This window comes from Priestia sp. VA7 (genome assembly GCF_055710015.1).
The window spans coordinates 1-57,671 of record NZ_JBVQPN010000006.1; the positions used below are offsets into that span (position 1 = coordinate 1).

49 protein-coding genes, 1 rRNA gene and 1 riboswitch (1 of these 51 running past the window's edge) are annotated in these 57,671 nt (G+C 36.5%); of the genes, 42 read left to right on the forward strand and 8 right to left on the reverse strand.

All coding sequences use genetic code 11. From position 1 onward, the window contains the following. Positions 1-9 precede the first annotated feature (9 nt). From rrf to purD, 14 genes are all read left to right on the forward strand, one after another. Positions 10-125 (forward strand): 5S ribosomal RNA (gene rrf / locus AC0C45_RS23955). A gap of 166 nt (positions 126-291) precedes the next feature. After that, positions 292-492, forward strand: coding sequence for an NETI motif-containing protein (locus AC0C45_RS23960; protein WP_014461942.1), 201 nt, complete (start codon positions 292-294; stop codon positions 490-492). 84 nt (positions 493-576) lie between these two features. After that, positions 577-678, forward strand: a riboswitch (purine riboswitch). 129 nt (positions 679-807) lie between these two features. Beyond that, positions 808-1,296: a 5-(carboxyamino)imidazole ribonucleotide mutase gene (gene purE, locus AC0C45_RS23965; RefSeq protein WP_047933001.1), complete on the forward strand. Its 489-nt coding sequence runs from the start codon at positions 808-810 to the stop codon at positions 1,294-1,296. After that, positions 1,289-2,434 (forward strand): 5-(carboxyamino)imidazole ribonucleotide synthase, encoded by a 1,146-nt coding sequence (gene purK, locus AC0C45_RS23970; protein ID WP_013081438.1) that lies wholly within the window; start codon positions 1,289-1,291, stop codon positions 2,432-2,434. The genes purE and purK overlap by 8 nt, the downstream gene beginning before the upstream one ends. Then, entirely contained in the window at positions 2,431-3,723 is a 1,293-nt protein-coding gene (gene purB / locus AC0C45_RS23975; protein ID WP_013055036.1) for an adenylosuccinate lyase, read from the forward strand. The genes purK and purB overlap by 4 nt, the downstream gene beginning before the upstream one ends. Positions 3,724-3,797: 74 nt before the next feature. Next, the gene (purC, locus tag AC0C45_RS23980) at positions 3,798-4,505 is read left to right on the forward strand and encodes a phosphoribosylaminoimidazolesuccinocarboxamide synthase (RefSeq protein ID WP_013055037.1); all 708 of its coding nucleotides are present in this window, start codon (positions 3,798-3,800) and stop codon (positions 4,503-4,505) included. Between the two features lie 7 nt (positions 4,506-4,512). Next, positions 4,513-4,764 carry a phosphoribosylformylglycinamidine synthase subunit PurS gene (gene purS, locus AC0C45_RS23985; protein ID WP_013055038.1) on the forward strand — a complete coding sequence of 84 codons (252 nt, stop codon included), beginning with the start codon at positions 4,513-4,515 and terminating at the stop codon, positions 4,762-4,764. Continuing rightward, on the forward strand, positions 4,761-5,447 hold the full coding sequence (gene purQ, locus AC0C45_RS23990; protein ID WP_013055039.1) for a phosphoribosylformylglycinamidine synthase subunit PurQ: 687 nt from the start codon (positions 4,761-4,763) through the stop codon (positions 5,445-5,447). The genes purS and purQ overlap by 4 nt, the downstream gene beginning before the upstream one ends. Next, positions 5,431-7,662 carry a phosphoribosylformylglycinamidine synthase subunit PurL gene (purL, locus tag AC0C45_RS23995; RefSeq protein WP_237893300.1) on the forward strand — a complete coding sequence of 744 codons (2,232 nt, stop codon included), beginning with the start codon at positions 5,431-5,433 and terminating at the stop codon, positions 7,660-7,662. Before purQ ends, purL begins: the two co-directional genes overlap by 17 nt. Continuing rightward, positions 7,638-9,053 carry an amidophosphoribosyltransferase gene (gene purF, locus AC0C45_RS24000; RefSeq protein WP_013055041.1) on the forward strand — a complete coding sequence of 472 codons (1,416 nt, stop codon included), beginning with the start codon at positions 7,638-7,640 and terminating at the stop codon, positions 9,051-9,053. The genes purL and purF overlap by 25 nt, the downstream gene beginning before the upstream one ends. A gap of 26 nt (positions 9,054-9,079) precedes the next feature. Continuing rightward, positions 9,080-10,117 (forward strand): phosphoribosylformylglycinamidine cyclo-ligase, encoded by a 1,038-nt coding sequence (gene purM, locus AC0C45_RS24005; protein ID WP_013081441.1) that lies wholly within the window; start codon positions 9,080-9,082, stop codon positions 10,115-10,117. After that, a complete protein-coding gene (purN, locus tag AC0C45_RS24010; protein WP_014461934.1) occupies positions 10,114-10,692 on the forward strand; it encodes a phosphoribosylglycinamide formyltransferase in 579 nt (192 codons plus the stop codon). Before purM ends, purN begins: the two co-directional genes overlap by 4 nt. Before the next feature lie 103 nt (positions 10,693-10,795). Next, positions 10,796-12,334: a bifunctional phosphoribosylaminoimidazolecarboxamide formyltransferase/IMP cyclohydrolase gene (purH, locus tag AC0C45_RS24015; RefSeq protein ID WP_025752921.1), complete on the forward strand. Its 1,539-nt coding sequence runs from the start codon at positions 10,796-10,798 to the stop codon at positions 12,332-12,334. A 13-nt stretch (positions 12,335-12,347) separates the two neighbouring features. Then, positions 12,348-13,622: a phosphoribosylamine--glycine ligase gene (gene purD / locus AC0C45_RS24020; protein ID WP_472928898.1), complete on the forward strand. Its 1,275-nt coding sequence runs from the start codon at positions 12,348-12,350 to the stop codon at positions 13,620-13,622. A 30-nt stretch (positions 13,623-13,652) separates the two neighbouring features. On the opposite strand, the gene AC0C45_RS24025 is transcribed toward purD, so the two are convergent. Beyond that, positions 13,653-13,910, reverse strand: coding sequence for a YgaP family membrane protein (locus AC0C45_RS24025; RefSeq protein ID WP_016762773.1), 258 nt, complete (start codon positions 13,908-13,910; stop codon positions 13,653-13,655). A 102-nt stretch (positions 13,911-14,012) separates the two neighbouring features. Here AC0C45_RS24025 and AC0C45_RS24030 point away from each other — a divergent pair, with 102 nt between their 5' ends. Then, positions 14,013-15,761 carry an adenine deaminase C-terminal domain-containing protein gene (locus AC0C45_RS24030; protein ID WP_171777775.1) on the forward strand — a complete coding sequence of 583 codons (1,749 nt, stop codon included), beginning with the start codon at positions 14,013-14,015 and terminating at the stop codon, positions 15,759-15,761. Between the two features lie 147 nt (positions 15,762-15,908). Next, entirely contained in the window at positions 15,909-16,214 is a 306-nt protein-coding gene (locus AC0C45_RS24035; protein ID WP_013081447.1) for a YerC/YecD family TrpR-related protein, read from the forward strand. Positions 16,215-16,251: 37 nt separating this feature from the next. Here the strand turns inward: AC0C45_RS24035 and AC0C45_RS24040 are convergent, their stop codons facing one another. Beyond that, on the reverse strand, positions 16,252-17,634 hold the full coding sequence (locus tag AC0C45_RS24040) for a glycine--tRNA ligase (protein ID WP_013055049.1): 1,383 nt from the start codon (positions 17,632-17,634) through the stop codon (positions 16,252-16,254). Between the two features lie 512 nt (positions 17,635-18,146). On the opposite strand from AC0C45_RS24040, the gene pcrB reads away from it, so the two are divergent. From pcrB to AC0C45_RS24060, 4 genes are read left to right on the forward strand one after another with little or no spacing between them, the layout of a single operon-like run. Next, the gene (gene pcrB / locus AC0C45_RS24045) at positions 18,147-18,845 is read left to right on the forward strand and encodes a heptaprenylglyceryl phosphate synthase (RefSeq protein ID WP_033580830.1); all 699 of its coding nucleotides are present in this window, start codon (positions 18,147-18,149) and stop codon (positions 18,843-18,845) included. 28 nt (positions 18,846-18,873) lie between these two features. Beyond that, positions 18,874-21,123 (forward strand): DNA helicase PcrA, encoded by a 2,250-nt coding sequence (gene pcrA / locus AC0C45_RS24050; RefSeq protein ID WP_080967577.1) that lies wholly within the window; start codon positions 18,874-18,876, stop codon positions 21,121-21,123. 20 nt (positions 21,124-21,143) lie between these two features. Beyond that, on the forward strand, positions 21,144-23,150 hold the full coding sequence (gene ligA, locus AC0C45_RS24055; protein ID WP_047933016.1) for an NAD-dependent DNA ligase LigA: 2,007 nt from the start codon (positions 21,144-21,146) through the stop codon (positions 23,148-23,150). Between the two features lie 13 nt (positions 23,151-23,163). Beyond that, on the forward strand, positions 23,164-24,357 hold the full coding sequence (locus AC0C45_RS24060) for a CamS family sex pheromone protein (RefSeq protein WP_034654682.1): 1,194 nt from the start codon (positions 23,164-23,166) through the stop codon (positions 24,355-24,357). Positions 24,358-24,411: 54 nt separating this feature from the next. Here the strand turns inward: AC0C45_RS24060 and AC0C45_RS24065 are convergent, their stop codons facing one another. Further along, the gene (locus tag AC0C45_RS24065; protein ID WP_034654683.1) at positions 24,412-24,897 is read right to left on the reverse strand and encodes a DUF3920 family protein; all 486 of its coding nucleotides are present in this window, start codon (positions 24,895-24,897) and stop codon (positions 24,412-24,414) included. Positions 24,898-25,262: 365 nt separating this feature from the next. Here AC0C45_RS24065 and gatC point away from each other — a divergent pair, with 365 nt between their 5' ends. The 5 genes from gatC to rlmD all read left to right on the forward strand — a co-directional run bounded on the left by gatC (position 25,263) and on the right by rlmD (position 31,114). Next, a complete protein-coding gene (gene gatC / locus AC0C45_RS24070; protein ID WP_016762781.1) occupies positions 25,263-25,553 on the forward strand; it encodes an Asp-tRNA(Asn)/Glu-tRNA(Gln) amidotransferase subunit GatC in 291 nt (96 codons plus the stop codon). A 16-nt stretch (positions 25,554-25,569) separates the two neighbouring features. After that, positions 25,570-27,027 carry an Asp-tRNA(Asn)/Glu-tRNA(Gln) amidotransferase subunit GatA gene (gene gatA, locus AC0C45_RS24075; protein ID WP_013055056.1) on the forward strand — a complete coding sequence of 486 codons (1,458 nt, stop codon included), beginning with the start codon at positions 25,570-25,572 and terminating at the stop codon, positions 27,025-27,027. 14 nt (positions 27,028-27,041) lie between these two features. After that, positions 27,042-28,472: an Asp-tRNA(Asn)/Glu-tRNA(Gln) amidotransferase subunit GatB gene (gatB, locus tag AC0C45_RS24080; RefSeq protein WP_013055057.1), complete on the forward strand. Its 1,431-nt coding sequence runs from the start codon at positions 27,042-27,044 to the stop codon at positions 28,470-28,472. Between the two features lie 234 nt (positions 28,473-28,706). Continuing rightward, complete coding sequence (locus AC0C45_RS24085; RefSeq protein WP_280168788.1) at positions 28,707-29,639, forward strand: diacylglycerol kinase; 933 nt, start codon at positions 28,707-28,709, stop codon at positions 29,637-29,639. A 95-nt stretch (positions 29,640-29,734) separates the two neighbouring features. After that, a complete protein-coding gene (gene rlmD / locus AC0C45_RS24090) occupies positions 29,735-31,114 on the forward strand; it encodes a 23S rRNA (uracil(1939)-C(5))-methyltransferase RlmD (RefSeq protein ID WP_472928900.1) in 1,380 nt (459 codons plus the stop codon). Here rlmD and AC0C45_RS24095 read toward each other — a convergent pair whose 3' ends face one another. Continuing rightward, complete coding sequence (locus AC0C45_RS24095) at positions 31,115-32,587, reverse strand: recombinase family protein (RefSeq protein ID WP_472928934.1); 1,473 nt, start codon at positions 32,585-32,587, stop codon at positions 31,115-31,117. A gap of 223 nt (positions 32,588-32,810) precedes the next feature. On the opposite strand from AC0C45_RS24095, the gene AC0C45_RS24100 reads away from it, so the two are divergent. Next, entirely contained in the window at positions 32,811-34,745 is a 1,935-nt protein-coding gene (locus AC0C45_RS24100) for an AAA family ATPase (protein ID WP_472928901.1), read from the forward strand. Between the two features lie 61 nt (positions 34,746-34,806). Here AC0C45_RS24100 and AC0C45_RS24105 read toward each other — a convergent pair whose 3' ends face one another. Beyond that, a complete protein-coding gene (locus AC0C45_RS24105; protein ID WP_472928902.1) occupies positions 34,807-36,081 on the reverse strand; it encodes a competence protein CoiA family protein in 1,275 nt (424 codons plus the stop codon). Between the two features lie 504 nt (positions 36,082-36,585). Here AC0C45_RS24105 and AC0C45_RS24110 point away from each other — a divergent pair. The 6 genes from AC0C45_RS24110 to AC0C45_RS24135 all read left to right on the forward strand — a co-directional run bounded on the left by AC0C45_RS24110 (position 36,586) and on the right by AC0C45_RS24135 (position 41,748). Beyond that, positions 36,586-36,729 (forward strand): hypothetical protein, encoded by a 144-nt coding sequence (locus AC0C45_RS24110; protein WP_472928903.1) that lies wholly within the window; start codon positions 36,586-36,588, stop codon positions 36,727-36,729. Positions 36,730-36,782: 53 nt separating this feature from the next. Further along, entirely contained in the window at positions 36,783-36,956 is a 174-nt protein-coding gene (locus tag AC0C45_RS24115) for a hypothetical protein (protein ID WP_472928904.1), read from the forward strand. Further along, a complete protein-coding gene (locus AC0C45_RS24120; RefSeq protein ID WP_472928905.1) occupies positions 36,946-38,373 on the forward strand; it encodes a recombinase family protein in 1,428 nt (475 codons plus the stop codon). Before AC0C45_RS24115 ends, AC0C45_RS24120 begins: the two co-directional genes overlap by 11 nt. Further along, positions 38,363-39,874, forward strand: coding sequence for a recombinase family protein (locus tag AC0C45_RS24125; protein ID WP_472928906.1), 1,512 nt, complete (start codon positions 38,363-38,365; stop codon positions 39,872-39,874). Before AC0C45_RS24120 ends, AC0C45_RS24125 begins: the two co-directional genes overlap by 11 nt. Positions 39,875-40,116: 242 nt before the next feature. Continuing rightward, entirely contained in the window at positions 40,117-40,251 is a 135-nt protein-coding gene (locus AC0C45_RS24130; protein WP_472928908.1) for a hypothetical protein, read from the forward strand. 3 nt (positions 40,252-40,254) lie between these two features. After that, on the forward strand, positions 40,255-41,748 hold the full coding sequence (locus AC0C45_RS24135; protein ID WP_472928910.1) for a recombinase family protein: 1,494 nt from the start codon (positions 40,255-40,257) through the stop codon (positions 41,746-41,748). A gap of 50 nt (positions 41,749-41,798) precedes the next feature. Here AC0C45_RS24135 and AC0C45_RS24140 read toward each other — a convergent pair whose 3' ends face one another. After that, on the reverse strand, positions 41,799-42,527 hold the full coding sequence (locus AC0C45_RS24140) for a hypothetical protein (protein ID WP_472928912.1): 729 nt from the start codon (positions 42,525-42,527) through the stop codon (positions 41,799-41,801). Positions 42,528-42,533: 6 nt separating this feature from the next. Beyond that, positions 42,534-43,628, reverse strand: a complete 1,095-nt coding sequence (locus AC0C45_RS24145) for a ComEC/Rec2 family competence protein (protein WP_472928913.1) — start codon at positions 43,626-43,628, stop codon at positions 42,534-42,536. Between the two features lie 306 nt (positions 43,629-43,934). On the opposite strand from AC0C45_RS24145, the gene AC0C45_RS24150 reads away from it, so the two are divergent. From AC0C45_RS24150 to AC0C45_RS24180, 7 genes are all read left to right on the forward strand, one after another. Continuing rightward, complete coding sequence (locus tag AC0C45_RS24150; RefSeq protein WP_472928914.1) at positions 43,935-45,521, forward strand: restriction endonuclease subunit S; 1,587 nt, start codon at positions 43,935-43,937, stop codon at positions 45,519-45,521. Positions 45,522-45,538: 17 nt separating this feature from the next. Further along, on the forward strand, positions 45,539-47,068 hold the full coding sequence (locus AC0C45_RS24155) for a class I SAM-dependent DNA methyltransferase (protein WP_472928915.1): 1,530 nt from the start codon (positions 45,539-45,541) through the stop codon (positions 47,066-47,068). After that, complete coding sequence (locus tag AC0C45_RS24160) at positions 47,058-48,341, forward strand: restriction endonuclease subunit S (protein ID WP_472928916.1); 1,284 nt, start codon at positions 47,058-47,060, stop codon at positions 48,339-48,341. The genes AC0C45_RS24155 and AC0C45_RS24160 overlap by 11 nt, the downstream gene beginning before the upstream one ends. A gap of 11 nt (positions 48,342-48,352) precedes the next feature. Beyond that, on the forward strand, positions 48,353-51,499 hold the full coding sequence (locus tag AC0C45_RS24165) for a type I restriction endonuclease subunit R (protein WP_472928917.1): 3,147 nt from the start codon (positions 48,353-48,355) through the stop codon (positions 51,497-51,499). 98 nt (positions 51,500-51,597) lie between these two features. Next, positions 51,598-52,266 carry a hypothetical protein gene (locus AC0C45_RS24170; RefSeq protein WP_472928918.1) on the forward strand — a complete coding sequence of 223 codons (669 nt, stop codon included), beginning with the start codon at positions 51,598-51,600 and terminating at the stop codon, positions 52,264-52,266. Positions 52,267-53,502: 1,236 nt separating this feature from the next. Continuing rightward, complete coding sequence (locus tag AC0C45_RS24175; RefSeq protein WP_472928919.1) at positions 53,503-54,168, forward strand: hypothetical protein; 666 nt, start codon at positions 53,503-53,505, stop codon at positions 54,166-54,168. Positions 54,169-55,021: 853 nt separating this feature from the next. After that, positions 55,022-55,339, forward strand: a complete 318-nt coding sequence (locus AC0C45_RS24180) for a hypothetical protein (RefSeq protein ID WP_472928920.1) — start codon at positions 55,022-55,024, stop codon at positions 55,337-55,339. Between the two features lie 645 nt (positions 55,340-55,984). Here AC0C45_RS24180 and AC0C45_RS24185 read toward each other — a convergent pair. Beyond that, a complete protein-coding gene (locus tag AC0C45_RS24185; RefSeq protein ID WP_472928921.1) occupies positions 55,985-56,245 on the reverse strand; it encodes a hypothetical protein in 261 nt (86 codons plus the stop codon). A gap of 345 nt (positions 56,246-56,590) precedes the next feature. Between AC0C45_RS24185 and AC0C45_RS24190 the strand changes: the two genes are divergently transcribed. From AC0C45_RS24190 to AC0C45_RS24200, 3 genes are all read left to right on the forward strand, one after another. After that, positions 56,591-56,914: an SMI1/KNR4 family protein gene (locus tag AC0C45_RS24190; RefSeq protein WP_053215330.1), complete on the forward strand. Its 324-nt coding sequence runs from the start codon at positions 56,591-56,593 to the stop codon at positions 56,912-56,914. 237 nt (positions 56,915-57,151) lie between these two features. Continuing rightward, complete coding sequence (locus AC0C45_RS24195) at positions 57,152-57,325, forward strand: hypothetical protein (protein WP_162837689.1); 174 nt, start codon at positions 57,152-57,154, stop codon at positions 57,323-57,325. 265 nt (positions 57,326-57,590) lie between these two features. Further along, positions 57,591-57,671: the 5' end (the start) of a YitT family protein gene (locus AC0C45_RS24200; RefSeq protein ID WP_013055060.1), read on the forward strand. Its footprint extends 735 nt past the window's final position; the window shows 81 of its 816 coding nt (coding positions 1-81); it begins with the start codon at positions 57,591-57,593; its stop codon lies beyond the right edge, outside the window.

The window sequence follows — 57,671 nt, forward strand, 5'->3', positions numbered from 1 at the left end:
AATCTCTTGTCTGGTGGCGATAGCGAAGAGGTCACACCCGTTCCCATACCGAACACGGAAGTTAAGCTCTTTAGCGCCAATGGTAGTTGGGACTTTGTCCCTGTGAGAGTAGGACGTTGCCAGGCAAATAAAAAGACTAGTCATTCAATGACTAGTCTTTTTTGTTTCTAAAAATTACAGCGTGAATTTAACTTTTAAATTATGTTACACTATAGTGGATTCATTTAATTTTTTATTATAAAAGTTCTTTTTGACGTTGTAAGAAACTTCTTTCAAACTGGAGGCTGCATTTTGGGTAAGAAATCAAAAAAAGTACTATACGAATTACAAGAAAATGAAACAATCGCAAGTTGTTTAGATCGGATGAAAAAAGATGGGTATATGCCCGTTCGACGCATGGAAAAGCCTATCTTTGAAGAAAAAGAAATAAATGGTAAAAAAGAGTATGTTCCGGTAAAGCAACAGATTGTTTTCGAAGGGAAAAGTCTCTAAATACGAACATTTTAATGATAAAAATAGTAAATATTCGATTTTTAGGTTGACTTTTTTCCGGTTTGGCTGTTATTATTAAGTTGTCAATAGAGATATCCGAAACCTCATATAATAGTGGGAATATGGCCCACGAGTTTCTACCCGATGACCGTAAATCATTGGACTATGAGGAGAGTACAATTACTAAATAGGTAAACATGATTCCTTTTCAAAAGGAATGTTGATACATGAAACCTAGGGTAGTTGTGGCTTTCCTTTAGTGAGCCATAACTTTACCCTAGGTTTTTTTATAACGTGAAAAAGGAGCTTTTATTCATGAATGTAAAAGTTGCTGTTGTAATGGGCAGTCAGTCAGACTGGAGCACTATGAAATATGCGTGTGACATTTTAGATGAATTAAATATTGAATATGAAAAGAAAGTTGTATCAGCACATCGAACGCCGGATTATATGTTTGAGTACGCTGAAACTGCTAAAGAACGAGGGATTAAAGTTATGATTGCTGGCGCTGGTGGCGCTGCTCACTTACCTGGTATGATTGCTGCAAAAACAATTTTACCTGTAATAGGTGTACCGGTTAAATCAAGTAACTTAAACGGTTTAGATTCACTTTTATCGATTGTTCAAATGCCGGGCGGCGTACCGGTAGCTACAGTAGCTATTGGAAAAGCTGGTTCTACGAACGCTGGCCTGCTAGCAGCACAAATCTTAGCAACACAGGATCCAACGTTAAGTGATCAACTTGAAAATCGTAGAGAGTCTATTAAATCATCCGTGTTAGAAAGTAGTGATCAACTTGTCTAATTTACTTATACCTCCTGGTAAAACAATTGGAATCGTAGGCGGTGGACAGCTAGGAAGAATGATTGCACTATCTGCTAAAGAAATGGGTTATTACATTGCAGTGCTTGAACCAACAGAAGATTCTCCTTGCGGTCAAGTAGCAGATATTAAAGTCATTGGCAACTATGATGATAGAAAAGCGGTTGAACAGCTTGCTGAAGTGTCAGATGTCATCACCTATGAATTTGAAAACGTTGATGTTGAGATGATGAAATGGCTAGAAACAAAATGCTACGTGCCACAAGGCAGTCATTTACTAGCCGTTACACAAAATCGTCGTTTAGAAAAAGAAATGATTACAAAGCTTAATCTAGACGTTCCTGATTACGCAATCGTTACGACTGAAGAAGAACTTTTAAAAGCTGTCGAAACAATTGGTTATCCATGTGTCGTAAAAACTTGCCGAGGCGGATATGACGGTAAAGGGCAAGTTCTAGTGAAAAATGAGAATAATATTCGTGAAGCAGCTGAGCTATTAGCACAGTCGGAATGCATTGTAGAACAGTGGATGAACTTAGATAAAGAAGTATCAGTTATTGTACACCGCAATGCAAAAGGCGAAACGGTATGTTTACCAGTAGCTGAGAACATTCATAAGCATCATATTTTGCACCAAACGATTGTTCCGGCACGTATTACAGCAGATCAAGAAGCGAAAGCTCTTCAATATGCGCAAGAAATAGCAAAAGGATTAGATTTAGTTGGCACATTAGCAGTTGAGATGTTCCTAACTGAAGAAGGTCAGCTTTATATAAATGAAATGGCACCTAGACCTCATAATTCAGGTCATTATTCAATCAATGCTTGTGATCTTTCTCAATTTCAGCAGCATGTAAGAGCCATTTGTAACTGGACCCTAGCACAACCGACTTTATTAAAACCTGCTGTTATGGTTAACCTATTAGGGGAACATATTGAGAACACAATGGCAAAAATCGAATGTTTAGATGATATGCACTTGCATTTGTACGGAAAAAAAGTTGCAAAAGAGAAGAGAAAAATGGGACATATCACGGTATTAGCTGATAAGATAGATGAGGCGATAGAAAAAGCCGAATCTCTAGGAATTTGGGAAAGAACGGAGGAAGTAACAACATGATTGAACGTTATACAAGACCAGAAATGGCAGCTATTTGGACAGAAGAAAATAAATTTAAAGCTTGGTTAGAAGTTGAAATTCTAGCTTGCGAAGCATGGTCAGAATTAGGACATATTCCGAAAGAAGATGTAAAGTTAATTCGTCAAAATGCATCTTTTGATATTAACCGCATCAATGAAATTGAACTAGAAACGCGTCATGACGTAGTAGCTTTCACTCGTGCAGTATCTGAAACGCTTGGTGAAGAGCGCAAGTGGGTACACTACGGTTTGACTTCAACTGACGTAGTTGATACAGCTCTATCTTATTTATTAAAGCAAGCTAATGAAATCTTGCTAAGTGACGTAGAGCGCTTTGTAGAAGTACTAAAGGAAAAAGCTCAAGAACATAAGTATACGGTTATGATGGGACGCACGCACGGTGTACACGCTGAGCCAACGACATTTGGTTTGAAAATGGGATTATGGTACGAAGAAATGAAGCGTAACCTAGAGCGTTTAAAACGTGCTGCAGCTGAAGTGGAATTCGGTAAAATGTCAGGAGCAGTTGGAACGTTCGCTAACATCGATCCTTTCGTTGAAAAATACGTATGTGAGAAATTAGGAATTTCACCAGCACCAATCTCTACGCAAACATTACAGCGTGACCGTCATGCACACTATATGTCAGTACTAGCGTTAATTGCGACATCTATTGAGAAATTTGCAGTAGAAGTTCGCGGTCTTCAAAAGAGTGAAACACGTGAGGTTGAAGAGTACTTTGCAAAAGGTCAAAAAGGTTCATCTGCAATGCCTCATAAACGTAATCCAATCGGTTCTGAGAACGTAACGGGACTTGCTCGCTTAATTCGCGGCTATATGGTTACAGCTTATGATAATGTACCGCTTTGGCATGAGCGTGACATCTCTCATTCATCGGCAGAGCGTGTCATCTTACCTGATGCAACGATTGCTTTAAATTACATGTTAAATCGTTTTGCAAACATTGTTAAAAACTTAACAGTATTCCCTGACAACATGAAGCGCAACATGGATCGTACACTAGGATTAATTTACTCACAGCGTGTACTGTTAACACTAATCAATAAAGGCATGGTACGCGAAGAAGCATACGACTTAGTACAGCCAAAAGCAATGGAAGCATGGGAAACGCAAGTTCCTTTCCGTTCTTTAATTGAAGGCGAAGAGCGCATTACTCGCCACTTATCACCAGAAGAGATTGAAGATTGCTTCGATCATAAGCACCATTTAAAAAATGTAGATATGATTTTTGAACGTTTAGGTCTTTAATAAAAAAGGCAAGGCACGTCCTTGCCTTTATCTAAGAAAGTGTATCTGAATATTCTGTATGTAGAGGTGACAGCATGGAAAAGCAAGAGTTACTTTATGAAGGAAAAGCGAAAAAAATTTACGCTACTGATGAGCAAGATGTATTGTGGGTTGCTTATAAAAATGAAGCTACAGCATTCAACGGTCAGAAAAAAGCGGAGATTAGCGGAAAAGCACAGTTGAACAATCAAATTAGTAGTTTACTATTTTCAATGTTACATGAGCAAGGGATTACAACTCACTTTGTGAAGCAGCTTTCAGATCATGAACAAGCGGTTAAGAAAGTAGAAATTGTCCCGCTTGAAGTTGTTGTACGAAATGCTACAGCAGGAAGCCTTGCGAAGCGAATTGGCGTAGAAGAAGGTATTCGTTTTGAACAGCCAATCGTTGAACTTTACTACAAAGATGATGCGCTTGGTGATCCATTAATTCTTGCAGAACATGCGATTTTCCTTAAAGCTGCAACTCAAGAAGAGATTGATAGTTTAAAGGCACAAGCACTTCAAATCAACGAAATATTATCGAAATTTTTCAAAGATAAAGATATTTTCTTAGTGGATTTTAAATTAGAATTCGGCCGTACTTCTCAAGGCGACATTATTTTAGCGGATGAAATTTCACCTGACACTTGCCGCTTCTGGGATGTTCATACGAACGAAAAATTAGATAAAGATGTATTCCGCAGAGATTTAGGCGGTTTAACAGAAGCATACGAAAAAATCTTACAGCGAATCGGAGGATAACCCAACCATGTATAAAGTAAAAGTATTTGTCACATTAAGAGAAAGTGTATTAGACCCTCAAGGAGTAGCCGTTAAAAATTCATTGCACCGTATGTCTTATGAAGAAGTAGAAGAAGTACGCATCGGTAAATTTTTAGAGCTAACAATCGACAGCACAGATTCATTAGATGAACGCGTAAAAGAAATGTGTGAAAAGCTTTTAGTTAATACAGTAATTGAAGATTACCGTTACGAGGTTGAGGAGGTTGTCGTACAGTGAAATTTGCTGTAATTGTTTTTCCAGGATCAAACTGTGACGTCGATATGTATCATGCTATCAAAGATGAGCTTGGTGAAGAAGTAGATTACGTTTGGCACGATACAGAATCATTAGATCAATATGATGGTATCTTGCTTCCAGGCGGTTTCTCATATGGAGATTACCTTCGTTCAGGTGCTATCGCTCGCTTCTCAAATGTAATGGACGCTGTAAAAAAGGCAGCAAGCCAAGGAAAGCCAGTACTAGGTGTATGTAATGGATTCCAAATTTTATTAGAAGCAGGATTACTGCCAGGTGCTATGCGCCGTAATGAAAACTTAAAATTCATCTGTAAAACAGTGAATTTGAAAGTAGCTAATAACGAAACAATGTTTACAAATGCTTATGGCAAAGATGAAGTAATTGCTATTCCAGTGGCACACGGTGAAGGCAACTACTATTGTGATGAACACACGTTACAAAAATTGATTGAAAACAACCAGATTCTTTTCCAATACGCAGGTGATAATCCAAATGGAAGTCTTCAAGATATTGCAGGGATTACAAACGAAACAGGCAACGTATTAGGAATGATGCCTCACCCAGAAAGAGCGGTAAGCGATCTTTTAGGAAGCGCGGACGGACTTAAATTATTTCAATCAATCGTAAAGCAGTGGAGGGAACAAAATGTCGTTACTTCTTGAACCAAATGTAGAGCAAATTAAAGAACAAAAGTTATATCGAGACATGGGATTAACAGACGAAGAGTTTGCGAATGTAGAGCAACTGCTTGGTCGTACTCCTAATTATACAGAAACAGGCTTATTCTCTGTTATGTGGTCAGAGCACTGCAGTTATAAAAACTCTAAGCCTGTACTGAAAAAATTCCCTATCACGGGTGAAAAAGTATTACAAGGTCCTGGTGAAGGAGCTGGTATCGTTGATATTGGTGACAACCAAGCCGTTGTATTTAAAATCGAAAGTCATAACCATCCATCAGCGATTGAACCTTATCAAGGAGCAGCAACTGGTGTAGGTGGTATCATTCGTGACGTCTTTTCAATGGGAGCAAGACCGATTGCACTTTTAAACTCTTTGCGTTTTGGTGAATTAACATCTCCAAAGGTTCGTCATTTGTTTGAGGAAGTAGTAGCGGGAATCGCGGGTTACGGTAACTGTGTAGGAATCCCAACAGTAGGCGGAGAAATTCAGTTTGAAGCTTCATATGAAGGAAATCCGCTTGTTAACGCTATGTGTGTGGGTTTAATTAATCACGAAGATATTCAAAAAGGTCAAGCTAAAGGCGTTGGCAACACGGTTATGTACGTAGGAGCAAAAACCGGCCGCGACGGCATCCACGGCGCAACATTTGCTTCTGAAGAACTATCTGATCAGTCAGATGAAAAACGTCCTGCTGTACAAGTAGGAGATCCATTTATGGAAAAGCTTCTTCTTGAAGCTTGCCTAGAACTTATCAAGTGTGACGCTTTAGTCGGTATTCAAGATATGGGTGCTGCGGGCTTAACAAGTTCTTCAGCAGAGATGGCAAGTAAAGCGGGTTCTGGTATTGAAATGAACCTTGATCTTGTACCTCAGCGTGAAACAGGTATGACACCATATGAAATGATGCTTTCAGAATCTCAAGAGCGCATGCTCATCGTTGTTGAAAAAGGCCGTGAAAATGAAATCGTAGAAATCGTAGAAAAATACGGATTAGAAGCTGTTTCAGTTGGTCACGTAACCGACGATAAGCGCCTTCGTTTAACTCATAACGGAGAAGTAGTAGCAGATGTTCCTGTAGATGCATTAGCAGAAGATGCACCGGTATACCACAAGCCATCTCAAGAACCAGCATACTATCGTGAGTTCCAAGAGCAATCAGCATATGCTCCTACTGTTGAAAATTACAGTGATATGTTAGTAACACTTTTAAAACAGCCTACTATTGCAAACAAAGAGTGGGTTTACAACCAATATGACTATCAAGTACGTACAAACACAGTTGTATCTCCTGGATCTGATGCGGCGGTTGTTCGTGTACGTGATACAAATAAAGCATTAGCGATGACAACAGACTGTAACTCTCGCTATTTATACCTAGACCCAGAAGTAGGCGGCCGTATTGCAGTAGCAGAAGCTGCTCGTAACCTTGTATGTTCAGGTGCACAGCCTCTTGCAATTACAGACTGCTTAAACTTCGGTAACCCTGAAAAACCAGAAATCTTCTGGCAAATTGAAAAAGCAACAGACGGTATGAGCGACGCTTGCCGTGAGCTATCGACTCCGGTTATCGGCGGTAACGTATCTCTTTACAATGAAACAAAAGGTGAAGCAATTTACCCAACTCCTGTTATCGGAATGGTTGGTTTGATCGACGATATCAACCATATTACAACTCAATATGCGAAGCAAAAAGATGACTTAATCTATGTTATTGGTAAAGCTGAAGCAGAATTCGCAGGTACTGAGCTTCAAAAAGTACTAGAAAACGGTACGGTATTTGGGCATTCACCTAAATTAGATTTAGCAGTTGAAAAAACACGTCAAGATCAGCTTCTTCAAGCAATTCGTGAAGGCGCAGTTCAATCTGCTCACGATATTGCAGAAGGAGGATTCGCGGTAGCCCTAGCTGAAAAAGTGATGAACGGCAGCGGATTAGGTGTGGACGTAACGGTAGACGGCGAAGCAACAGCAGAGCTATTCAGTGAAACACAATCACGTTTTATCGTAACGGTTTCTCCAGAGAATAAAGAAAAATTCGAAATGCTTGTACAAGATGTAACATTAGTAGGACGCGTAACAGAAGACGCAACATTAACTGTTAAACATCAAGAAAATGTTCTTGTTCAATTATCAGTTGAAGAATTAACTACTGCTTGGAAAGGAGCGCTTCCATGCTTGCTGAAATCAAAGGCTTAAACGAAGAATGTGGCGTATTCGGTGTATGGGGACATGAAAATGCAAGCCAGATTGCTTATTACGGTTTGCATAGCTTGCAGCACCGCGGACAAGAAGGCGCTGGTATTGCTGTAACAGACGGAGAAAAAGTGACAGTAATGAAAGGTGTCGGTCTTGTTAACGAAGTATTTGGCCACGGAGAGTTAGAGCAACTAAACGGTAAAGCAGCAATTGGACACGTTCGTTATGCAACAGCTGGAGGCGGAGGGTTTGAAAATGTTCAACCCCTTCACTTCCGCTCTCATAGCGGAAGCCTTGCGTTAGCTCATAATGGAAACTTGGTTAATGCAAATGCATTAAAGCATCAGCTGGAAAACCAAGGGAGTATTTTTCAATCAACATCAGATACAGAAGTACTTGCTCATTTAATTAAACGAAGCGGCTATGAAGATATGAAAGATAAAGTAAAAAATGCTTTATCCATGGTTAAAGGCGCATACGCATTCGTTATCTTAACAGAAGATACGATGATGGTTGCACTTGACCCTCACGGATTGCGTCCGTTATCAATTGGACGATTAGGTGATGCTTATGTAGTAGCTTCTGAAACATGTGCGTTTGATATTGTTGGAGCAGTTCATGAGCGTGATGTAGAGCCGGGTGAATTACTCATTATTAATGATGAAGGTATTCAATCAGAACGTTTCACATTAAACGTAAACCGCGCAATTTGCAGTATGGAATATATTTATTTCTCAAGACCAGACAGTAATATTGATGGAATCAATGTTCACTCTGCTCGTAAAAACCTTGGGAAACAACTTGCAGTTGAGTCACCGATTGAAGCAGACGTTGTAACAGGCGTTCCTGATTCAAGTATTTCAGCAGCGATCGGTTTTGCAGAACAGTCAGGAATTCCATACGAATTGGGTTTAATTAAGAATCGATACGTAGGCCGTACGTTCATTCAGCCTTCACAAGAATTGCGTGAACAAGGTGTAAAAATGAAGCTGTCTCCTGTACGTAAAATTGTAGAGGGTAAACGTGTTGTCATGGTAGATGACTCTATCGTTCGCGGCACAACAAGCCGTCGCATTGTTCGTATGCTTCGAGAAGCAGGAGCAACTGAAGTACATGTACGCATCAGTTCACCCCCTATCAAAAATCCATGTTTTTATGGAATTGACACGTCGTCATCCTCTGAGCTAATTGCTGCTACGCGCTCTGTTGAAGAAATTCGTGAATTGATTGAAGCTGATTCACTTGTTTTCTTAAGCAACGAAGGGTTAGTAGATGCAATCGGCAGACAGTATGAAGGCAACGGCGGACAGTGTATGGCATGTTTCACTGGAAAGTATCCAACTGAAATTTATCCAGATACTGTACACCCTCATGAAAAGGTAACTTGTTAGTTTTAACGTAAAAAAGGAGTGACAACATGTCATATTCATATAAACAAGCTGGAGTTGACTTAGAAGCAGGATATGAAGCTGTTTCACGTATTAAAAAGCACGTAGAACGCACTGCTCGTGCAGGTATTATGGGAACAGTGGGTGGCTTTGGCGGAATGTTCGATTTATCTACATTGAATTTAAAAGAGCCTGTTCTTGTTTCTGGTACAGATGGAGTAGGAACAAAATTGAAACTTGCTTTTCAAATGGATAAGCATGACACGATCGGTGTGGATGCAGTGGCCATGTGTGTAAACGACGTTTTAGCACAAGGAGCAGAGCCTCTTTACTTCTTAGATTATATTGCTTGCGGGAAAGCAGTTCCTGAAAAAATTGAATCGATTGTAAAAGGAATTGCAGACGGCTGTGAACAATCCAACTGTGCGTTAATTGGCGGAGAAACAGCTGAAATGCCAGGTTTATACGAAGAAGATGAATATGATCTTGCAGGATTTACAGTAGGAGCAGTAGAAAAGTCAGAAATTATTACTGGAGATGAGATTAAAGCTGGACAGCTGTTAATCGGTATTTCATCTAGCGGTATCCACAGCAATGGCTACTCTCTTGTACGTAAAATCGTTGATGATCAAGGATTAAATCTTCAAGAAACTTACGCTGGTTTTAACGAAAAGCTTGGAGTTGAGTTATTAACACCAACAAAAATATACGTGAAGCCGGTCCTAAAAGCATTACATGCAGCTAAGATTGCAGGTATGGCTCATATTACTGGAGGCGGATTTGTTGAAAATATCCCTCGTATGCTTCCTGAAGGTTTAGGTGTAGAAATCGATTACGGTTCTTGGCCAATTCCATACGTGTTTGATTTCCTTGAAGAGCAAGGCAAGCTAGACCGTAAAGAAATGTTCGAAGTATTCAACATGGGAATCGGATTTGTTTTAGCTGTTGAACCTGAAGATATGAATAAAGTCATTGAAGCAATTGAAAACGAAGGCGAAAAAGCATTTGTTATCGGACGTGTCAAAGAAGGAACAGGTGTTGAATTTGCTGGAGGGACGTTTGCATGATAAATATTGCAGTGTTTGCTTCTGGAAACGGCAGTAACTTTCAATCCATCTACGAAGCAACTCAGTCAGGTCGATTAAAAGCAAATATCGCGCTTGTTGTTTGCAATAAACCCGATGCATACGTAATTGAACGAGCAAAAGCATGTGGAATACCATGCTTTGTTTGTTCGCCTAAAAACTATGAAAATAAAGAAGCGTATGAAGCAGCCATTCTTGCAGAGCTTACATCAGCTAAAGTAGAATTTCTTGTTTTAGCAGGATATATGCGATTAGTTGGTTCGACGTTGCTTAAGCCATACAAAAATCGTATTGTTAATATTCACCCTTCGCTTTTACCTGCATTTCCTGGGATTGATGCTATTGGTCAAGCTTTTGATGCAGGAGTAAAAGTGATTGGAATTACCGTGCATTTTGTAGATGAAGGCATGGATACAGGACCAATTATTGATCAGCAGGCTATTCGCATTGAAAAAGGCGATACAAGAGAAACAGTTGAGGCCCGTATTCATGAAATTGAACATCAATTTTATCCCGCGGTACTGAATGAATTATTTGAACAAGCCGCAGTTAAATAAATAGGATGGAACCTTGTCAAAAAAGTTTTAATCCTTTACTATGGTAGAGTAGTAGTGAAAGAAAGATTTTAAATGAGAGATCGGATCAGGAGGAGTTTACAAAATGACAGCAAAACGCGCGCTTATTAGCGTATCTGATAAAGAAGGTATTGTTTCATTTGCACAAGAATTAAAGGACTTAGGAGTAGAAATTATTTCAACTGGCGGTACGAAGCGTACCCTAGAAGAAAACGGCATTGACGTTATCGGAATCTCTGAAGTAACTGGTTTCCCAGAAATTTTAGACGGCCGTTTAAAAACATTGCATCCTAACGTTCACGGTGCTTTATTAGCGTTACGCGATAATGAAGAGCATCAAGCTCAAATGAAAGAGCATAATATCTCGCCAATCGACTTTGTAGTTGTAAACTTATACCCATTTAAAAAGACAATTGAAAAAGAGGATGTAACGCTTGCTGAAGCGATTGAGAATATTGACATCGGTGGACCTACAATGCTTCGTTCAGCTGCGAAAAACTATCGTTCTGTCTCAGTTGTAGTAGATCCAAGCGATTACGCAACCGTAGTAGAAGAGTTAAAAGCGGATGGCAATGTTTCATTTGAAACCAACCAACGATTAGCAGCAAAAGTATTCCGTCATACGGCAGCTTATGATGCATTAATCGCTGAATACTTAACAAACATTACAGGTGAAACAACTCCTGAGAAATTAACAGTAACGTATGAGCGTGTTCAAGGCTTACGATACGGAGAAAATCCTCACCAACAAGCTTCTTTCTATAAAAAGCCGTTAACACAAAAAGGTTCTATTGCAACAGCTACGCAGCTGCATGGAAAAGAGTTATCATACAATAATATCAACGATGCAAACGCAGCTCTTCAAATCGTAAAAGAATTCAAAGAGCCGGCTATCGTAGCGATCAAACATATGAATCCTTGCGGTGTAGGTGTGGGTGAAACAATTGCTCAAGCTTATCAAAAAGCATACGAAGCGGATCCTACATCTATCTTTGGCGGCATCGTAGCAGCTAACCGTCCTATCGACCGTGAAACGGCTATTCAGTTAAAAGAAATCTTCTTAGAAATCATCATTGCTCCTGCGTTCGATCAAGAAGCATTAGATGTATTAACAGCTAAGAAAAACCTTCGTTTACTAACGATAGAGCTTGATGAAAAAGCAGAAAAAGAAGCTTTCTTAACATCTGTAAAAGGCGGCGTGCTTGTTCAGGATGAAGATGTGTTCGGATTTGATGATGCAACGATTACTGTTCCAACGAAACGTGAGCCAACAGAAAAAGAGTGGGCAGATTTAAAATTAGCATGGAAAGTTGTTAAGAATGTTAAGTCTAATGCTATTGTACTTGCGAAAGATGACATGACAATTGGCGTCGGAGCTGGTCAAATGAATCGCGTAGGCGCTGCAAAAATTGCGATTGAACAAGCTGGTGAAAAAGCACAAGGTTCAGCTTTAGGTTCAGATGCGTTCTTCCCAATGGGCGATACAGTAGAAGCAGCAGCTAAAGCAGGAATCACAGCTATTATTCAGCCGGGCGGATCAATTCGTGATGAAGAGTCAATTGCAAAAGCAGATGAATACGGCATTGCAATGGTATTTACAGGCGTAAGACATTTTAAACATTAATGAGGTGAAGAACGTGAATGTTTTAGTTATTGGAAAAGGCGGAAGAGAGCATACAATTGCATGGAAAGCTTCAAAAAGTCCACTTGTTAACGAAGTGTTTGTAGCACCAGGAAATCCGGGCATGAGAGATGTGGCAACGATTGTACCAATCGATGAAAGCAGCCAAGAAGAGCTTGTGCAGTTTGCAAAAGAAAACAAGATTGGATTAACAATTGTTGGACCAGAAAATCCGCTAATTGAAGGCATTGTTGATCGGTTTGAACAAGAAGGTCTTCCAGTCTTTGGACCGCGCAAGCAAGCAGCGATGATTGAAGGAAGCAAAAGCTTTGCAAAAGAGCTCATGAAAAAGTATGATATTCCAACCGCAGCGTATGAAACATTTACGTCTTACGAGGAAGCAAAAGCATATGTGGAAAAGCAAGGCGCTCCAATTGTTATTAAAGCAGACGGCTTAGCAGCTGGTAAAGGTGTAACTGTTGCTTTAACAGTAGAAGAAGCCGTAGATACATTACGTGATTTTCTAGTTGACCAAAAGTTTAAAGAAGCAAGTGCAAAAGTAGTTGTAGAAGAATTTTTGGATGGTGAAGAATTTTCATTAATGGCATTTGTACGCGGTACAAATGTATATCCAATGGTAATTGCACAAGATCATAAGCGTGCTTTTGACGGCGATCAAGGTCCGAACACAGGAGGCATGGGAGCTTACTCTCCTGTTCCGCAAATCAGTGATGCAGAAGTACAAGAGGCTTTAGAAAACATCTTACTTCCAATGGCTAAAGGATTAGCTGAAGAAGGCTGTGAGTATACAGGAATTCTATATGCTGGTCTGATTCAAACACAAAAAGGACCAAAAGTGATTGAATTTAATGCGCGTTTTGGAGATCCTGAAACACAGGTTGTACTGCCGCGTATGAAAAGCGATTTAGTCGATGTGCTTCTTCGCATTTTGAAAGAAGAAAAAGTAGAAATTGAATGGGATGACGAAGCGGCTATCGGAATCGTATTAGCAGCAGCAGGCTACCCAGAAGATTATCAAAAAGGTGCGCCAATTAACGGGTTGGATGCGATTAGTGAAGACGCGCTTGTTTTCCACGCTGGTACAGCTTTAGAAAACGACACATACGTTTCAAACGGGGGCCGCGTTCTATTAGTAGGTGCCAAAGGAGCAACCCTTCAAGAAGCGCAGCAAGAAGTATACAAACAAATGGCTCATATCGATGTAGAAAAAGGCTTTTTCTATCGCAAAGACATTGGCCATCGTGCATTAACAAAAGCAGCTTTAAAATAAAAAAGGAGAGCTCCGGCTCTCCTTTTTACCTTATGAAGGATTATACGTTTCTTCGTTTCCGTTTGGATGGTGTTCATGTTCATCATGTTTTTGACATGAATCATATGCGTACGTAAGGGGACAAAAACGCGTGATGCCTTCTGCAACTTTTAAAGCGCCCATTAACCCTAGGAAGATGTATGAATCTTTGTACGGTCTGCGAGATAAACGAGATGTTGTCCAAGAAAGAAGGGTAAAGCCCAGCGTAAGTCGAATTAATGCGTTAACAATGCCGATATTTGGTTTCATGTTTTATCACCTTTATTCATAAAATTAATAACAGTTTCTGAATGCGTTTACATCACGGATGTGTTACGATAAAAATACATAGTAAATTAGGGGGAATTTAGCATGCCGGAACAAAGATACCGCTGGAAAAGCAAACATATTAGACAGCAGCTCTTAGTATTAAACGGTCAAAAAGCACCAACTATTGTCTTAAAAGATGCAACATATTTGAACGCTCGAATGAAGCAGTGGAAAAAAGCACATATTTGGGTTTACCAAGATCGTATTGTATACGTCGGCTCAGAGATGCCTAAGCACACGGACGCTTCTACAGAGATTATAGACTGCAGTGAGAAATATGTGGTTCCTGGGTATATTGAGCCCCATGTTCACCCGTTTCAGTTATATAATCCCCAGACTTTTTCCCAATATGCAGCCAAGCACGGAACAACGACTTTGTTTAATGATAATTTAATTCTCGCTTTACAGCTCGAACAAAAAACGGCGTTTTCATTGATTGAAGAAATGAAAACGTTACCACAATCGCTGTATTGGTGGTGCAGATTTGATTCGCAGACGGAAATTGATGAAGAGGCTGACATCTTCTCACATACGAACATTACTTCTTGGCTACAAAATGAAGCTGTCTTACAAGGAGGCGAACTGACAAGTTGGCCGAAGCTTTTAGACGGAGATGATTTAATGCTTCACTGGGTTCAAGAGACAAAACGGATGAGAAAGCACATTGAAGGACATTTTCCAGGGGCGTCAGCATTTACCTTGGCAAAAATGAAATTGCTCGGAGCAGACAGCGATCATGAGTCTATGACAGGGGAAGATGTTGTTGCTCGGTTAACGCAAGGCTATGACGTTGCTTTGCGCCACTCTTCAATTCGGCCAGATTTGCCAAAATTGCTGCAGGAGTTAAAAGAGCTGCAGGTAGATTATTTTGACCATATCACGATGAATACAGACGGTTCTCCGCCTTCTTTTTACCAAAACGGCGTGTCAGATATGTTAATTACATTAGCTATTTCAGAAGGAGTTCCCGTGTTAGATGCTTATAATATGGTGTCTGTAAATATTGCCCGCTATTACAACATGGAACATTTGCATGGGCATGTAGCAACAGGCTGTGTGGCTAATATTAATATTTTAGAAGATCCTATGCGGCCTACTCCGGTATCTGTGCTAGCAAAAGGAAAGTGGATGAAAAAAGAAGGCAAAGAACAAGCATTAGCCTCAGTAGAATTTCCTTGGGAAAAGTTTGGTTTTTCACCGTTAAAGTTGGACTTTGATTTAACGATGGACGATTTTCAATTTTCAATGCCAGTAGGCGTAAAAATGAAAAATGCTGTTATTATGGAGCCGTATTCAATTCACTTGAATGTGAGCGGAGATGTATTAGCCTCTGATCATGATGAAAGTTTTTTAGTGCTGGTGGACCGAGAAGGCAAGTGGCGGATCAATACGCTGTTAAAAGGATTTGCGACAAATGTATCGGGACTGGCGAGTTCATTTTCAAATACAGGTGATTTTATTTTAATTGGAAAATCGAAAAAAGATATGATGTGTGCATTCAAACGTATGAAAGAAATTGGAGGCGGTATTGTCATTACAGAAGATGAGAAAGTAGTATACGAACTGGTTCTTCCGTTAAAAGGAGTCATGTCAAACCTGCCGATGGAGGAGTTAAGTAAACGAGAGGTAGAACTCAAGAAAGTGCTGGGTGAGCGAGGATACAAGCACGATGATCCTGTCTATTCACTGCTGTTCTTTTCGTCTACACATTTGCCCTATATTCGTATCACGCCAGTAGGAATTTATGATGTTATGAATAAAAAAGTACTTTTTCCGTCTATAATGCGTTAAAATATAAAAGTATCAAAGGAATTTGAAATTTGTATGAAATTGGCTGTCTTCATACAGAATGAATGTATGTGCAAATAAATATAGAAACTGTATTTTATAGATAGAAACAACCAGTAAAGAAAGCCAATGATAAAGGAGTTCGATACGATGCAAATCAACAAACTACGAGGAAAAGAATTAGATCAGCTATTTCAAGCGATTTTATCATTAGAAAACCTTGAAGAATGCTATCAATTTTTTGATGACCTATGTACAGTTAATGAAATTCAATCATTAGCACAGCGCTTAGAAGTAGCAAGAATGCTGCGAGAAGGCAACACGTACCATAAAATTGAGACGGAAACTGGAGCAAGCACAGCGACTATTTCCCGTGTTAAACGCTGCTTGAATTATGGAAGCGATGCGTATCAAATGGTGTTAGAACGCCTTCAAGAAGATTCGAATCAAAAGTAAAGCGTATGGCTGAAGCAGCCATACGCTTATTTTTTAATTAAAATTGAGTTGCTTCTTCAATGATATTTTTAAGGTCGCTAATTGCTACACGTTTTTGTTCCATTGTGTCGCGGTTACGGATTGTTACTTGATTGTCTTCTAATGAATCGAAATCGAATGTAATACAGAACGGCGTACCGATTTCATCATGGCGACGGTAACGTTTACCGATTGAACCAGCATCATCATAGTCAATCATAAAGTATTTTGCTAAATCTTCAAAGACAGCGCGAGCTTCGTTAGAAAGCTTTTTAGAAAGTGGCAATACAGCAGCTTTAAATGGTGCTAAAGCAGGGTGAAGCTGCATAACTGTACGAGAAGAGCCATCTTCTAACGTTTCTTCTTCATATGCATCAATCATATAAGCTAATGTTACACGGTCAGCGCCTAAAGAAGGCTCGATGCAGTAAGGTACATAGCGTTCGTTTGTTTCTTGATCAACATATTGGAAGTCTTCTCCCGAGTGTTCCATATGCTGCTTTAAGTCATAGTCTGTACGAGAAGCTACGCCCCATAGTTCTCCCCAGCCGAATGGGAACTTGTATTCAAAGTCTGTTGTTGCATTACTGTAGTGAGAAAGTTCATCATCATCATGGTCGCGAAGACGAACATTTTCTTCTTTCATACCAAGAGAAAGAAGCCATTTATTACATGTTTCTTTCCAGTAGTTAAACCACTCTAATTCAGTGCCTGGTTTACAGAAGAATTCAAGTTCCATTTGTTCAAATTCACGCGTACGGAATGTGAAGTTACCAGGTGTAATTTCGTTACGGAAGCTTTTACCCACTTGGCCGATACCGAACGGAAGCTTTTTACGCATTGAGCGCTGAACGTTTTTAAAGTTTACGAAAATACCTTGAGCTGTTTCAGGACGAAGGTAAATTTCATTTGTTGATGTTTCAGTTACACCTTGGTGCGTTTTGAACATTAAGTTAAATTGACGAATTTCAGTGAAGTTAGCTGAACCACACTCAGGACATGTAATTTCATGTTCTTTAATTAAGTCAGCCATTGCATCAAATGAAAGGCCGTCTACGATCATTTCAATGCCTTTTTCTTGAAGTTTTTCTTCAATTAATTTATCGGCACGATGACGGGCTTTACAATCCTTACAGTCGATCATTGGGTCATTAAAGTTTCCTAAGTGACCAGAAGCTTCCCATGTTTTTGGATTCATTAAAATCGCAGCGTCTAAACCAACGTTGTATGGAGATTCTTGAATGAATTTTTTCCACCATGCTTTTTTAATATTGTTTTTTAATTCTACGCCAAGCGGGCCGTAATCCCATGTATTTGCAAGACCGCCGTAAATTTCAGATCCTTGAAATACAAAGCCGCGGTGTTTAGCGTGAGATACGATTTGATCCATTGTTTTTGACATTCTAATTCCTCCTGTAAATGGTAGTGATTCAAGCGAAACGAAAAGAGCGGGTACAAAAAAACTCTCGTCCCTGGGCATATCAACAATATGCCCAGGGACGAGAGTTTTTCCCGCGGTTCCACCCTGGTTGATACAAAATGTATCCACCTTCGTCTGTATATACTCCAGATTGCCTTTTCCTTAAACCATTCTCTAGGCTCTCACCGTCCCTAGTTCGCTTTGTGAAGAGGATTTAAGTACTATTGATCCTTCAGCGTATATCATATGAATTTTAGTAGCTATATATTAGCATATCCTATGCAGAGAAACAATAACCTTGTGCAAAATGGGCTTTTTTTGTGATGTTTTCTTCCGGGATTTGAGGATAAAACCATATCTTTTCACCATATTTTTTGAAAACAAAAAACGTGATGAAAAGTTCGGTTTTCCTTTCATTTCACCCTCTTAGTTTTGTTATAATGAACAAATGGACGAGCGCGAACTTTTAAGTGTAAAGAAATGGAGGAACATATATGTATGATATTAAAGAGTGGAGACATGTCTTTAAATTAGATCCTAATAAAGAGATTTCAGATGCAGATTTAGAGAAAATTTGCGAATCCGGCACGGATGCGGTTCTTGTCGGAGGATCTGATGGAGTGACTCTAGACAATGTACTGCAGCTGTTAATGCGTATTCGCCGCTACACGGTGCCGTGTGCGCTTGAAGTATCAACAATTGACTCTGTAACACCTGGGTTTGATTCTTATTTTATTCCGACCGTTTTAAACAGCAAGGATCCAAAGTGGATTGTTGATTTACATCACGCGGCTATGAAGGAATACGGAGAGATCATGGACTGGGATGAAATTTTTGTAGAAGGATACTGCGTACTTAACCCCGAAGCAAAAGTAGCTGCGCTAACGGAAGCGAAAACAGATTTGGATGCAGAAGACGTTGTAGCGTATGCTCGTATGGCTGAACGCATGTTTCATTTGCCCGTTTTCTATCTAGAATACAGCGGAACATATGGAGACCCTGCATTAGTGGCAGAGGTGAAAAATTCGCTAAATGAGACGAAGTTATTTTACGGCGGAGGTATTGAGACAAAAGAGCAAGCGAGTGAGATGGGGGAGCTTGCCGATACGGTTATTGTAGGAAATGTTATTTATACAAATTTATCGGAAGCGTTAAAAACTGTAAAAGCGGTAAAAAAGAATATTGCACAGTGAAAAATAAATGAAGTAGAATAGAGAATATATGTTCGATATAGGCGGTGAAAACGTGAATTTTTTAAGTGAAAAATTATTAACAGGATTAAACCCTCAGCAGCAAGAGGCAGTTAAAACGACTGACGGACCATTATTACTTATGGCCGGTGCAGGAAGTGGAAAAACACGTGTATTAACGCATCGAATTGCGTTTTTAATGGCGGAAAAAGAAGTTGCACCTTGGAATATTTTAGCGATTACCTTCACAAACAAAGCAGCTCGTGAAATGAGAGAGCGTGTGGCAAGTATTGTTGGCGGAGTGGCAGAAGACATTTGGATTTCAACCTTCCACTCGATGTGCGTGCGTATTTTACGAAGAGATATTGATCGTATTGGTTTTAATCGTAACTTTACGATTTTAGATTCAACGGATCAGCTGTCCGTTATTAAAAACATTTTAAAAGATCAAAACATCGATCCAAAAAAATTCGATCCGCGTTCGCTATTAGGAAGCATTAGTTCAGCTAAAAATGAACTGAAAGTAGCGGAAGAATTTGATAAAACAGCAGCGGGACCTTATGAAGAAGTTGTAAGCAAAGTCTACAAAGAGTATGAAAAGCGTTTAAAGAAAAACCAAGCGCTCGATTTTGATGATTTGATTATGACAACGATTCAGCTATTTAAACGAGTTCCTGAAGTGTTAACTTACTATCAGCGCAAGTTTCAATATATTCATGTGGACGAGTATCAAGATACAAACCATGCACAGTATATGCTGGTTCGCTTGCTGGCTGCAAGATTTGAAAATGTATGCGTAGTAGGGGATTCAGATCAGTCTATTTACCGCTGGCGCGGGGCTGATATTACAAATATCTTGTCATTTGAAAAAGATTACCCAAAAGCCAAAACTATTTTGCTTGAACAAAATTATCGTTCAACTAAAACGATTTTGGCTGCGGCAAACGGCGTCATTGCAAACAATATGAATCGTAAAGTGAAAAACTTATGGACGGAAAACGATGAAGGCCAGAAGATTTATCATTACCAAGCAATGAGTGAGCATGATGAAGCACAGTTTGTAGCACGTAAAATTAAAGAAGCAGTAGACAGCGGAAAGCGTAAATACAGTGATTTTGCCATTTTGTATCGTACAAATGCACAGTCTCGTGTGATGGAGGAAGTGCTGTTAAAATCCAATATTAATTATACAATTGTCGGCGGCATTAAGTTCTACGACCGCAAAGAGATTAAAGATTTGCTTGCATACTTGCGCTTAATTGCCAACCAAGATGATGACATTAGCTTAGCTCGTATTGTGAACGTTCCAAAGCGCGGAGTTGGAGCTACTTCAGTCGATAAAGTGGCCAATTACGGAAACGTTCATGACATTTCTATTTTCAAAGCGCTGGATGAAGTAGAATTAATGGGGTTAACAGGCAAAGCAACAAAAGCCCTTCGTGATTTCCAATCGATGATTTCGAACTTAGCTCAAATGCAAGACTATATGTCTGTTACAGAGCTTGTGGAACAAGTATTAGAAAGAACAGGATACCGTGAAGCGCTTAAAGTGGAAAAAACAATTGAAGCACAAAGCCGCTTAGAGAATATTGATGAGTTTTTATCTGTCACAAAAACGTTTGAAGAAGCAAGTGAAGATAAAAGCTTAGTAGCATTTTTAACCGATTTAGCACTTGTTGCTGATATCGATAAGCTTGAAGACGAGGAAGAAGAAGAGAACGAACAAGTGATTCTGATGACGCTTCACTCGGCAAAAGGTCTAGAGTTCCCGGTTGTTTTTCTAATGGGTATGGAAGAAGGCGTATTCCCTCATAGCCGATCATTATTCGAAGATAATGAAATGGAAGAGGAACGACGCTTAGCCTACGTAGGGATTACGCGTGCTGAACAAGAATTGTATTTATTAAATGCTCAAATGCGCACACTATTTGGTAAAACAAACGTTAATCCAAAATCCCGCTTCATTGGAGAAATCCCAAGCGAGCTTGTGGAATCTTTAAATGAGGCAATGCGCAAACCTGCTGCTAGTCGTTCAGGGGCTTCAGCTTCGCCGTTTGCAGCGCGCCGACAAGCGGCTGTGGCAAAAACGAAGCTTGTGTCAACAGGCAGTGAATCAATTGGATGGAGCGTTGGAGATAAGGCCGAGCATAAAAAATGGGGAATTGGTACAGTTGTAAGTGTAAAAGGAGAAGGAGATTCAAAAGAATTAGACATTGCTTTTCCTAGTCCTACAGGTGTAAAAAGACTGCTTGCTAAATTTGCCCCGGTTACGAAAGTGTAATCGTGAAAAGGAGCTAGAATATGGAGTTTGAGACAGCAAAATCACGCGTTCAAGAATTACGTGACTTATTAAATCAATATGGCTATGAATATTATGTGTTAGATCAGCCATCTGTTCCAGATGCAGAATACGATAAATTAATGAATGAGTTAATTGAGATAGAAGAATCATTTCCAGAATTAAAAACAGCTGACTCACCTACTCAGCGCATCGGCGGCCAAGTGCTCGATGCGTTTGAGAAGGTTCAGCATCAAACGTCTATGCTAAGTTTAGGAAATGCATTTAATGAAGAAGATCTTCGGGATTTTGATCGCCGAGTGCGCCAAGCCGTTGGAGATGGGTTTTCTTATGTATGCGAACTTAAAATTGACGGCCTTGCTGTATCTCTTCGCTATGAAGATGGATACTTAGTGCTGGGGGCTACGCGCGGAGACGGTACGACTGGTGAAAATATTACTGAAAACTTAAAAACAATTCGCTCTATTCCACTGCGAATTAAAGAACCGTTATCAATGGAAGTTCGCGGAGAAGCATTTATGCCGAGAAAATCATTCAAAGCACTTAATGAAGCAAAAATGGAAAGGGATGAAGTTCCGTTTGCTAACCCGCGTAACGCAGCTGCAGGCTCACTGCGTCAGCTAGATCCTAAAATTGCGGCAAAACGTAATTTAGATATCTTTGTATATGCCATGACTGATACAGGAGAATTAGAAATCGACTCTCACAGCGAAAGTTTGAATTTACTCGATGAGCTTGGTTTTAAAACAAATAAGGAAAGACAGACGTGTGAAACCATTGATGATGTGATTGCTTACATCGAAAGCTGGCAAACGCAACGTCCAGAACTATCTTATGATATTGATGGCATTGTTGTAAAAGTAGATTCATTTGATCAGCAGGCTGAGCTTGGAACAACGGCCAAAAGTCCACGTTGGGCTATTGCTTATAAGTTTCCTGCTGAAGAAGTTGTAACCAAGCTTGTAAATATTGAGCTGACGGTAGGCCGTACAGGTGTCATTACGCCAACAGCTATTTTGGAGCCTGTTCAAGTAGCAGGTACGACGGTACAGCGTGCGTCTCTTCACAATGAAGATTTGATTCGTGAAAAAGACATTCGCATCGGAGATTATGTCGTAGTGAAAAAAGCAGGAGATATTATTCCTGAGGTAGTGAATGTGATTGAGGAGAAGCGAACGGGAGAAGAGCAAGAGTTTACGATGCCTACTCACTGTCCGGAATGTGAAAGTGAACTGGTGCGTTTAGAAGAAGAAGTTGCGCTTCGCTGCATTAATCCAAGCTGTCCTGCTCAAATTCGTGAAGGACTTATTCATTTCGTGTCCCGCAATGCGATGAACATTGATGGACTTGGTGAAAAAGTTATATCGCAATTATTTCGCGAACAGTTAATTAAAGACGTAGCGGATATTTATACGCTGACAAAACATCAGTTAATCGAGCTTGAGCGCATGGGTGAGAAATCTGCTGATAATTTGATTGCAGCCATCGAAGCATCGAAAGAAAATTCGCTTGAGCGTTTGCTTTTTGGTTTGGGCATTCGCCATGTCGGAGCAAAAGCTGCAAAGACGTTAGCTCAGCACTTTGAAACCATAGACAAGTTAACAAAAGCAACGTATGATGAATTAGTGGCAATTAATGAAATTGGTGCCAAAATGGCTGATGCTATTGTTGCTTACTTTACACAAGAAGAGGTTCAAGAACTTATACATGAATTAAAAGAGTATGGAGTAAACCTTACATACAAAGGACCCAAGCTTGTAAGTGTAGAAAATGTAGATTCTGTTTTTGCTGGTAAAACCGTTGTATTAACAGGTAAGCTTGAACAGCTATCTCGCAATGAGGCAAAAGCACGAATTGAAGCACTTGGCGGTAAAGTCACAGGAAGCGTAAGTAAAAAGACAGACCTTGTTGTGGCAGGGGAAGAGGCTGGTTCCAAACTGACAAAAGCTAACGAGCTTGAAATTGAAGTATGGGATGAGGCAAGGCTACTTACGGAATTAAATAAATAAGAGGTGTGTGTAGTTGAAAAAGATATTGTTACTTTCTCTTGCGGTCATGCTTGTAACTTCAGCGTGTGCACCGAATCTTTCGGACGATAAAGAGACTGTTCAACAAACCAACAACAAGAAAGAAAAAGCAGTTATTCCGAAGTATAGTATTTCAGATGATTATTACCGAACAATTCTTCCATTTAAAGCGGGAGTGGCAAGAGGCTTAGTAGCAGCAAACTTAAACAACCGCTTGGATGCGCAAGAATTTGAAACAGGCTTAATGCGCTTATCGACAGATAGCTATTCTCCGAAAAAATATGTGTATCAAGAAGGCCAGTACCTTGATAAAGATACTATTCGCTCATGGTTAAGCCGTAAGCTGAGCGATAAACAGTTTAAAGATCTTCAAAGTAAAACAAAAGATAAGACGGCGAAAAAGAAGCTTAAAAACAATGGGTTAAATCCAATCGATACGGAAAAAGGCGATTTGAAAACTCGTAACGAAACAAGCCCAATGTACTTAGCGAACATTACTGAGCAAGATTACCTTATCCAAGACGGAGACGACAAGGTAAAACTTGGAGGCGTCACAATTGGCCTGGCGATGAATTCCGTTCATTATTATACAGAAGAAAATGGCTATGCTCGTGAAGTGAAGCTTACAAATAAAGAGATTGAAGCCCAAGGAAAGCAAATGGCAGATGAGATTGTTAAGCGTATGCGCGACATCAAAGGCCTAGAAAATGTGCCAGTTCGAGTAGCGCTATTCAAACAAAGTGCTAAGTCTTCTTTAACACCGGGTAACTTTATAGCTGTCGGAAATGCAGGTTCAAATGATACGGCCGTTGGCAGCTGGGATAATTTAGACGAGCAATATTATTTATTCCCATCATCAGATGCAACAAAAGATCATCGAGACGATGCGATGAAATTTGATGAGTTTAAAGCGCAAATCGAAGACTACTTCCCGAACTTTACAAGCGTAGTAGGGAAAGGGTATTACAAAGATGGACAGCTTCAAAAGATGACGATTGATATTCCCGTACAATTTTACGGAAAAGGTGAAATTGTAGGATTTACTCAGTACGTTGCTGGTTTAATGCTTGATCATTTCCCTTCATATATGGAAACGAGTATCTCTATTAACTCAGTAAGCGGACCGGAAGCTCTCATTGTTAGAAAAGCAGATGAAGACAAGCCGTTCGTTCATATTTACGAAGAGTAAGCAAAAAAGACACTGCTCAAGCAGTGTCTTTTTCTAATTCTATGAGATTGCCTCCTATGAAGGAATGGCGTGAGAATTTTGTCTTGTAAACTTAGCAAGATAATAAGCAGCAAATGCAAACGCATCTTGTTCGGTTGTCCGCTCTTCATACGGGCGCTTTTTATCCAGCTCAAATTCTTTCTGATAATAAGGGATGTGATCTTGAATATAGTGGCGCAGCTCGTGAAAGATCGTTTCAACAAGCGGAAGATAGTCCTCAAATTTAAAAATAAATATAATGCCGACTTCTCGCCAGTAGACGCCTGATGCAAACTGCAGGTATTCTGCTTCTTCTTCTCCAAGAGCAGAGACAATTTTATTGGCTTCGCATGAATCACAAAAAATGATAGGAATATGAAAGGCTTTATTTAAACAAGCAAAAACATCTTTTTGCAAGGTGGGCAAATCCCATTTGAATTCTTCATCTAATACAAACCATCTTCCGCTTTGCTGATACACAGGGCGCTGGTGGATGACTGACTGTATAAGTATTTTATTCAATTTTTATAGCACCTCTTTTACGGTAAAGTAGTTATTCGTTTTCTTTACTTTCCCAAAGACTAGTGAAATTAAAACATGGTGGTGTGTTCATCTGAAGCATGTTTCTCTTTCTATCTATCTTTTCTAAAAAGAAGGTTATTTTATACCTATGCCAGAGAGAAATATTTTATGATAAAGGAAAAGTATGGAATGTTGTTTGAATGAAATAGATTTGGTATAAAATAGAAGTGATAAATGTAAGCCCTGTCTTGCCTGGCGGGGTTTTTAATATTTTAGGAACTAGTCTCAGAAATGTTGCCTGTTGCTAGTGAAGTTTGGTATTATCAGTATATTGTAGTGGGACGAATATTCGGAGGTGAAGGAACATGTCAAGAATTTCTGTTGATCAAGTAAAACACGTTGCAAACTTAGCGAGACTTGCGGTGACGGATGACGAAGCTGAACTATTTACAAAACAATTAGATGCTATTATTACATATGCAGAACAATTAGATGAGTTAGATACTACAAATGTAAAACCAACTTCTCACGTATTGAATATGAAAAACGTAATGCGTGAAGATAAGCCAGCTAAAGGTTTACCAATTGAAGACGTAGTGAAAAATGCACCAGACCACAAGGATGGCTACATTCGAGTACCAACTATTTTAGAATAAGGAAGGAGGCTTTACGATGTCTTTATTCGATCGTAAACTTTCAGAACTACATAGCCTTTTACACAAGAAAGAAGTACGTGTACAAGATTTAGTAGACGAATCATATAAACGTATTAATGAAGTAGATGATAAAGTAGGTGCGTTCTTAGCGCTTAATGAAGACAATGCTCGTGCTTATGCAAAAGAGCTAGATGAAGCACTACAAACAAAAGATGAATTTGGCCTATTATTTGGTATGCCAATCGGTGTAAAAGATAATATTGTCACAAAAGATTTACGTACAACTTGTTCTAGTAAAATTCTAGCAAACTTTGATCCGATTTATGATGCAACAGTTGTTCAAAAATTGCAGGCAGCTGAAGCGGTAACAATCGGTAAATTAAATATGGATGAATTCGCAATGGGTTCGTCAACTGAAAACTCAGGTCTTCAGTTAACGCGCAACCCATGGAATTTAGATTACGTACCAGGTGGATCTAGCGGTGGTTCAGCTGCAGCTGTAGCAGCAGGTGAAGTTCCGTTTTCTTTAGGTTCTGATACAGGTGGGTCAATTCGTCAGCCAGCTGCTTATTGCGGTGTTGTCGGATTAAAACCAACGTATGGTCGCGTATCTCGTTACGGATTGGTGGCATTTGCATCTTCTTTAGATCAAATCGGACCAATCACAAATTCTGTTGAAGATAATGCATACTTACTTCAAGCAATTTCAGGCGTAGACCCAATGGACTCTACTTCTGCTAATGTTGATGTACCGGATTATGTATCTGCTTTAACAGGTGACGTAAAAGGTCTTAAAATTGCTGTTCCAAAAGAATACTTAGGCGAAGGTGTGGGCGAAGAAGCTCGCCAGTCTGTTTTAGATGCACTAAAAGTGTTAGAAGGACTAGGCGCAACTTGGGAAGAAGTATCGCTTCCACACTCTAAATACGCATTAGCTACGTATTATCTATTATCTTCTTCTGAAGCGTCTGCTAACTTATCTCGTTTTGACGGCGTTCGCTACGGATATCGTACAGATAATGCTGAGAACTTAATCGAAATGTACAAGCAGTCTCGAAGCGAAGGCTTTGGAAACGAAGTAAAACGCCGTATCATGCTTGGAACGTTTGCGTTAAGCTCTGGTTATTATGATGCTTACTACAAAAAAGCACAGCAAGTACGTACGTTAATCAAGCAAGACTTTGAGTCTGTATTTGAAAACTATGACGTTATCATTGGACCAACTACACCAACTCCATCATTCAAAATTGGTGAGAAAACAGACGATCCATTAACAATGTATGCAAACGATATTTTAACAATCCCAGTAAACCTTGCTGGAGTACCTGGTATTTCTGTGCCTTGCGGCTTATCAAATGGATTGCCATTAGGGTTACAAATTATCGGTAAGCATTTCGACGAAAGCACAATCTATCGTGTTGCTCATGCATTCGAACAAGCAACTGAGCATCATAAAGCGAAACCAGCACTGTAAGGGGTGAGATAAAGATGAACTTTGAAACGATTATTGGTCTTGAAGTACACGTTGAGCTTAAGACAAAATCTAAAATTTTCTCAGCAAGTCCAAACGCATTTGGTGCGGCTCCAAATGCTAACACAAGTGTAATTGACTTAGGTTATCCTGGCGTATTACCTGTGTTAAACAAAGAAGCAGTTGATTTTGCGATGAAAGCAGCGCTTGCGCTAAACTGTGAAATCGCAACAGATACAAAGTTTGACCGTAAAAACTATTTCTATCCGGATAACCCAAAAGCTTATCAAATCTCTCAATTTGATAAACCAATTGGCGAGAACGGTTGGATTGAAGTAGAAGTTAAAGGTGAAACGAAGCGTATTCGTATCAACCGACTTCATTTAGAAGAAGATGCTGGTAAGCTAACGCATACGGGCGATGGCTATTCACTAGTAGACTTCAACCGTCAAGGTACACCTCTAATTGAGATTGTATCAGAAGCAGATATGCGTTCTCCTGAAGAAGCATATGCTTATTTAGAAAAATTAAAATCAATTATTCAATATACAGGCGTATCTGATTGTAAAATGGAAGAAGGTTCACTTCGCTGTGATGCCAATATTTCTTTACGTCCAGTTGGACAAGAAGAGTTCGGTACAAAAGCTGAGTTAAAGAACTTAAACTCATTTAACTATGTGCGCCGCGGTCTTGAACACGAAGAAATTCGTCAAGAAAAAGTGTTATTGTCTGGTGGCTTAATCGAGCAAGAAACACGCCGTTTTGACGAGTCTACGGGCGAAACAATTCTAATGCGTGTAAAAGAAGGATCTGACGACTACCGCTACTTCCCAGAGCCTGATTTATTAGAATTACACATCGACGAAGAGTGGAAAGAACGCGTTCGTGCTTCGATTCCTGAACTTCCAGATGCTCGTAAAAAGCGCTATGTAGAAGAGCTTGGCTTACCTGCTTATGATGCAATGGTATTAACGCTAACAAAAGAAATGTCTGATTTCTTTGAAGCAACGCTTGCTGCGGGCGGAGACGCGAAGCTATCTTCTAACTGGTTAATGGGTGAAGTTTCTGCTTACTTAAACTCAAACCAAAAAGAACTTTCAGATGTAGCCTTAACACCTGAAGGTCTAGCTGGTATGATTCAATTAATTCAAGAAGGTACAATTTCGTCTAAAATTGCGAAAAAAGTATTCAAAGAATTAATTGAAAATGGTGGAGATGCAAAGAAAATTGTAAAAGAAAAAGGTCTTGTACAAATTTCTGATGATGCAACTTTACGTAAATTCGTAACAGATGCATTAGATGCAAACCCTCAATCTATTGAAGATTTCAAAAACGGTAAGGATCGTGCAATTGGCTTCTTAGTTGGTCAAATTATGAAAGCTTCAAAAGGCCAAGCGAACCCACCGATGGTTAATAAAATTCTTTTAGAAGAAATTAATAAACGCTAAATTTGATAAATAAATGTGAGGTGGATATCCATCTCACATTTATTATGAGTAAGGGCGATCGCGCTGAAGGTATGAATAAAAACCGAAACGTGAATATTGTATATCAAGGTTAATTTCTTTATAATATGTTTGTTCATGCCCCCTCTTGTTGATGATGTAATGTGAGGGGGCATTCTTTCACTGATAAAAGTAGGCAAAGATTTGTGACAAATTATCATTATTAGGATGATGAATATGAAAAGAGCGAGAATTATTTATAACCCGACATCGGGCCGTGAAATTTTTAAGAAAAACTTACCGGAAGTCTTGCAAAAGCTAGAGCAAGCAGGCTACGAAACATCTTGTCATGCTACAACTTGCGCTGGTGATGCAACAGAAGCTGCTAAAGTAGCAGTAGAGCGTCGTTTTGACGTTGTAATTGCAGCCGGTGGAGACGGTACCATCAATGAAGTCGTAAACGGTATCGCTGGACAAGACTATCGTCCGCAGCTAGGTATTATTCCTGTTGGAACAACCAACGACTTTGCTCGTGCTATTAATGTGCCCCGTACGATTGAAGGCGCTATTGATGTTATTGTAGAAGGCGTAACAAAGCCAATTGACTTGGGCTGTGTAACAAATGACGGAGAAACGCATTACTTTGTAAATATCGCCGGAGGCGGCCGTTTAACTGAATTAACATATGAAGTGCCAAGCAAGTTAAAAACAATGCTTGGACAGCTAGCTTACTATTTAAAAGGCATGGAAATGCTTCCTTCTATTAAACCAACATCTGTTGAAATTGAGTATGACGGAAAATTCTTTGGCGGAGAGATTATGTTCTTCCTCGTTTCCTTAACGAACTCAGTCGGCGGTTTTGAAAAGCTGGCACCAGATTCTTCTTTAGATGACGGCATGTTTGATTTAATTATTTTAAAGAAAGCAAATTTAGCTGAATTTATTCGAATTGCGACACTTGCGCTGCGAGGAGAACACATCAATGATCCTCATATTATCTACACAAAAGCGAACCGTGTTAAAATTCATACAAATGATAAAATGCAGTTAAATCTAGATGGCGAGTACGGCGGATTATTGCCTGGGGAATTTGTAAACTTATATCGCCATGTAGAAATCTTTGTTCCAAAAGCAACAGCTGAATTTATGGAAAAAAATGGGATCGCCTAAATGCGATCTTTTTTCATGCTTTTCTTTGTTTGGCTTTCGCTCTTATGGTACAATCAGTTCAGCATTTTCAAATGACTAAAAGGATGTAACGATAAATGGAAAAATTAAAACCACCTGTAGAAAAAAATGAATATATAGATGTTGCGTTTGAAGATTTAACGCATGACGGAGCGGGTGTAGCGAAAGTGAACGGATTTCCTATTTTCGTTCAAAATGCGCTGCCCGGTGAAAGCGGCCAAGTAAAAGTTATTAAAGTAAAAAAAGGCTATGCGTTTGGCAAGCTTATCAAGCACCATACAATTAGTGAACAGCGTGTTGAAGCACCCTGTCCGGTCTACAAGCAGTGCGGAGGCTGTCAGCTGCAGCATGTAAGCTATGAAGGACAGTTGCAATTTAAACAAAAGCAAGTAAAAGACGTCATGGCGCGAATTGGTCATTTACCTGACGTTCCGGTACATTCAACGCTAGGAATGAACGATCCTTGGCGCTATCGAAACAAAGCTCAAGTTCCCGTGGCAGAACGAGAAGGCGGTTTGGTCGCTGGGTTTTACCAGCAGCGAAGCCACGACATCATTAACATGGATGCCTGTTTGATTCAGCAGCAAGCAAATGATGATGTTGTTCAAGCTGTTAAATCAATCTGTGAAAAGCATGGCATTTCTGCTTATCAAGAACAAAAACATAAAGGCTCACTTCGTCATATCATGGCGCGCTACGGACTTGTAACGGGTGAAATCATGGTTGTCATTGTGACTCGTACAGCTGAGCTGCCAAACAAAAAGCGTATTATAGAAGACATTATCGAAGCCGTGCCGAACGTGAAATCAATTGTTCAAAACGTAAACAGCAAGCGCACAAACGTCATTTTAGGGAACCAAACGAACGTACTTTGGGGAGAAGAATATATTTACGATTATATCGGCGACGTTAAATTTGCCATTTCAGCAAAATCATTCTACCAAGTAAACCCTGAGCAAACGAAAGTGCTTTATGACAAAGCGCTTGAGTATGCAGATTTAACAGGAGAAGAAACGGTTATTGACGCTTACTGTGGAATCGGAACAATCTCATTATTTCTCGCTCAAAAAGCGAAAAAAGTATATGGCGTTGAAATCGTGCCTGAAGCGATTGAAGATGCAAAGCGCAACGCTGAGCTAAACGGTATTCACAACGCTGAATTTGAAGTAGGCGAAGCAGAAGTCGTCATTCCAAACTGGTACAAACAAGGTATCAAAGCGGACGTCATCGTCGTAGATCCGCCGCGAAAAGGATGCGACGAAGCTCTTTTGAATACCATCATTGACATGAAGCCGAAAAAAGTTGTCTATGTTTCATGCGGACCAGCAACTCTCGCACGTGACCTAGCTATTTTAGAAAAAGGCGGATATGAGACGGTTGAAGTTCAGCCTGTTGATATGTTCCCGCATACGACGCATGTGGAGTGCGTGTCGCAGTTAATTTTAAAAGAAGGTTAATTAATCATTCATGATTGAAAAATGATATTTTATTTTTGGTAACCTTTCTTTACCTACCTCTATACGTTCGACAAAACGATGTAAAAATTCTTCATTTACTTCTGTGGATGAAGAGTATTTATTCAATGTGTTTTTAAGTAAATGAAAATCTTCGGATGTATCTTTAAAAGGGAGTGAGGCTTTTAGCCCACTCTTTTTTAATTCAAGTTGTTTCACTTGCTCGTTAAAATCATTAGCAGAGTCTCGATATTCTTGGTGAGTAATCAAATACTCAGCAAGCATTTCTAGATAACGTTTCTTTTTTTGTTGAATATTTTTTATTTGAGTTTCAATCTCTTGAATCTCACGAGATAAACTTTCATCTGCATTAAAAGTGTTAGAACTAAAAGTGAATTGCTTATCATTTATTTTCTGAGTGAATTTTTTAATATCACTAAGAACTAAATCTTTTAAAGCCTTTTCTTTAACGGTGTTCGCACTGCATGCTTTTTTTCCATGCTTTGCATACTTTCCACAAATATATCCATTCCGATTTTGTCTATACCACATGCTCGTCCCACATTCAGCACAATATAATATATTGGTAAATAGGTGTTTTTTTGCCTTAGTAATATTCTTTTTTCTAATACCCATAAGCCTTTGAACTGTGTCAAAATCTTCACGAGATATAATTGGTTCGTGAGCATTTTTTATAACAATGTACTTTTCTTTTGGAACATTTTCTCGTGTCTTCACAGTCACACTTCGAGAGGTCTCTCTACCTTGAACTAAATCGCCAACGTAATGAGGGTTTCGCAAAATTAACTTTACTGTTGAACCATGCCAGTACTCTCCTGCATTTTTCTTTCCAGCAATTTGGGCTGGAGTGGGATATCCTTGATTCGATAAGTATTTTGCTATCGAATCAAAACCCTTCCCACTAATGTAAAGCTTGAAAATTTCTTTTACTATAGCTGGTGTGCTGTCTTGAGCGCAATAAAGTTTGTGATTTAATACTCTATAACCGTATGGAGGATTAGAGCCAGTAAAATCGCCTTTTTTTGCTTTTGTATTCAGCGCTGTTTTGATTCTTTCTGATGTACGTTGTGCTTCCTGTTCATACATCCAAGAATACAGTCCAAACATATTAATATTGCCTTCTAAGGAGTTAATAGCACCATCAAATGTGATGATGTGAATATGGTTCTTCTCGGCAATGTCTTTTATCTCATACGAGAGCTTTCCATTCCTAGCAAGCCGAGACAACTCTTTTGAGAGAATGATATCAAACCTTTTATTCTTTGCATCTTCAATCAATTGGCGAAGGTGTTTCCTCTTCTTATCATCGGTACCTGATTCTACATCAATGTAAAAGCGATAAAGCTCCCAACCTTTCTCAGCAAGAACATTAAAAAAGAAGCGTTGTTGATTTTCAAGAGAAGTTTTTTGCTCCTCTTTATCCGTGGACACACGGATATATACTGCACATTTTATAAAGTCTCAACTCCTTTATTCGAGGTTGAGATATAGTAGTGTTTACCTAAGATATAATATAGTCCCTTGGATAGAAAAATAAACTTCTTGTTAAAAATATTTTCTTTCAAATTAGAAAAAAATGAAAATTAAAAAGTCTTTATACCTAATTTTGGTTTGGTGGTGTAAAATTGTTATTGGGGTTAAATGGAATTTTCGTAGATAACATTAAGGGGGAAATTAAGTGAAACTTTACTCACTAAAAATTCAGGGGTTAAGAAAGCATAAAGATACTACAATCCATTGTGGAGATAGTACTTTTTTAATTGGAAGAAATAATATTGGAAAGAGTACAGTGTTTAAAGCATTAGAATTATTGCTTAATGATATAAAAAAAATTGACTCTGAGGATGAATTCTTTAGTGTTTTAAACCATGAGCAAACAAATAATGAATTATTAACAAATAAAATTATTCTGACTGGTGAATTTAGAAATTGTCCAGAAGAATCAAGAAGCTGGAAAGGGCTTAAAGGTAGGGTTTTCGAATATGATAATATTAATTGCCCAGATGAAACTGGATTGAGGATTTTTTATAGAAAGACATATGAAAAAGGTAATAATGTGAAAATTGAAATGAAACAAAGAAAGAGAAATATTAAAGATTGTTTTAAAGAATGTAAAAGCATAAATGATTACATAGAAAACGGGTTAGACGAGGAGGTATTAGAAGAGATTCTAGAGGGCATCGCCCCCGATAAAAGACTAACTGCAACTGAAGCAAAAAAATTAAGTGACTTAGATGACTTATATGATTTACTTGAGGAAGAAGAATGGTTTGAGAATCCTGGAGGTATTGCTGGTAACGTGATATCTCGGCTCCCTAACTTTCTTTTAATTCCTGCTTGGGATAAAGTAGATGAATTGTCTGGAAATAGTGGCGCCTTAATTAAAACTCTAGGAAGCTTATTTGAAGACGTTAGAAATGCTTCTGAAAATTATAAAGAAGCTCAAAAATATCTTAACTTATTACAAGAGGAACTCGACCCTACAGATGATACTAAAGAATTTGGAAAGATGATGAATGATTTAAACAAAATTGTAGATGATGTTTTTCCTAATATTCGATTATTAGCTAATGCGAACTTATCTGATGCTAATAAGAGTATTAAACCGTCGTTTGAAGTGAAAATGAGCAATAATGTAAATACTCCTATTGAAAATCAGGGAACCGGTGTAATTAGGTCTGCAGTATTTGCAATGCTGAGATACAGAAATATGAGAGAGAATAGCGGACAAACTACGCCTCTAATCATTGGATTTGAAGAACCTGAGATTTATTTGCATCCTAATGCAGCTCACCAACTTAGAGATACCATCTATGAATTAGCTAATTCATCTAATAATCAAATCATATGTACTACTCATTCACCTTTCATGATTGACCTTAGTAGAAAATCTAATCAGGTACTAAATCATTTTACGGCTGTAAATGAAGAAGCTGTTGGTGATGGGAGAAATTACATCATAGAAAAAGTTATTAGTAATCCGTTTAATATTACAGAAGCTTTTGAACAACTCCAAGCTGACGATAAATCTTATGTGAAGATGATTCTACGCATGGATGACTATATGGCAAAAATTTTCTTTGTAGAAAATGTTCTAATCGTTGAAGGGGATACCGAAGATATTGTAATTAGAGAATCTATTAGAAGAATGCCAATAGAAGTTAGAAAAGATATATTACACAATTGGCATATTGTGAAAGCTAGAGGGAAGGCCTCTATTATTTCACTAGTGAAATATTTCAAATGTATGGGTATTAATCCTATGGTAATCCATGATAAGGATGAGGGTACTCCAGGAGCAGAAGTATTTAATAACCCAATTAAAGAAGCTGCAGGGGAAGAGAACAGAAGGATGCTCGAAAACTGTATTGAAGATATACTAGGCTACAACGCACCTAGTAGTGAAAAACCTCATAGAGCTCATAGATACATTAATAGTAATTGGGGAGAAGTATGGGACGAGGTTACAGGTAACTGGAAAACAATAATGGAAGATATTTTCTCTAATTCTTTTGCGATAATTGATGATGGTACTGGAAGTAGACCGCCTCGACGAGCAGTTCTCCGAGTTACGCAGGAGATGACAATTCAAAGCAGTGTAAATGTAGACTAGTCGAGAATATTAATTAAAGTGTATCTCAGAGAAGACTGAGATACACTTTAATTAATTAAGTTTAACTAATATTCTTTTTCTTGAAAGCTTCTTTCAAATCCTCGAAACACTTGCAATCATACTCAATTACTAAGTCCCAAACTAACTTTGAGTTTTTTAAGCCTACAGATTTTAGCATATAATTGTTCCACAAATGCATTTGTTCTTTTTGAGTTAAGTTAATACGGTTCTTTAATAGTTTTTTTAGTTCATCGTATGAAATGTTCTCTGGCTGAACGTCTTGAAAGTCTTTTTTCGTTAGCTGTTCTTCTAAGCGTTTTTGCTGCTTCTCTTTAGCAACCTTTTTTCGCTGTTCTTCTTCAATTAATAATTGCTCATTATAATGTTTTCTTAAAAGGGTGACTTGGTTTATAAACTGTTCCCTGTGTTGCTCTTCTATTTCACCATTGCTAAGTTTAAAGCCTTTATCGACAACAAGTGCATCAGCAAAAGATATATCATATCCTTCACTCAATAAAAATGCACGACAAGGATTCAAAGTTCGGTCTTTTAGAAAGTGTTGAACCTTAACTGAAATTTTTTCTGCGTCATTGGAAAAAACATAATATACACTTTTTATATCAACATCATCTATTCCTCTAGGACTTACAGGATAATTGAAAAGCTTAAAAAAATCATCTTCTTTCACCAAATCATCCAGTAAATATTCCCACTTAATATCTTCCTCTGTTTTTAAAGAAATTGCTAACTCTGCCTCCCAAAGAACAATGCTGTTCTTTTCTTTTTCAATAGAATGTTCTTTTTTTTCAATAAACCATATAGGTTGAATACCTTTTTGAATAAAATATTTATGACGTTTAATTATCTGTTGGGCTAGTTTATTATCAGAAATTGGGTTTATATTGGTTAAAAAGTTAAATGCAATTATATCCTCTTCTAATTCTACAACTAAGTCAGGATATTCTTCTAATTCTGGGTTAAATTTAAAACCATAATTAACTTTCATACGAGGTGTTAACTTTGACTTTATTTGTAATTCATCGAAAAAAATATCTATCAGCACCTTGTGTTTTTTGCTTTCTCTTTTAACCTGCTTTTTATAACGTTTTTCTGACCTTTCGATTTTTCGAGATTCCTCGCAAGCTTCTGAATGTTTATGGGAAAAGTAAATTATCCCCCTTTCTCTCTCATGTTTGATAATCAAAATTGCTTCACAATACGGACATTGATATAGATTTTTGTTTGCCAGTTTTCTGTAATTTTCTATTTCAGGAGTTGTTGGAAAATATGGTAAATTTATTAACTCTTTATCGATTATATGTAACGCTTCTCTCATTTCATCACCCCTATTAATTTTTATGAAAATATTAAAATTATCTATTTTTGTAAAAATAATGATTCTAAAGTCATTATAACTTAAAAAAAGCCAGTTATTATAGCAAAAAATTTTAATGAAAAGAGGCTTTTTAGTAAAAAGTTTTATTTTAAAAAATAAATTGACCTTTTACGAAAAAAAATCCGATAATCCATCCATTTAAAATCTAATTTTAGTAATATGATATTGCTCAATTAAAAGAGCACCTTAAACATTAAATTAAAGGGAGTTAACGTAACAATGAAATTAAACAATAGCCATCCTTTAAAAAGAGTACGTAATGGTAATGTAAGAAAAATAAAAAATCTCCAACGATGAAAGTTTGGTGCTAATAAATGGATTCTTCAATATCCAAAAATCAATTGTTAGAGGAAATGGAAGTTGCCTGTAGGAAACAAGATATTTCTTCTACAATAGTTGAAAAATTTTGTGCTATTCAATTATGGTGGGAAAGGAGTCGAGGAGATGTTTCATCATAACATTCAAGGCTTAAATATCCCTGGTAAGACTACCTACATACATACAGTTAAAAGAAAAGATGTCGAAGAAGAACGAGTTTCTTACCAGATAGAGTGGGACTTAGAATTTGATGAGAACGTAATGCGCTAAGTATATAAAGACCAATTTCAGTCTATTATGATTTAAAGATTGGAGATGGTCAGATGGAATATAAAGTGAAGCAAATTGTGATTGTAGAAGAACAAAATGAACTAGGTAATCTTTTTCTTGAAAGGCTAATCGAGAGAATGTTGCTTGAAGAATTAGATTTACCTAGTTCACTACGAGCAATTGTTTTAAGCAAACGGCAGTATAAAGGGGGAAGCAATGATGAGTAAAAACAGTCTTCTTGGTAACAAATTAAATATATTTATGAGAAGAGTGAGTACAGAAAATCAAAGTTTGGAAATGCAGATGGCTGCAGATAGGAAGTTTAGAGACCTACTTGATGAAGAGGAATATATAGAGGTCAATGAATTAGGTGTGTCGGCTAATAAAGTAAAGTTGCAGCATAGAGAGCAAATGCAAATAGTTATAGATTTAATTTTGCAAAATAAAGTAGCTACTTTGTATGTCTATGACCGTAGTCGTTTAGCTCGAAATTTCTATGAGTATGTTGAGCTAGTAGATATGTTTATTAGTCATAATGTTAACGTAGTGTTTACTACTACGAACTCAAGTTATCCGCCTTTTAGTTGTGACTACTTAATCGAAGGCGTTAATGGAATCCTGATTGAAGAGGAAGGCAGAGCAATTGCTAGAAGGATTTCAGATACTAACAGGAAATTGCCTAATAAGAAATTTGGTTATGATGTTATTAAAGAAAGTGGCACAAAAACCTATACTCCTGTTAATTCATATAAGGTAAAGTTGGAAAATTTATTTCAAGGTGCAATTAGGGTGGAGAACTTAGAAGAGTTTATTTCGTTAATCACTAACTACAAGAAGCAGTTGAAAAGGCAACAAGTTATCGATGTTGTAAAAATCCTAACTGACCCTTTTTATTGTGGATGTGAGTTGGTGGGAGAGAGATATAGCAGTTTATCGTATGTCACTCCAATTGTATCAATTGAAATGTTTTTAAATTCACAAAAACATATTAAGCAATATGTTAACAGAATATATCGGGATATTCGGGACAGAGATGGAGAAAATGTATTGAATCCAATTTGTGGAATTTGTAAAAAGAAGATGAACTATAGAAAAGATAAAGCTGGAGGAACTGGAATTTATACGTGTTCCAATAAACACTCCAAGGTTAGCATTACTGTGGAATATTACAATGACACGATATTAGAGTACGCGTCTATTCTCTTGAAATGCTTGGATAAAGATAAATTAAAGCAGAAAGGAAAAACTGTATTAACTCATTTGATAAACAAGACTAGTGGTGAAATAAATATAGCTTCTTCAAAAATTGAAAAGTTAGAGATGAAAATAGCCACTTTATCCAGTGACCAATTTACATTAAGAAATACAATTGAGAAGCTTCTTTCAGAATTAAATTTGTATAAAAGGCAAAGGAAAGAACTGAAAGAGACATGTTTGTTGTTAGAGAACCATAAAAATCAAATCATGTTTCTTGTTGAAAATATAAAACTCAAGGCAGGTTTGGCTAAAGACGAATTGTTGAGCGTTTTACCTTTACTAATTAAAGACTGCTTTATAAATGAAGATACATTGACTTTTCATATTTATTTTAATGAGTTTTTAAAGCAAGAAGAAATTGAGAGGATGATTTATTGTGAACCGTAACTTGGAACTGCATACACAGCAATCAAAGCAAAAGAGAAGGTTGGCTGTTGCTTCTATCAGGAGGTCTTCTCACAATCAAGAAGGCAACCAGTCTTTTGAAATTCAAAAGCTAGCTATAAAGGATTATGCAGAAAAGAAAAACTATTATCTACCAGAAGAATTTATATTTCTGGATGATGCAACCAGTGCTTATCGTACTCTTGCTAGTCAAAGAAATGGCTTAAATCAAATGAAGAAGATAGTTCTATCCGAAGATATTGATGCCATTATCTTTTACGATTTTTCTCGTATAGATAGGAAAATTTATTCTTTCGTATCGGAGTTTTACTACGATGTAATTCAAAAGAAGCCTAACATAAAATTTTTTACAACGACGAAAGAAGATTCATGGAAGCCATCAGATATTGATGTTAAGCTGCAATTAATTTTTGCCAACGCTGAATCAAATGAAAAATCTCGAAGAGCAGTTGATGCACAGGTGAAGGATATAGCGGTTGAAAAGAAACGTCCAGGTGCAGTTGTTCCTTATGGATATGTTCAGAAGGATAAAGTGTTAGTACCAAGTGAGCATGCATCTAATGTGTTATTTATTTTTCACTTGGCCGCTTGGGGGCACTCTATTCAAAGAATCACTGATACATTAAACTCAGCTAACATTCCTTCGCCCACTAATAAACGGTGGCGAACAAGCACTGTGGAAAACATCTTAAAGAACCCAGTATATAAAGGGACTTTAAGTTGGGCGTTTAGAAAAAATCAGAAAGAGCACCAAGAGCATGTATTAAATAATGCTCATCAAGCTATTGTTCCTGAAGTTATATATCAAATGGTTGAATTTAATCGTAATCTAAAGAGAGTTTACAATAAATTTGATACACCATTTTTGCTTAATGGTTTATTAAAATGTGAAAGTTGCAATGGGCTACTTCATCATCGAAATGCTTCTACTAAAAAGAAGAATGTTAAATATACATATATGAAATACCAATGTCCAAATTGCAAATATGAGATTAAAGCCCAGTCTTTTAATGAGAAAGTTCTTGAAAAGATGGATGAACAATTTTCTATGTCTTTAAAAATTAACTCCGATTATATTAGACGTCTGTTAGATGACTATTCAGTTAATCTTGATAAACACAGAGAGAGTTTACATCAAAAATTGCAACTTGTAGTAGAAAATGAAGAACAAGCTCTTAAGTATCAAGACTTAAACTTAAATAGTGTGTTTCGAAATACTAAACAAAAGCTTAAGCATCAGATTAATGAATTAGATGATGCTAGGGTTAAAGTTGAGAAAATTCAATCCCAATCAGAAATCGACTTTCTTGTTAAGTATTTTGAACTATTAAAACTGTCTAATTTGTCAACAGTGGAACAAAGACTGACTCTACTGTATTTTGTAAAAGAAATACAAATCAAGTATGTGGAAAGAGATAGCTTAGAGTTTTCTATACAATTCAAGGCTAACCCAATTGCATTTATTGCCAACTCAGTTGGATGAAATATCGAACTTACCATTTAATCAATGGATGTATTATCGAAATATAAGCCCAAGTCATAAGTTTAAATCTTATAGAGAAACGGTAAATCCCTTGTTACAAGGGAATTTCTTATAAGTTATCTCGATAATATATCCAAAATGGTATACCATTTTGATTTAAAAATCGAACTTTACGTTATCATTTTAGACGGAAAATCGAAAAATCATACACTATATAAATAGAAAATTTGGGGGAATCAGTTATGAAAGTAGAAAGAAATTTTGATGAGAATGGCATTTGTTTTGGGGAAATGTTTACTGAATTAATTAATTCTAGAATAACTACATTTGTAGAAGAAAAATATTTGAAAAATGCTACGAGAACAGAGGGGAAATAAGTTATGTATAAAGTAGGCGCATATATTCGTGTTTCAACTAATAGAAAAGAACAAGAGTCTTCACTTTTGACACAAAAGTTGATGTGTAAGCAATATAGCGATAGTAAAGGTTGGAAATTATCTAATATTTATATAGACAGAAAAACTGGTACAAAGGTAAAACGTCCAGCGTTATTTCAATTGTTAGAGGATATTGAAAAGAAAGTAATTGATGTGGTTGTTGTTAAGGATTTATCCCGATTGGCGAGAAACGGTGAATTGTCCTATAAAGTAGCCAATTTAGCTAAGGAGAAAGGTGTACACATTATATCTTTAGATGGGTTAGTTAATACAATGGAAGGTAATCAAGACATTCTAGGCTTATTAGCTTGGCTTTATGAAAAAGAATCGGAAAATTTAAGTGGAAGGATAAAGAGTGCAAAGAAAGCAGGTGCTCTTAACGGTGAATATCAAGGGTCGACTCCACCTTATGGCTATTGCTTGAAAAATAAAAAACTTTTTATTAGAAACGATGATACCCCTAATATCGTAAGAAGAATTTATTCTGAATATTTAAAAGGGTGCGGAGTAGATTCAATCGCCAAAAATCTTACTTTGGAAGGAATTCCAACTCCAGCACAAGTTATAAATAAGCAAAATGCTGGACTAGAGTGGAACGGCAGTACAATTAAGTTGATACTGAAAAACCCTCATTATATAGGAGATTTAGTTCAAGGTAGAACTGAAACAATTAGCGTTGTAAGTATAGGTAGAAAAGAAAATGAAAAACAGGAACAGGTTATTGTAGAGGGGACTCATGAAGGTATTATTTCTAAAACTGACTTTCAAGACGTGCAGAGACAAATGATAAAAAGAAAAAAGAATCTTACTGCTCCTAAAGTTCACATGTTTACAAATGTTGCTTTTTGTGCCGATTGTGGACGAGGAATGTGGTTTCGCTCTGGAAGAAAAGGTTATATTTGTGGAGGCTATGGCAGATATGGTAGAGGAAGATGTACTTCTCATGCTATTAAGGAATTAGATTTGTTTGGACACATTGTTAAAGACTTTAAAATGTTCTCTGAAGCCTCAAATGTTACTCTCCTTTCGAAGCATTTTGAAGCGAAGGTTAAAATAACTCTTAATTCCAATATGAAAGAATTAGAGAAAATTCAAAATAAGCTTAAAGTGTTAAAAAATAGGAAACTAAAGTATATTCAAATGTTAGCTGACGGAGAAGAGCTTGGAGGTATAGATAAGGAAACATTTAATGCAATCAATGCTCAAAATGACAAAGAGATTAGATTGTTATTGCAACATCAGAAATCTTTGGAAGTTACAGCTACTCATATTAAATATAATATAGAAGATATCAAAGCAGACTTCGAGAAATACTTATATTCAGAGAAAGTAATTACTGAAATTATTCATCGGTTTGTCTCTAGAATAGAAGTTAAAGAAGATGGGGCAGTAAAAGTTTATTATTACTTTCAAGACCCAAGAAAAGAAATTTCATAAGTAAAAGCTCCAAGATATTTTCTTGGAGCTTTTACTTTATAGGGATTTTTTTATTGCTTTTCACATGCAGAAAGTAAGGTTCTAGCATATGAGTCAGCATAATTTCGGACCCATTGTTTATTGATAACACAAATCCAGATTATTACTAAAATAATGGATACTGAAATTGAAACCCAAAACTTAAATGGAATGTTTCCTATATTAATGCCATACTTTTGGTAAATACCTAAAATGTTAAGTCCTAGTGATAAAAAGCAGAGAGATAAGCCAGTTCCTTTTATACCAAAACAATTCCTTGCAAAACCGTAATTAGCATTATCACTTTGCAAGATAGGATATTTAGTTTTGTCTCTGGTATGTTCCCTTAACCAGATGATTGCTGAGTTATAATGTGTTTCGTAGTAGTCTGGATTTTCTGCTTCCTCTTCTGGAGTTGGTATTGTTATATTAGGAGCATTTGTTCTCAAAAAATCATGATAACGCTGTTTGGTCAAAGGGTCCACGGTTTGGTCTCTATGTCTTAAGAAGATGGTTGTAGGAAATGCACCCCAATCTTTTAACAGCTTTTTTTGTTTTTTTATACCAAGGTTTCTACTGATTTTAGATAAGATAAATAAGATAATAATTATCCCTACCAATGTTACAGCAGTATTCAATGAGTCGAGTAAACTAGGATACCAAAGAATAACAGATAACACTAAAGGTAATAATGCAAAAATAGCCGGGAATATTCTTGCTTTATATTCGTAAGGGTCAAATAATTGTTGTAATAATTCCATTTCTGTTTATTCCTCCACTTCATCATAGAATGGCAATGCTGTTAACGACGTCCAACCATTACGAGCAGGCATATTTGAATGACGGCGTATAGTTGAGCCGTTAGTAGAATAAACGTTTGCGCCCCTTCTTTTAAAAGCATTTGCTACAGAGCGTCTAGGGTAATCGGGAGCTCCTTTAGATGTTGAAACATATGCCTGTTTAGTGGAAGTTACCCCTTCTTCTAAGATAGGTCCAATAATCTTATTAAGTACACTTGGCGAAACGTTATGTCGAGACCCATGATGAGGTACTTGAATAATTTCACATGCATTTAAATTGATTCCTATCTGCTCAGCGTAGGTAATAGATTTAGTTAATGCTCTTACTCCTGAGTCTCCAGTTAAAAGAATGCCTGTATTATTTAAGACTGCATGTAATATTACGCTACTTTCATTTCTTTCAGAAGTACATACATCTTCTTTCAGTGTTTCTTCCGACCATGTTTCTTTTATGAAATTTATTACTTTTTTGACGGCACTTCTTGCAGCTTCTTGAAATGATTTTAGCAGCTCATATCCTTCGTTAGCTCTATTTTCTGGCATGCCTGGGAATTTAGGGAGTAACTCATTTAAGTACCATTCTTTATTAGGAGATAATACAGTGAATGCCCCAATTTTTTCTCCCTCAAAAGGTTCATATATTTTTATTTCTTTCTCAATTGCTAATTCGTAGACTGCATGAGCTGCATTCAGACTCTCCTTTATACGTTCCGATAAGCTGTTGTCCGTAATTCGCCCGTCTTTGAATAAGTCACGTATAGTTGTTGAATGTTCCCATGGAAGATGCATCCATAATTCTCCAACTTCTAAATTCTCCAAAACAACCGTTAAGCCAGACACATGGTCTTTGTCAGGATGTGTGTTTACCACATAATCGACAAAAGTAGTTCCATAATAATTCTTAATATGTTCCACAAGCTTTTCACCAGATGCTTTCGTACCTCCATCCACAATTATTATCTTGTAAGCACCAGGACTTCCATAACGAATTGCAATAGCGTCTCCATTTTTACTGTTTTCTCCTACCGGTAAAAATTCAATTTCGAAACCAATTTCATTCATTTCGTTTCTCCCCCTAAAAATATTTTTTCAAAGAACTTACCTACACTTTTAATTAAAAAGATTAATCTCAAAAAGGTTTTCGTTTACTTCACAATTAAAATTGGAAATAAAGGATTATTTTAGTAGTTAGGTTCTGTGTTTCTATATTTTAATTCAATTATTTTAGTATTGCAATACTAAAATTGACTACATGAGTTTTTTATATTAAACTTGTCATTGGAGATACTCATCAAATTTATATATCTTAACCGGGTATTTACACCTTTGCGTATCTATTTTATATTTTGATAAGAAAGGAGGGTGTAGATGAACACCTCTATACAAAAATTTTGGGACATCTTATTTAGACGTGACATTGTAAAGAAAGAAGAACTATTGAGAGAAATGGTTCGAGTTATTAAAACCAAGAAACAAGCAGAATTACAAGGATTTAATTTTCAGAAGGCAGATAAAGAATCTTTATTTCAATTCATGAAGGCAAATACTGAGGACAAAAGTTTAGGGTTCTTCCCAGGAGATAGAGATTTATTTTCTGAACTTTACTTCATAGGGAAAGAAATAGACATTATAGATTTTACTTTAGAAACATATAAAAATGATTATTCAGGAACTATTATTTCTCCCAAATACCTTACTGCTTATTTAGAAAATTACATTAACAATGATACAAATAATATTTTGTTCAACGAAGCAGAAAAATTCTTAGCTGGATTAAAAACACTAATTATTAATTCATCTAATAAGAGCTTTACGTTAACAACTTCAAATTACCTAATGTATGAAATGCTGGAAGTGGCTTTTAAGGATGCAGAAAATATAACAGTAATTCATTCGTCCCTCTACTTACCATTAGATATGGAAAGTCAATTTGACTTAATCATCTCTATTCCTTCATTTGGAGGGAAGGTAAGCAGTGATAAATCTTTTATGTCAAAGGATACATCAGCTATTGCTATGGAAAATCAACTTAAATTTCTTCGGGCAAATGGGATATTGATTGAAGTAGTCCCTGCTAGTTTCACATTTTCAAGTAGCGTAGCAAAAGTAAGGGATTGGGTAGGAGAAAACTTTAGTGTAGAGTCCATTATTTCATTACCAGAAGGCATTTTTAGACCATACACAGGCATAAAAACATATTTTCTAGCCATTAAAAATATTGCTGATAATACCGATACAAAAGTTGGTAAATTCAAATTAGAAAATGGAAATTTAAAAAGAGATGAAATGAAAATTATTAATTCGCAGGACCTTGATAAATATGAAGACTGGCGAATTGAATTAATAATGGCTGAAGATAAAAGTGAAATTAAGAAATTCAAAGAGTCACTTTTACCTAAAGTTAAGTTAAAGGAAGTAGCAGAAGTATTTCGTGGAAAGTCAATTATGAAGAATGACTTAAAACCAGGAGATATTTATGTTCTAACTATTTCAAATATAGAAGATGGTCAGATTTCATCTGAAACAATGGAAACTATTGATGAGGAAGAAAGAAAGGTCAAGCGTTATGAACTTTTAAACGATGATTTAGTAATGACTTGTCGTGGCACCCTAAACAAATTTGCTGTATTTAAAAATATTAATAAGACAGTTATTGCCTCAGCTAATATAATTGTAATTCGATTTAAAAAAGAAGTTGCCAGTGATTACGTTAAAATATTCCTTGAAAGTCCTATTGGAACAGAATTAGTGAAGACTTTTCAAAGAGGCACAACTGTTATGAATATTAATCCTAAAGATATTAGTGAATTAGAAATACCACTTGTGGATTATGAAAAGCAGCTTGAGATTGTACAACAATATCAGAAAGAATTAAATCGATATCAAGAATCAGTTAGGAAAGCTAACCAGAGATGGGATACACAGAAAGAAAACATTTATAACAACTTGGTTTAAAGATAGGAGAATAATAAATGTCAAAAACAAGTGCAAATATCGGTTTTGAAGAACGATTATGGAATATGGCAGATAAGCTAAGAGGAAGCATGGATGCTGCAGAGTACAAGCATGTTGCATTAGGTTTGCTTTTCCTGAAATATGTATCAGATGCTTTTGAAGAAGAATATGAAAAGCTTTTAAAAGAAGAATATGCAGACCCAGAGGACCGTGATGAGTATCTTGCATCTAATGTGTTTTGGGTTCCTAAAGAGGCACGTTGGTCTCATATTAAAGAAAACGCAAAGAAGCCTGGAATTGGACAGATAATTGACAGTGCAATGATTGCTATTGAAAAGGAGAATAAATCATTAAAGGGTGTTCTACCTAAAGATTATGCTCGCCCTTCGTTAGATAAAACTAGGTTAGGAGAAGTTATAGACCTTTTTTCTTTTAAAGTTGGAGATAAGGAAAGTCGTTCTAATGATGTTCTAGGTAGAGTATATGAATATTTCTTGAGTAAGTTTGCAAGTGCTGAAGGGAAAAATGGAGGAGAATTTTATACTCCTCATTCTGTGGTGAAATTATTAGTAGAAATGATTCAGCCATATAAGGGAAGAATTTATGACCCATGTTGTGGTTCAGGTGGAATGTTTGTTCAAAGTGAAAAGTTTGTTGAAACGCATCAGGGGAAAATTGGAGACATAGCTGTATACGGTCAAGAATCAAATCATACCACATGGAGACTAGCGAAAATGAACCTTGCAATCCGTGGTATTGATAGTAACTTAGGTGAATATAATGCGGATACTTTTCATAATGACGTACACCGTGGATTGAAAGCTGACTATATATTGGCAAATCCTCCATTTAATATAAGTGACTGGGGAGGAGAACGTTTGACAGAAGATGTTCGTTGGGCATTCGGAACTCCTCCAGTTGGAAATGCAAACTATGCATGGATTCAACATATTGTATCAAAGCTTGCTCCAAGTGGAGTAGCTGGTTTTGTTTTAGCTAATGGCTCAATGTCGACAACTATTAATAGTGAGGGTGAAATTCGCAAAAACTTGGTTGAGTCTGATTTAGTGGACGCTATAGTTACCTTACCTGGACAATTATTCTATTCTACTCAAATCCCAGTATGCCTATGGTTTATTGCGAAAAATAAAACTTCAAAAGGGTTTAGAAAGCGACAAAGAGAAATTCTATTTATTGATGCTCGTAAACTAGGTCACCTAGTTGACCGTACTCATAAGGAATTGAGTGATGAAGATATAAAGAAAGTTGCAGATACATATCATTCTTGGAGAGGTCAAGATGGCTTTGATAGCTATATTGATGTACAAGGTTTTTGTAAATCTGCTTCTATAGATGAAGTTAAATCACATCAATACATTCTTACTCCGGGTAGATATGTGGGTTTTGAAGAGGAAGAAGAGGATAATGAACCTTTCGAAGAGAAGCTGATAAGGTTAACGGGAGAATTAGCTGAACACTTTTCTAAATCAAAACATCTAGAGCAAGAAATTCGCAAGGCTTTAGGGAGTGTAGGATATGACTTTTAATGTAGAAAAATTCGAAAACCCATCAGCTTTATTTCCTGAGCATTGGAAACAAATTAAGCTACACGAACTTTGTATTGAAAAAGTTAGAAATGGTATTTACAAACCTAAAAAATTTCATGGTTCTGGTGTGAAGATAGTAAATATGGGTGAACTATTTAGCTTTGATAAAATCAAGAATCAGGATATGAAGAGGCTGGAATTAGATGATAAGGAAAAAGAAAATTATTTATTAGAAAAGGGTGATTTACTATTCGCTAGAAGGTCACTAGTTGCCTCTGGAGCTGGGAAATGCTCCATAATAGCAGAAAATAATGAACCATTAACTTTTGAATCTTCTCTAATAAGAGTGAGGTTGAATTCTAATTTAGCAAATCCAATGTTCTATTTTTACTTCTTTAACTCTATTTATGGTAAAAATCTTATTGGAACAATTGTGCGAGAAATGGCGGTCTCGGGAATAACAGGTAAAGACCTAATGAATTTAGAGGTTCCTTGCCCACCGTTAGATGAACAAGAACACATAGTTACTATATTACAGAACATTGATGAGAAAATTGATTCTAACTTTCAGACAAATCAATATTTAGAAGAGTTATCTCAGACTCTTTTTAAAAAGTGGTTTGTTGAATTTGAATTACCTCAAGGTGATTTGAAGCCTGAAAATTTTGTGGAAAGTAAAATTGGTTTAATTCCAAAAGGCTGGTCGTTAAGTTCTTTAGATAATATAGCTAATTATTTAAATGGACTAGCAATGCAAAAGTATAGACCAGAGGGTGAAGAATCTATACCTGTAATAAAAATTAAGGAATTAAAACAGGGTTATACTAACAGTCAAAGTGATAAAGCAAGCCCAGATATTGATGAAAAATATAAAGTTTATGATGGGGATGTTATATTCTCTTGGTCTGGCAGTTTAGAAGTTAAAATATGGTTTGGAGGACTAGGTGGATTAAATCAGCATCTTTTTAAGGTTACTTCTACCTTATATGACAAATGGTTTTATTATTTTTGGACAATGTTTCATATCGAAAAGTTCAGAAGAATAGCAGCAGATAAGGCAACAACTATGGGACATATCAAAAGAAGTGATTTAAAGGATGCTAACGTTTTGATACCTGACGAATTTACTTATAAAAGAGCTAGTGAGATTTTTGGACCAATAGTAAATTTAATTATCGAAAAAGGTATAGAGTCAAACAAGCTAAATCAATTAAAGGAAGTTTTGTTGCCTAAGCTGATGTCAGGAGAATTAAAAAAAATAGTTAATGCATAGGGGGATATTTGATGTATAGCTTCGCTGAAGAAGAATTAGAACAAGCGGCTCTTGAATGGTTTGAAGAACTAGGCTACGACAGGATTTATGGTCCTGAAATATCTCCGGGAGGAGATTATCCCGAGCGTGAAGACTATAGCGATGTCATTTTGCATGAAAGGCTAAAAAATGCTCTTATTCGGATTAATCCTAACCTTCCCTCAGATGCAATAGATGAAGCATATCGTAAGATTAAAGTGCCTCAAAGTCCTAGTTTATTAATGAATAATAAAGAATTTCAAAAAATGATTACTGATGGAATTGATGTAGAATATCGAACAAATAAGGGCGAATTTAGAACAGAAAAGGTTTGGTTATTTGATTATAAAAACAATTATAATAACGATTATGTTGTAATAAATCAATTAACTGTAATAGAAAGTGGAATTGATAAAAGACCAGATATAGTTGTGTGTGTTAACGGTATTCCAATTTCTGTATTTGAGCTTAAAAGTACATCAAATGAAGAAGTGAGTATAGGAGAAGCCTATAATCAGCTTCAAACTTATAAGAAGACTATACCTTCTTTATTTGTGTATAACTCTATGTTAGTTATTAGTGATGGTTTAAATGCTAGGGTTGGTACCTTAACTTCTAACGAAGAACGTTTTATGATGTGGAGAACCATAGATGGAGACGAAGTAGCGTCTCCGGCTATTCCACAATTAGAGGTGTTGATAAAAGGTATTTTCGATAAAAGGTGGATGTTGGATATAATAAGACATTTTATTTTATTCCAATCTGATGGTAAAAATACGATTAAAATACTTGCAGGATATCATCAATACCATGCAACAAATAAAGCTATTGAAAGTACAGAGAGAGCGGTAGAAGAACAGGGAGATAGAAAAATAGGGGTTATATGGCACACCCAAGGTTCTGGAAAAAGTCTATCAATGGTTTTTTATACAGGTAAATTAGTTTTAGGATTAGATAATCCAACTATTGTGGTTATTACAGATAGAAATGACTTAGATGACCAGCTGTTTTCTACATTTAGCAAATCAAAAGAGCTAATCCGTCAGGCTCCTAAACAAGCCGAAGATAGGGAACACTTAAGACAACTTCTTCAGGTTGAATCAGGAGGAATCATTTTTACGACTATTCATAAATTTGCTCCAGAAGATGGAAAAGATATGTTGCCCGTTTTAACTGATAGAAAAAATGTTATTGTTATAGCCGATGAAGCGCATAGAAGCCAATACGGCTTTGGAGCTGATATTACAACGGATAAAGATAAAGAAGAAGCTGGAGTAAAGTATGGCTTTGCAAAATACATGAGAGACGCTTTACCTAATGCATCATATATAGGGTTCACCGGGACCCCAGTGGAGTTAACTGATAAAAACACTCCTGCTGTATTTGGCGATTATATAGATATATATAATATGACAAGAGCCGTTGAAGATGGAACTACTGTGAAAATATTTTATGAAAGCCGTATTGCTAAGATAGAATTAGCTGAGTCTGAGCGTCCTCTTATTGATGAAGCCTATGAAGAAATAACAGAATATCAAGAAAGTTCCCAAAGGGAAAAGTTAAAATCAAAATGGTCTCGTCTTGAAGCTTTAGCCGGTTCTGAAAAGAGATTAAAGCTTATTGCTAAAGATTTTATTGAACACTACGAAAAGCGTCAAGAAGCGATGTTCGGAAAGTCAATGCTCGTAGTCATGTCACGCCGTATTGCAATAGACCTTTATAAAGAGATTGTGGCACTTCGCCCTGAATGGCATAGTGATGATGATGATAAAGGAGTAATAAAAATTGTCATGACTGGTTCATCAAGTGACCCAGAAGAATGGCAACCTTTCATCGGAAATAAGCGTCGACGTGAGCATCTGTCGAAAAGAATGAGAGATAATAGTGACCCACTGAAAATTGTTATCGTTCGTGATATGTGGTTGACTGGTTTTGACGTTCCGTCAATGAATACTATGTATATTGATAAACCAATGAAAGGTCATAATTTAATGCAAGCTATTGCTCGCGTAAATAGAGTATTCCGTGACAAACCAGGTGGTTTAATCGTAGATTACATTGGTATTGCTGATTCATTAAAATCTGCGCTAAGTCAATATACAGAAAGTGACCGTAAAACAGCTGGAGTAGATACAGATGTAGCAGTTGAGATTATGCTTGAAAAATATGATTTAATTACAGATTTATTGCATGGCCATGATTACAGTAAATTTAAAACAGGTAAAGCAACTGATAGAATGAAGGCTATAGTAGAAACGGTAGATTATATTTTAGGATTAGGCGAACAATCTAAAAAAGATTTTATTAAATATACAACTGAAATGGCAAAAGCATATACTCTTTGTACAGCAGAACCTGAAGCAGAAAGTTTGAATGTTGAATTAGGCTTCTTTAAAGCAGTAAAGTCAGGACTGATAAAAATTATCATGCCGGAAGACAAAAAGAAAAAAACAGCCAAACAACTCGATGCTCAACTAAACCAACTGATTTCTAAATCTATAATTTCAGAGGAAGTAGTTGATATTCTAGGAGCCGTTGGGCTTAATAAACCTAATATTGCAATTTTATCCGATGAGTTCTTAGAAGAAGTTAAAGGGTTAAAACAAAAGAACCTAGCAGTAGAGTTACTAAATCGGTTGCTGACAGGGAAAGTAAAATCTGTTGCAAAAAGAAACTATATACAGTCTAAAAAATTCTCTGAAATGTTAGAACAGTCAATCTTGAGATATAACAACAGAGCAATTGAAACCACGAAAATTATAGAGGAATTAATTGATTTAGCTAAAGAAATGAATCAAGCTCATAAACGTGGTGAAGGTACTGATATGATTGAAGAAGAAGTTGCCTTTTATGATGCATTAGCTGCTAACGATACAGCCCTTCAAGTTATGGGAGATGTTGTGTTAAAGCAGATTGCTCAAGAACTTACTCAGTCAATTAAAAGCAATATGAATATTGATTGGAGTCTAAGAGAAAGTGTTCGAGCGAAGATGAGGGTAGCAGTTAAAAGATTGCTTAAGAAGTACGGTTATCCACCTGATATGCAGAAGCTTGCAATAGAAACTGTAATGAAACAAGCAGAATTAATGGCAGGGAATGAAGTAACTAATTTAACTGAAGACTCAGCACCTTATTTATAAATGAAATGATTAGAACAAGCAGAGGTTTCCTGTTAATCAAATAAGGAAATTTCTGCTTATTTTCATTATATCGAGAATAGGGATAAGGGGGATGGGATATGGAAGATGGAAGCATTGTTAGTGGAGATATGAATGAAAGAATGAATCATATTTTAAATTTATCATGGGACGTTCTTAAAGCTCATTGTTTACATGGAAAGGTAACTCTTCATAAAGAGGCATCTTTTCAACATCATTTTGCAAATATTATTAATCAGATAGGAAGTTTATACTGTTTTTCTAAGGTAGAGACATTTCATGTCGACCTGGAATATACAATAGATTCTCAATTGGGTTTTGAAAGAAAAGCTGAAATTGATATTGTATGTGAATTAACTAATTTTAAGAAACAAAAAAGTGTACGAGCAGCTATTGAATTAAAACATACAATTAAATCAGGAGATGCAACGGACGCTGGACGGATTGGTACATATCAGGACATTAATAGGCTAGAGAAATTAAAAACATTAAAACATGAAGGGATTAATCTTTGTAGATTTTATATGCTTGCTAACCGTAAAGCTTATACGAATATAAGTAAGCCCAATGCATCTGGAGCAGATTTCCCTACTTATCAGGGTTACCATATTGAACCTCAAAGGATATATAAAACCGCTTATACAAAATTAGGGAGAAATGTTGAGCTTGTATTTAATAGCCCTTATGAATTTGTTTGGGATATATACGATTATCCTAACAAATTATATTTTCTTTCAGTAAATATATAATTAATTTTAATTTAACAAGGATTAAATAAATTTAATTAAAATTAACTAACATGGAATTAATAATCCATCAAAAAACACTTTAATTTACAATTGAAAATGTAGCGTAGCGCTTCATGTTATGTTTGGAAGGCAAAGATAACATGGTAATTTGACGTAAAATTAATCCGTTAGGCATCCCGTCTGCCTCGGCTGCGACTTACCCTCGTTGTTCTCCCGTTAGATGGGATTTTTTCTTCCCAGATGTGAACCGTCCTCATAGCGAAAGCTAGGCATAATAAGGTGTACTCGTAGTGGAGTGCTTGGTAAAGTGAGACCTGGGCAAGTCGAAAGAAACTCTATATTCTTATCGGCACCTTATATTCCATACTTAACTGAAGCGCCAAAATTTTGCTTCGTCAATTTTTATTATATATGGATTCTTTGTCCTTTTTACAAAGGGCAATTTCTATCCGCCTTTTCCTTCACACCAAAACTAATTAAGTAATGCTTTTAAAATAAAGTTTTTTAATTTAATAATTAGTATTTAATATTTAATTTTAATAAGCTTTGATTGTGCTTATATAATTTAAATTAAATTTTTATACAATGTTCAAATCTTCTACTCAGTAATTAATATTCATTAATAGATGTTTGTTTAAAATACTTAGATGTAGATTTTCTTCTATTACACAAACAAAGAATGGAGCATTCCCACTCTCGTTAATGTAAACCCGTTCCTCTCATTATTTATGAAGTTAATCCGCGTTCCTCAAGTTCCGATATTTTTATTGAATATTAAATTTTATCATTATCAAGTCAGTAAAAATGTAACCATTGATAACGAATCTTCTGAAAAATCTGTGTCTCAAACCATTGAAAAGACTGAGGACAAGGTTCGTGCTTCATAAGGAATTGTATGAGGGTATTGGAGAAGGTAGGCTTGTGGGACAGGACTGAAAAAGCGCAAGTATATCCGGATAAAACTACATATCAAAGGTGATGAGAACAAAACCTTTGTTACCCGTGAATACAACGTAAAATAGAGTCTTAAAAAAGAGTGGCATATATTTTGTCCCATCTTTTGCTATGCTCTTATTAAATTTTCTTATTTTACGTAGGTTTTCCACAGTTTATGAAGGGCTTAATTTTTTGTTCGCATAATTATATTAAAAATAATAAGGAAATTGGTATTATATACTATAAATTTATATAAAAAAATAGTAATATTTATGTATTACGAAAGAAGGGGTGAGCAGTATGTCTAAGCCAGCAGTTGATATAAAAAAACATTTAATCACATCATTTAATAAGGTTGATGAGAAGAACATTAATCTACAAGGCTTAACTGAAATTGATGATAAGGGAAAATGCCTAATATGGAGTTGCGATTGTATTGTTGAACCACAAAATGACTACATAAACATAAATGAAGTTAAGTTGAAACGATTGCTTAGTCTAGAGACCGTTTTAAATAAAGACACTACTGTTCATGAAATAGCGTATCAGAAGCCAGAGAACTTTCCAGAATTCTTCTCAAGCTTGGAGAATCATGTAAGCACTATATTTGATAAGGGAAAATTGCCTTACGGAGTTTACGGCAATGAAACCTATTTTACAAAAGAATTTCAAAATGACCTCAAGACACTATCTAATGAATTCAACTTTAACTTAAAACTTTCTAAAGAAATCAATGGAAAGAAAATTTATACATATACTCCTCACGATTTAATTAAAGATGCATTTGAAACTTGGCAAGTAATAAAACCATTCATTGATGTTATTGATGTCGCCAGAAAAGTTAACAAAGAAAACGGTAGCCCAATTACAATTGACACAAAAAAAGGACTACGAATTTTTGACTTGACCCCAGGAGAATTCATATCAGTAATATACGCAACTTCTAAAAATAATAAATATGAGTAAAAAAATATATTTCATTTCAGAAGGCACTAATTTTAATATGGTGCCTTTTAGAATTGTTGTAAGCGTATAGAGGTTTATAATAAAAAAGCCCGTAGAAACGAACTTTACATAATTGAATTCTTTATTTTATGATATTTTTTTAGAAAGCTACTAGCATGCCGTACTAGTAGCTTTCTTTTCTAAGCCAAAATATGAATATATAATAGAGACATGGAATACGACAACGAGAACAAATAGTTGAGACAAAGTCAAACGTAGGATTAAGGATAAGCGAATAGCATAAAGAGTTGGCGCGGACTTGTATTTGTTGAAAGAGATTTCGTACAATGAAAGAAAGGTTAATTTGAGAGCATTTATACCACTTTATTTTTAAAAAGTAATCAGCATTAGGAATACAAATGCCGTTTCAATAATATAATTTAATATATATAAAATAATTGCTAGAGGTTTGAGAAAAAGTGTACAAATGTACCGTTACACTTCAATAAAAAATAGTGTTAAATAGAGAAAAAAGAAAAATTCCAATTTTTATTAAAAAATATGTATTTGTTGCATATAATTAAATTATAAGGAAAACCGAGCTTTTCTTAATGAGTCATCTTCCATGGGTTTTATTCTTTAAAAGAGATAAATTATAATACATAAATCAAACGAAATTTTCTAAATTGACCAATATCTGTGGTTTCCAGAGAGCCCGTTATCTCTGTATATATAGAAAATATACGGAACATTTTGTTCTAAGGAGGAGAGAGCCTATTGAGGTGATTAAAAGTGAATAAGGGAATGCAGTATAACCCGGTTGCTTCCAACACTTCCTTTAGGGTAATAGAAATTGAGGAGGTGAAAAACAGATATGAGAAACCGAAGTCAAAAAATAGGTTACATCTTTTCAGCGCTGGTAGTTGGAGGACTGATTAACTTAGCCAATGCTAAAATTAAGGAATTTGCTTTTGATGCTTTTCACATTAAATTGGGGGATGTAGGAATGCTTATGCTTGCCGTTGTACTATTCCTTATCAGTTGTGGAATATTATATGTAGCAGAAGAAGTAATTAAAAACGTTCAGCATTGGAGAACTGAACGTCGGTTAAGAAGAAATTTAGAACAGCAACAATTGATTGAGCAACAGGTCGAAATGTACTTAGAATCAAGAAACAACCTTAATGGATAGTGCTGTTGGAGGCAGTCACTAACCATCCGAAAATCGTTGGTAGTTGGAGGCTACTAACGATTTTTTTCTTGCTCGTTAACAAATGTATGAGCGAGGAGAATGTAATATGCTCGATTGTGCTATTTTAAATTTAATACACATATTTAGTTAATGAAAGTACAGGAAAACTTAGGTTTCCTCTGTTTTTACACATATAATATTAATCAAAGAATAACAAAGTTTTGCGTTAATATCAATTAGATACCTTGAAATCTTATCAGGTGAATGATACCTATTATTTCTTTTAGAATGAGCAATAATCCTTCTTCTTATAAGTGAAACATTAATCTTTATGGGCAAACAGAAGAATTTTTATACAAATTTATATCTTTAAAAGTAGAGAAAAAAGAATGAAATAACACTTTATTACGGGAAAAGGTGTAAAACAATTAGAAGAAAGTTTTTGAGAGGCTTGGACTGAAAAAGGAATGGGTGCGATGGGTCTTCTATGGTCATTAAAAAGAACGAGTGACTTACATAAGTTAGATTCAAATGATACATTATTTAGGAGAATATGTAATAATTAGTAAACGAATCTTGGTATGTTTAATTTTTCAACCTATTAGGTGGACTTTAATAAGGCTACCCACCTAATAAGTTAATCTTTTAACTCTTGTCCTTTTTGTACAAATGCATTTCCCACATTCTAATATCGTAAAACCCTTTATCAATTTTGTTCTTCTCTGTTCTCAAGTATTCGATTAAGCCATGAGGATAATGACTAGTATTATCCTCTAGTTTAATATCATCATTGGGGCTGAGTAAAGATATACAAAACATAGCGCCTTCTAAATAATCCATTCCCACGCAATAAAGCAAAGCAATTTGCCTAGCCCTAAAAACAAACATCAGCCTATATCTATCCATTATTACAATTCTCCTTTTGGAATCCACTTTAGTTTTAAATCATAAGCAGTTCTCATATTGATATAGCTAGGGTAAACACTACTATATCAAAGTGTCTGCGACCTACTGACAGTACATGTGGAGAATGTGGCGGTGCTTACATTAAAATAAGAAAATTGTTTGAAATACCACTATCATTAGGAATGGTAGTGGTATTTTATATTGGCTTTTATTTTTAATACAGTACGGAATATGCTAAAAAAATTTATAGAGAAACAAATAAAAGCAATTATAAATGGGAGTAAAAAGATTCCTAAATATACATAAGGCAAAATGGATGAAGCAAATTGATTACGTGGGAAACGGATGAAAAAAGAGGTAAGTTTAGAAACCATTTTAGATGTAGAAAAAGCATGGGATGTATTATTTCCAATCGACTTTATGGAATGTGTAACAAAGTATCATGGTGGAGAACCTTCAGCTGATGGATTTAATGTTGGAAAGAGAGAATGTTCTTTTTACCAATTACTAAGTTTCAATCAGGAGAAGAAGGATTACATTTTAAACGTGTACCATGATCTTAAATACCAGCTAGTTGATGGTATTTACCCATTTGGAGATGACATAGCGGATAATCATGTATGTTTTGACTACCGTTCTAACTCTCAGCGGCCTCTTATCGTTTTATAGATCATGAACTAGCATACGAGAATCCTGAAAGCGGTATTTTTTTCGTCGCCCATTCATTTGAAGAATTTATTAATGGTCTATATGAAGAAGAATAAAATTAAAATAACTTCCACCAAGAGACTGGGACAAAAGTATTTTAACCCAAGTAAAAAACGAACCATTAATCAACATGTTTGATTCGTGGTTTATTTTTTTGTTAGGGCAAATAAGTGTCGTCTGTTTCGTTCCTTTTAGCAGTTGATTGGAGGGCAAGGCGAAGACTCCTGCGGGAAAAGCGGAATAGGTGAGACCCCGCAGGAGCGCAAGCGACGAGGAGGCTCAGCGGCCGCCCGCGGAAAGCGAAGTCTTGCACGGAAATCAACTGCGGTTCCATACAAGCTCATCTATACTAGTTGTTCGCCTTTAAAATAGATTCATTTCATTATGATGTCTCAACCTCTTTTAGGTTAAATAAGTACGGAAAAGGTAAAGTTAGCATTTCTATAACAAAAGCAGCAAAAGCTTGATATAAAAGCATTATCCGCTTGTATGTCCGTTTTATTTTGCCGTTTGTCCACCCCACCAACACAGCAAATTTCTGAATATACTTTTTTTAAGGTTTTCAATATTTTAGGAATTATAATAAAGAAGCAATAAATGAAAACATTATATTTGTGGTAAGAGGTGAAGGGACATCATGTATAGAGCAATTGCTATTATAGCAGGTTCTGTGTTAATTGGATTTGCATACAATTGGTTTTTAATCCCCCATAAAGTG

Excerpts from the sequence above, each read along its gene's own strand:
- purE (WP_047933001.1), top strand. The coding sequence starts at position 808 with ATGAATGTAAAAGTTGCTGTTGTAATGGGCAGTCAGTCAGACTGGAGC.
- purB (WP_013055036.1), top strand. The coding sequence starts at position 2,431 with ATGATTGAACGTTATACAAGACCAGAAATGGCAGCTATTTGGACAGAA.
- purC (WP_013055037.1), top strand. The coding sequence starts at position 3,798 with ATGGAAAAGCAAGAGTTACTTTATGAAGGAAAAGCGAAAAAAATTTAC.
- purS (WP_013055038.1), top strand. The coding sequence starts at position 4,513 with ATGTATAAAGTAAAAGTATTTGTCACATTAAGAGAAAGTGTATTAGAC.
- purL (WP_237893300.1), top strand. The coding sequence starts at position 5,431 with ATGTCGTTACTTCTTGAACCAAATGTAGAGCAAATTAAAGAACAAAAG.
- purF (WP_013055041.1), top strand. The coding sequence starts at position 7,638 with ATGCTTGCTGAAATCAAAGGCTTAAACGAAGAATGTGGCGTATTCGGT.
- purM (WP_013081441.1), top strand. The coding sequence starts at position 9,080 with ATGTCATATTCATATAAACAAGCTGGAGTTGACTTAGAAGCAGGATAT.
- purN (WP_014461934.1), top strand. The coding sequence starts at position 10,114 with ATGATAAATATTGCAGTGTTTGCTTCTGGAAACGGCAGTAACTTTCAA.
- purH (WP_025752921.1), top strand. The coding sequence starts at position 10,796 with ATGACAGCAAAACGCGCGCTTATTAGCGTATCTGATAAAGAAGGTATT.
- AC0C45_RS24025 (WP_016762773.1), bottom strand. The coding sequence starts at position 13,910 with ATGAAACCAAATATCGGCATTGTTAACGCATTAATTCGACTTACGCTG.
- AC0C45_RS24030 (WP_171777775.1), top strand. The coding sequence starts at position 14,013 with ATGCCGGAACAAAGATACCGCTGGAAAAGCAAACATATTAGACAGCAG.
- AC0C45_RS24035 (WP_013081447.1), top strand. The coding sequence starts at position 15,909 with ATGCAAATCAACAAACTACGAGGAAAAGAATTAGATCAGCTATTTCAA.
- AC0C45_RS24040 (WP_013055049.1), bottom strand. The coding sequence starts at position 17,634 with ATGTCAAAAACAATGGATCAAATCGTATCTCACGCTAAACACCGCGGC.
- pcrB (WP_033580830.1), top strand. The coding sequence starts at position 18,147 with ATGTATGATATTAAAGAGTGGAGACATGTCTTTAAATTAGATCCTAAT.
- pcrA (WP_080967577.1), top strand. The coding sequence starts at position 18,874 with ATGTTCGATATAGGCGGTGAAAACGTGAATTTTTTAAGTGAAAAATTA.
- ligA (WP_047933016.1), top strand. The coding sequence starts at position 21,144 with ATGGAGTTTGAGACAGCAAAATCACGCGTTCAAGAATTACGTGACTTA.
- gatC (WP_016762781.1), top strand. The coding sequence starts at position 25,263 with ATGTCAAGAATTTCTGTTGATCAAGTAAAACACGTTGCAAACTTAGCG.
- gatA (WP_013055056.1), top strand. The coding sequence starts at position 25,570 with ATGTCTTTATTCGATCGTAAACTTTCAGAACTACATAGCCTTTTACAC.
- gatB (WP_013055057.1), top strand. The coding sequence starts at position 27,042 with ATGAACTTTGAAACGATTATTGGTCTTGAAGTACACGTTGAGCTTAAG.
- AC0C45_RS24085 (WP_280168788.1), top strand. The coding sequence starts at position 28,707 with ATGAAAAGAGCGAGAATTATTTATAACCCGACATCGGGCCGTGAAATT.
- rlmD (WP_472928900.1), top strand. The coding sequence starts at position 29,735 with ATGGAAAAATTAAAACCACCTGTAGAAAAAAATGAATATATAGATGTT.
- AC0C45_RS24105 (WP_472928902.1), bottom strand. The coding sequence starts at position 36,081 with ATGAGAGAAGCGTTACATATAATCGATAAAGAGTTAATAAATTTACCA.
- AC0C45_RS24110 (WP_472928903.1), top strand. The coding sequence starts at position 36,586 with ATGTTTCATCATAACATTCAAGGCTTAAATATCCCTGGTAAGACTACC.
- AC0C45_RS24115 (WP_472928904.1), top strand. The coding sequence starts at position 36,783 with ATGGAATATAAAGTGAAGCAAATTGTGATTGTAGAAGAACAAAATGAA.
- AC0C45_RS24120 (WP_472928905.1), top strand. The coding sequence starts at position 36,946 with ATGATGAGTAAAAACAGTCTTCTTGGTAACAAATTAAATATATTTATG.
- AC0C45_RS24130 (WP_472928908.1), top strand. The coding sequence starts at position 40,117 with ATGAAAGTAGAAAGAAATTTTGATGAGAATGGCATTTGTTTTGGGGAA.
- AC0C45_RS24135 (WP_472928910.1), top strand. The coding sequence starts at position 40,255 with ATGTATAAAGTAGGCGCATATATTCGTGTTTCAACTAATAGAAAAGAA.
- AC0C45_RS24140 (WP_472928912.1), bottom strand. The coding sequence starts at position 42,527 with ATGGAATTATTACAACAATTATTTGACCCTTACGAATATAAAGCAAGA.
- AC0C45_RS24145 (WP_472928913.1), bottom strand. The coding sequence starts at position 43,628 with ATGAATGAAATTGGTTTCGAAATTGAATTTTTACCGGTAGGAGAAAAC.
- AC0C45_RS24150 (WP_472928914.1), top strand. The coding sequence starts at position 43,935 with ATGAACACCTCTATACAAAAATTTTGGGACATCTTATTTAGACGTGAC.
- AC0C45_RS24155 (WP_472928915.1), top strand. The coding sequence starts at position 45,539 with ATGTCAAAAACAAGTGCAAATATCGGTTTTGAAGAACGATTATGGAAT.
- AC0C45_RS24160 (WP_472928916.1), top strand. The coding sequence starts at position 47,058 with ATGACTTTTAATGTAGAAAAATTCGAAAACCCATCAGCTTTATTTCCT.
- AC0C45_RS24165 (WP_472928917.1), top strand. The coding sequence starts at position 48,353 with ATGTATAGCTTCGCTGAAGAAGAATTAGAACAAGCGGCTCTTGAATGG.
- AC0C45_RS24170 (WP_472928918.1), top strand. The coding sequence starts at position 51,598 with ATGGAAGATGGAAGCATTGTTAGTGGAGATATGAATGAAAGAATGAAT.
- AC0C45_RS24175 (WP_472928919.1), top strand. The coding sequence starts at position 53,503 with ATGTCTAAGCCAGCAGTTGATATAAAAAAACATTTAATCACATCATTT.
- AC0C45_RS24180 (WP_472928920.1), top strand. The coding sequence starts at position 55,022 with ATGAGAAACCGAAGTCAAAAAATAGGTTACATCTTTTCAGCGCTGGTA.
- AC0C45_RS24185 (WP_472928921.1), bottom strand. The coding sequence starts at position 56,245 with ATGGATAGATATAGGCTGATGTTTGTTTTTAGGGCTAGGCAAATTGCT.
- AC0C45_RS24190 (WP_053215330.1), top strand. The coding sequence starts at position 56,591 with ATGAAAAAAGAGGTAAGTTTAGAAACCATTTTAGATGTAGAAAAAGCA.